Below are 56,563 nucleotides of genomic sequence, written 5' to 3' on the forward strand. Positions count from 1 at the left end.
GTCCTGCGCGTGGCCGGCCGGGGGGGGGGGGTGGCTCTCTACCCCGGGGGGGGGGGGGGCGCCCGGGGGGGGGGGGGGCCCCCGGCGGGGGGGGGGGCGCGGGGCGCGCCGGGCCCCCACGGCCCTTTTCACATGCCGCGGCCGCAGAGCCGCGTCTTGCTCAGACGGTGGTGACGACCTCGTCGATCGACAGGCGCGGGGAGCGCGGGAACCACGCGTCCTCGCCCGGCTTGCCGATGTTGACGACCATGATCGGCGTGTGGTCGTCGTCCAGGAACTCCTTCTGGATGCCGGCGAAGTCGGCGCCGGTCATCGGACCCGCGGCCAGACCGGCGGCGCGGACGCCGAGGATGAAGTAAGCGGCCTGCAGCGAGGCGTTGACCAGCGAGGACTGCTCGCGGGCCGGGCGCTCGGCGAAGAAGAGGTCCTTGGCCTGCGGGAAGTGCGGCAGCAGCTGCGGCAGCTCCTCGTGGAACTCGTTGTCCGCGGAGAGGATCGCGACCAGCGGCGCGGCCAGCGTCTTGGCCTGGTTGCCCTCGGCCATGTGCTGCACGAGGCGCTCGCGGGCCTCGGCGGAGCGGACCAGCGTGATGCGCAGCGGCGTGCCGTTGAAAGCGGTGGGGCCGTACTTCACCAGGTCGTAGATCGCCTGGACCTGCTCCTCGGTCACCGGCTCGTCGGAGAACGAGTTGGCGGTGCGGGCCTCGCGGAACAGCAGGTCCTGCGCGGCGGGGTCAAGTACGAGAGACATCGGAAAGCCTTCTTCCCTGCAGAGGTGGAGCGATGTCTCCGACTGTACGGCCGAGTTAGATGAATTTTCAACTAAATGGGTATCGGTCGTGAGCGGGATCACTCCTTCCCGGCGGCTTCGCGCGCCGCCAGCGCGGAGTCCAGCCGCGCCCGGGCCCCTTCCAGCCAGTGCCGGCACACCTTCGCCAGCTCCTCACCGCGCTCCCACAGCGCGAGGGACTCCTCCAGCGAGGTCCCCCCGGCTTCGAGCTTGCGGACCACCTCGATCAGCTCGTCGCGGGCCTGCTCGTACCCCAGCGCCGTCTCGGCCTCTGTCATTCCCTTTTCCACCCTCGGTTCGTCGTGCGACCACATGATTGCGGCAGCGTGTCGTTACTGCGAAGCGGCCGACCTGTCCGGGACGGCGGCGCCCGGGGCCTCCGGCGGAGCCTCCGGCAGGGCCCCCGGCGGGGCCACCTCCACGGTGAACGTGCCCTCCGCCACCCTGGCGCGCAGCACCTCCCGCGCCGACACCTCCCCCGGCGAGCGCACCACGTGCCCGTCCGCCCGCTGCAGTACGGCGTACCCGCGCTCCAGCGTCGCGGCCGGCGACAGCGCCACCACCCGCGCCAGCGTGTGGGCCAGTTCCGAGTCCGCCCGGTCCAGCAGGTGGCCCAGCGTGCGCCTGCTGCGCGCCAGCAGCGCGTCCAGCTCCTCCTCCCGCATCTCCACCATGCGCTGCGGGTGGACGAACACCGGCCGGGCCAGGGCGTGCGCGAGCCCCCGCTCCTCCCGGTCGAGCAGCGAGCTCACCGCCCGCAGTCCCCGGCCCTGCAACTGGCGTACGCGTTCCAGCTCCTCGCCGACGTCCGGGACCACCTTCTTCGCCGCGTCCGTGGGCGTGGACGCCCGCAGGTCCGCGACCAGGTCCAGCAGCGGTGAGTCCGGCTCGTGGCCGATCGCCGAGACCACCGGGGTACGGGCCGCCGCGACGGCGCGTACGACCTCCTCGTCGGAGAAGGGCAGCAGGTCCTCCACGCTGCCGCCGCCGCGCGCCACGATGATCACGTCGACCTCGTCCATGGCGTCGAGCTCCTTGACCGCCCGGACCACCTGCGGCACGGCGTGCACACCCTGGACGGCGACGTTGCGCACCTCGAAGCGGACCGCCGGCCAGCGCCGCCGGGCGTTCTCCAGGACGTCGCGCTCGGCCGCCGAGGCCCGCCCGACCACCAGCCCGATCAGCTGCGGCAGGAAGGGCAGCGGCTTCTTGCGCTCCGGCGCGAAGAGCCCCTCGGCGGCCAGAGACCGCTTGAGCCGCTCCAGCCGGGCCAGGAGCTCCCCGATGCCGACCGGCCGTATCTCCGTAGCCCGCAGGGACAGCTGCCCGCGCGGGGCGTACCACTCGGGCTTGGCGAGCAGGACGACCCGCGCGCCCTCCGAGACGACGTCCGCGACCTCGTCGTAGACCTGGCGGAAGCAGGTCACGCTGACCGAGATGTCGTGCGACGGATCGCGCAGCGTCAGGAAGACCACTCCCGCACCCGGCCGCCGCGAGAGCTGCGTGATCTGCCCCTCCACCCACACCTGGCCGAGGCGCTCGATCCAGCCCCCGATGAGCCGGGACACCTGGCCCACCGGCAACGGCGCCTCGGCCGACGTATTCAGACCCATGCACGCAGGCTATCCGGAGCCGCTGACAGCGTCTCAGGCTCCCGTGCCGGTGTCTTGAGAACTTGAGGAGACGCCTCACATGGCGAAGCGGCAGCCCTCACCCACCGTCGTTGACGATCTTGTGCAGCGCTGCATAGTCTGCCCGGCACCAGAAGCCGACAGGCCGGCTCTCCGGCGGTGAGAGGTTGCGGAGTGAATGGCTTAACCGCTCTGGCGTCGGCCGCATTCGGCGCCACCGCGTATCTCGTGACCTATGCGACCGTCCGCCGGCTGAACCGGTCGGCCCCGGGCGTCAAGCTCACCGGCCTCATGGCGGTCGGCGTGATGCTGTGCGCAGTCGTCGCGACGGCCGCGCTCGCGAGCCGCAGTGTCACGCTCGGGTTCGTCGTCGGCGCCGGCCTGGCACCGCCCGTCCAACGGTGGATCCTGCGACGCCGCCGCAAGCAGTGACGCGGCCGGTCACCGGTCAGTGAACCAGGCCTACCGCAGGCCCCCGGGCGTCCCTGCGGTGCCGGTCGGGCCGGCCGGCCGCCGGCCGCGCTGGAAGAACAGCACACCCAGGCCCACCGCCAGCCACACCGCGCCCACCAGCTGCGCCGTCCGGGACGCCTCCACGATCACCGTGACGGTCACCGCCGCCCCGAGCACCGGCACCACCAGGTGCTTCCACCAGTTCGGCGCGCCCTCCCGCCGCCGGACCACGAACCAGCCCACCACCGAGGCGTGCAGCAGGGTGAAGGCCACCAGCGCCCCGACGTCCACCACGGACACCAGGTGGTCGAGCCCGTCGTCCCGCCGGGCCGCCCACACCGCCGCGACCAGCGTGACCGCCGCCGTCACCAGCAGGGCGGCCCGCGGAGTGCCGTCCGAGGTGCGCGCCAGCGCCCGCGGCAGCCGCCGCTCCCGCGCCATCGCGAACACCAGCCGGCCCGCCGCCGCCTGCCCCGCCAGGGCGGCGAAAGCCGCCCCCACCGCCTTGCTGATCGCCACCAGATCGTGCAGCCAGAAGCCGACCGAGGACTCCACCGCGGTGTAGAAGGCCGGGCCCTGCCGCACCGGATCCGCCGCCAGCTCCGCCGCGGACACCGGCATCAGCAGCGCCGCCAGATAGCTCTGGACGACGAACAGCGTCCCCGCCAGCGCCAGGCAGAACAGCACCGCCCGCGCGACCCGCTCCGAGCCACCCGTCACCTCCTCGGCGAAGGAGACGATGGCGTCGAAGCCGAGGTAGGACAGGACCGCCACCGACACCGCGCCCAGCACCGCGGCCGTGCTGAAACCGAGCGAGCCGTCACCGGTCAGCGGCGAGAGCCAGCCGCGCCGCGGCCCGTCCTGGACCAGCACGACCGCCGCGGCCGCGACGAACACCGCCAGGACCAGGATCTCCATGGCCAGCACGGCGAAGCCCACCCGCGCCGCCACCCGTACGCCCCACAGGTTGAGCAGGGTGGTCACCCCGACGGCCAGGGCCGTCCACACCCACCGCGAGACCTCCGGCACCAGCGCGTTCATCGCGATCCCCGAGAAGAGGTACGCGACCGCCGGGATCAGCAGGTAGTCCAGCATCGCCATCCACCCGGCGATCAGCCCCGGCCCCTCGCCCAGGCCCTTGCGGGCGTACGTGAACACCGAACCGGCCTGCGGGGCGACCCGCACCATCTGCGCGTAGCTGAAGGCCGTGAAGGCCATCGCGACCGTCGCGACGAGGTACACCAGCGCGACGGCGCCGTGCGACCTGGCGTCGAGCGTGCCGAAGACCCCGACCGGGGCCATCGGGGCGATGAACAGCAGCCCGTAGACGACCAGGTCCCGGAAGCCGAGACTGCGCCGCAGCGCCGCGGGCGCCGGGGCCCTGCTGGAATCCGTCGCGGACACCATCATTCCTCCGGGTGACGGGTGGGGCGCCCGAGCGGAGCCCCCGGGTCAGTCTGCGTCGAACGGGCGACGTCCGGCCTGCTGGAGACCCCCGTACGATGGAGCACATGACTGCTCCCGCCCCTGCTCCCGCTTCCCGCCGTGTCCTGCTCGCCGCGCCCCGCGGCTACTGCGCGGGCGTGGACCGAGCCGTGATCGCCGTCGAGAAAGCCCTTGAGCAGTACGGGGCGCCGGTGTACGTCCGCCACGAGATCGTGCACAACAAGTACGTCGTGCAGACCCTGGAGAAGAAGGGCGCCATCTTCGTCGAGCGGACGGAGGAGGTGCCCGAGGGCAACATCGTGATGTTCTCCGCCCACGGCGTCGCCCCGGTCGTCCACGAGGAGGCGGCGCGCGGCAAGCTCGCGACGATCGACGCGACCTGCCCGCTGGTCACCAAGGTCCACAAGGAAGCCATCCGGTACGCGAACGAGGACTTCGACATCCTCCTCATCGGCCACGAGGGCCACGAGGAGGTCATCGGCACCTCCGGCGAGGCCCCCGACCACATCACCATCGTCGACGGCCCGCACGACGTGGACAAGGTCACCGTCCGCGACGAGTCCAAGGTCGTCTGGCTCTCGCAGACCACCCTGTCGGTCGACGAGACCATGGAGACGGTCGACGCGCTGAAGACGAAGTTCCCGCTGCTCGTCTCGCCGCCGAGCGACGACATCTGCTACGCCACCTCGAACCGGCAGGCCGCCGTCAAGGTGATGGGAGCGGACTCCGACCTGGTCATCGTGGTCGGCTCGAAGAACTCCTCGAACTCGATCCGGCTGGTCGAGGTCGCCAAGGACGCCGGCGCGAAGGCCGCGTACCTCGTCGACTTCGCGAGCGAGATCGACGAGGCCTGGCTGGAGGGCGTCACCACCGTCGGCCTCACCTCGGGCGCCTCGGTGCCGGAGGTCCTGGTCGAGGAGGTCCTGGAGTGGCTGGCCGCGCGCGGCTACGCGGACGTGGAGATCGTCAAGACGGCGGAGGAGTCCATCACCTTCTCCCTGCCCAAGGAGCTCCGCCGCGACCTGCGCTCCGAGGCCGCGGAACTGGTCGCCGACAAGTAACTCGTTTCGTACCGTATGTCCATGCAGATCTTCGGCGTGGACATCGGTGGATCCGGGATCAAGGGCGCTCCCGTGGACCTGGAGCGAGGCGACCTGGCGCAGGAGCGCCACAAAGTACTGACACCGCAGCCGGCCACCCCCGACGGGGTGGCCGGCTGCGTCGTCGAGGTGGTGCGCCACTTCGACTGGGACGGCCCGGTGGGGGTGACCTTCCCGGGCGTGGTCACGGGCGGGGTCACCCGCACGGCGGCCAACATGGACAAGTCCTGGATCGGCGTGGACACGGCGGCGCTGCTCTCGCGCGGCCTCGGCGGCCGGCCGGTGACGGTGCTGAACGACGCGGACGCGGCGGGCGTCGCGGAGATGACGTACGGAGCCGGACGCGGGCGGGGCGGAACGGTCCTCCTGCTCACGCTGGGCACGGGCATCGGGAGCGCGCTCTTCACGGACGGGCGGCTGGTGCCGAACACGGAGCTGGGCCACCTGGAGTTGAAGGGCCACGACGCGGAGACGCGGGCGTCGGTGAAGGCCAAGGAGGACGGGGACCTCACCTGGGAGCGCTGGGCGCACCGGCTGAGCAAGTACATGCAGCACGTGGAGATGCTGTTCTCCCCGGACCTGTTCGTCATCGGCGGCGGCGTCAGCCGCAAGCCGGAGAAGTTCCTGCCCCTGATCGAGGGCGTCCGGGCCGAGATCGTCCCGGCCAGGCTGCAGAACAACGCGGGCATCGTCGGAGCGGCGATGGCGGCGAAGGAGGCGATGGCGGCGGAGGCGGCGGGGGCGGCGAAGGGGTGACCGCTTCCGCCGGCCAGTGCGGTGGCCGGAAAGGTTGCCGGGGCGCGGTGTCCGGTGCGGTGCGGTGCGTCGCAGGGCGGAGGGCCGCGGCTCGTACCGGCGTACGTGCCTGGTCCGACAACGCGGCGAGGTGCCGTGCCGGGCGCCGTGACCCGGTGAACCCCGGCGGTCACCGCACTAGGCGGCGCGGCGGGGGAGTCGGCGCGGGAGGCGGCGCCGGCCGCCGATGAGCACGGCCTTGCGCACCAGGGCGATGAGGGCGGCGACGAGCGTGCCCGCGTACAGCCATCCCGCGTGCAGCGACAGCGCGGAGACCAGCCCCATCAGCTGACCGCCGAAGCCGCCGGAGCCGCCCGAGATGGGCCACACTCCGGCGGCGAAGGCGATCGGTACGCCGATCGGCGCGGTGATCAGGTCCGCCGGCCGCACCCAGAGCGCGGTGGCGGCCGCGACGGGCGGGAAGAGCAGCCCGTAGACGAAGAGCGAGGAGCTGAAGAGCAGCCAGCAGATGCCGGCGACGAGCGCCATCGCGGTGCAGGCGAACAGCCCGCCGCCCAGGCCCGTCAGCCGGGGGCGGGGCATCCGGCGCACGGGCGCGGGCCGCGGGGCGCCGCCCTGGGCGGGCACGCCCGCGGGCCTGGGTCCCCTGCGCTGGGCCGGGGGTCGCTGCGGGTGAGGCGCCGGTCGCGTCCTGTATTGCTCCACCCCACCAAATTAGGCGGGAGGGCGGCCGGATCCGGGCCCGGACACGCGTACATCGACCGCCACTCATCGGAAAGTAAACTGTCCGGTGGCCCACTCCGGGCCGCCGCCCCCTCCAGCTACGGGAAGTCGCCAACGTGTCGCTCACGATCGGAATCGTCGGCCTGCCGAATGTCGGCAAGTCGACCCTGTTCAACGCCCTGACCAAGAACGACGTGCTGGCGGCCAACTACCCGTTCGCCACCATCGAGCCGAACGTCGGCGTCGTCGGCGTCCCCGACCCGCGCCTGGCCGTCCTCGCGGGCATCTTCGGCTCGCAGCGGATCCTCCCGGCGACGGTCGACTTCGTCGACATCGCGGGCATCGTGCGCGGCGCGTCGGAGGGCGAGGGCCTGGGCAACAAGTTCCTCGCGAACATCCGCGAGTCGGACGCCATCTGCCAGGTCATCCGCGCCTTCAAGGACGAGAACGTCGTCCACGTCGACGGCAAGGTCTCGCCGAAGGACGACATCGAGACGATCAACACCGAGCTGATCCTCGCCGACCTCCAGTCCATCGAGAAGGCCGAGCCGCGCCTGACGAAGGAGTCCCGCCTCCAGAAGGACAAGGTCGCGGTCCTCGCGGCCGTCGTCGAGGCCAAGAAGATCCTCGAAGCCGGCGACACCCTCTTCTCGAAGGGCATCACCAAGGGCACGGAGCAGGGCGACCTCCTGCACGAGCTCCACCTGCTCACCACGAAGCCCTTCCTCTACGTCTTCAACGTGGACGAGGACGAGCTGACGGACGACGCCTTCAAGGCGGAGCAGAGCGCGCTGGTCGCCCCGGCCGAGGCCATCTTCCTCAACGCCAAGCTGGAGCAGGACCTCTCCGAGCTGGACGACGAGGAGGCCCTGGAACTCCTCCAGTCGGTCGGCCAGGACGAGCCGGGCCTCGCCACCCTCGGCCGCGTCGGCTTCGCCACGCTGGGCCTGCAGACCTACCTGACGGCCGGCCCGAAGGAAACCCGCGCCTGGACCATCAAGCAGGGCGCGACAGCCCCGGAGGCGGCCGGCGTGATCCACACCGACTTCCAGCGCGGCTTCATCAAGGCCGAGGTCATCTCCTTCGCGGACCTGGTCGACTGCGGCTCGGTGGCCGAAGCCCGCGCCAAGGGCAAGGCCCGCATGGAGGGCAAGGACTACGTCATGCAGGACGGCGACGTGGTCGAGTTCCGCTTCAACGTCTGATCGCGGATCCAGAGGCGGCCTGACCTGTGAAGACGCGGGTCAGGCCGTCCTGCTGTCCGCAACAGTCCGCAGAACGGTTCGACCCTGAGGGGGCCGCCGCCCCGCGCCAGCCGCACTGGCCGGCAACCGTCAGGATGGAATCAGCTCAGTGGTCGGCGCTGCCTGGGGGTACCACCCATTGGGTCGGCTGTCCGGTGATGGAGGCGATCATGTCAAAGTCGCCGTCGTAGTGGAGGACGGTCAGCCGGTGCAGTTCTGCGGTGGCGGCGATGAGCAGATCGGGGAGGGACAGGGCGCGGTGGAAGCCGGCGTTGAGGGCGTGGCGCTGGGTCTCCAGGGCACGGACGAAGGTGTCGTCGTCACAGGTGAGGTAGTCGAATGCGTGGAGCCAGGTGCTGATGCGCAGCGCTTCTGCGCTCGTGCGGGCGGAGTGCACCATTTCGAATTCGGTGGGCTGACACACGGCTAGCAGGTAGCGCTCGTGCAGCGGCTGGAGTGCGTTTTTTACCGCGGGTTTCGACCATCGAGCGAGGGCGGACTTGTCGATGAGGTAGCGGTCTTGCATCAGGCAGCCTGGCCGCCTGTGCGCTTGAGGGAGCCGTCGGCGTTGCGGGGGCCGGTGTTGTCGATGATCTCGCTGAAGTCGAGCTCGCCCGAGTCCATGGCGTCGAAGAACTCTTGGCGCAGGTGACGCTTGACGGCGTCCTCCATGGCCAGTCGCACGGCCTTTGCCTTGGTCTTGGTGCCGAAGATGCGCATAGCCTCGGCGACCATGTCCTCGTCAAGATCGATGACTGTCCGAGCCATGGTCTGGTTCCCCTCTCCGGGAGGCACACTAGGCGAAACGATACCATCTCAACGGTAATGGCGATGTCGTTTTGTGGTGCAGGTCGGAAGGGGTCAGTGACACCGGAGGAGGTTGCGGGCGACTTGGCGAAGGTGGAAGCGCTCATCGGGCTCGCGGAGAAAACGATCCCGAACATGCCGCGCTACTGAATCTCTGATGCGCCGGATCGACCGCATGAGGGAGCGCTGGACATTGGAGGAGGGGCGTCTCCGTGCCTCGCCAACAAATGGCCTGACCTGCGAGAAAGCAGGCCGGGCCGTTGTGCTGTCCGCGGTGGTCCGCAGAATCTGGGGCGGCTACGTGTCGTGGACCGTGGAGCGGTGTCCGACGTGTACGACCCACACCACCAGTTCCCCGTTGTCGATCGTGTAGACGACACGGTAGTCGCCGACCTGTCGGCGGCGGCGCTCAAGCTGGGATGCGAGTGCGTGGTGCTGAAGCCGAAGGGGTCGTTCTCCAGCTCTGCCAGGGTGGCCAGGATGCGAAGTGCCACGTCACGCGGGATCTTGTGCAGCTCGCGTGGGCCTCGGGCCGGAACGCGGTGCGGTAGTCACTCACTGCGTGCCGGCGTCTCCCTCATGATGTCCTCGTTCGGGATGCCGGGCGCGGGCAGACGAGGGCGGCGACTGCCCCGGCGCCTGATCACCGCGGGTGCGTCGTCGCGATCCGCGCGCGAAGGGCCGGGAGACGGCTGCGGCGTTCCACCCTCGCCCCGGTGGCCCGCAGTCTCGGCTTGCGTCATTTGGACAACCGCGGGAATCGGGCTGACGCTCTTCGGTCGACGGGCAGTCGCGCCCAGGCGGGGAGTGTGAGCTGGCGCGGATTGGTCCATACCGGCATAAAGTGGGTGTAAAGGTACTCCAGGTGGGTCCGGGAGGCGTGATGTCCGTACATCCCGACGCGTCGCCGCAGCGCGCGCAGCATGATCCCGAGGACACGCTCAGCCAGCTCGGGAGTTCGTGGCACTGGGCGCTCGGCGTCGCCCTCGCGACCCTGATCCCGGGAATCCTGGTGCTCGTCTGGCCCGACGAGACACTGCACATCCTGGCCGTGATCATCGGGCTGCAGCTCCTGGTGGTGGGCGGGTTCCGCTTCGTCGCGGCCTTCTCGCACAGCAACGACGCCGGCGGCAGCCGGCTGGCGAGCGTGCTGATCGCGATCCTGGCCATCCTGGCGGGCGTCCTCGTGCTGCGCCATCCGATGCAGACCATCGGGGCGCTGTCCCTGATCGTCGGAGTGTTCTGGCTGATCACCGGCGTACTCACGGCGTACGTCGCGATCGCCGACCGGCTCCTCGTCCACCGAGGGCTGCTCTTCGGCCTGGGCGCGCTCGGCGCCGTCGCCGGAATCGTCGTGCTCTGCTTCCCGGTGGACTCCGCGGTCGCCCTCACGCGCCTGCTGGGCCTGTGGCTCGTCCTGCTCGGCGTGTTCGAAGTCGTGATGGCCCTGGTGATGCGTTCCGCCACCCGCCGGCTCACCGCGACGAGGTAGCCGCCCGCACCCATTGCCTTGCGGCACAAGGTAGTTGCTGACTATCTTGTGCCGCATGACAAAGGAGCCGCCGGCGACCGGTGATCAACGGCGCAGCCAGCTCCTGCGCGGGGTGCTCGACCTGTGTCTGCTGGCCCTGATCGCCGAACGGCCCAGATACGGCTTCGAGTTCGCCGAGGCGCTCGCCGCCGGCGGACTGGAGCTGGTCAGCGACGGCAGCATCTATCCGCTGCTCGCCCGGATGGAACGGGCGGGGCTGATCTCCTCGTACCGCGCCCCGTCGCCGAGCGGCGGCGCCCCGCGCAAGTACTACCGGCTGACCGACGCGGGGCACGCCGAGCTCGGCCGCGGCCGGGCCGACTGGCTCGCCTTCGCCGGACCGGTGGGCCGGATCCTGACCACCGCCACCACGCCATCCACGGGGGAGAACACGGCATGACCAACGCGCAGATACTCGCGGCCTGCCGCAGCAACTGGGAGTACCGCGGGATCGACGACGCCTCCATGCGCGAGATGCTCGACGAGCTCGCCGCACACCTGGAGGACGCGGAAGCCGCCGGCCGCACCGGGCGGGACGTCGTCGGCGGCGACGTACGCACCTTCGCCGCCGCCTGGGCCCGGGCCCGCTCCCCGCTCCCGCGCCGCGTGCTGCGCACCGCCTCCCTGGGCTGCTACTTCGCCGGCTGGGTCCTGTTGCTGCCGTACCTGATCCGGTGGACCACGCAGCTGGACGTGACCCCCGGCAACATCGCGTTCTGGGTGGTCCTCGCCGTGGTCACCATCACCTGGAAGCTGCGCCGGGGCAGCCTCGGCATCCGCCGGAGCTGGGCCGTCGCCGTCCTCGTCGCGCTCCCCGCGGGGATTCTCGCCGACTGGCTGGCCGGTGACGGACCGCTGTTCACGCTGCCGCTGTGGGCGCCGTTGCTCCTGCTGCTGCCCGGGCTGCCGTACGCCGTCGCCGACGCACGGGCCAAGAGGAACGACGCCGCCTGACGCCGGATGCGACCCGGTCATACGGGAGATCACGCCGCGGCTGCTTTCTGTCAGGTACGCGGTGCCGTCCGGGTGAGGGTCAGGCCGTCCACGAAGCGCGCCGACCCCGCGGCCCTCGAAGTGGGCCAGGCGCTTCCCGGTCGCGGTGTCGTAGACGGCCACGCCCGCGGTGGAATCCGTGACCCACAGCCGACCGCGGGCGTCGACCCGCAGGCCGTTGGCCGTGCGGCGGCCGTCGGTGCCGGAGGGCAGGAACACCTCTGCTCGGGCGGTGCGCGGAGGTGCTCGACGCCCAGCGGTGATCTTTCCGCCCGCGCGGACCCGCACATGTTTTTTGCTCGAATTTGGAACTGTGCGGGTGGTCTGCTCATCAGGACTTAGGGGAGACCAGCCGCTCTGCCCTCGGGGGCAGTCAAGACCGTTCGGAGCGAAGTTCGTGCACCAGTACCCGCAGCGCCCGCGGCCTGACGACCAGCAGTCGTACCAGGACTACCCGCCCCAGGGGCATGGCGGCCAGCAACAGCAACAGCAACAGCAACAGCAGCAGTACCAGCAGCAGCACCAGCAGTCTTACGAGGTGCCCTCGCCCTACCCGGGCCGGCCGCCGTACGCCGAGCCGCCCACCGCGGCCGGGTACCCGCACGACCCCGAGCCCCCGCAGCCCAAGCGGTCCCGGCGCCGAATATGGATCAGCGCCGTGGTCGCCCTCGCGCTCCTCCTCGGCGGCGGAGGGTTCGCCGCCTGGAAGCTCGACTGGTTCTCGGGCAACGGCGAGGCGGTGACCTTCGGCAAGAACACGCCCCCGTCCCCGGCCGCGGGCGCGTCCGACGCGGGTGCGCCGAGCGCCGAGGCCAAGCCCTCCGGCGACCCGGACGTGCTCATGCCCACCGGCCCGAAGTCGGACTTCAAGCAGACCGCCAAGCTCGACGACGGCACGATCATCGCCAAGACCCGCCTGGCGGGCGCGAAGTCCGGCTTCGAGGGCGACGTGTGGGTGTGGGCCCCCAAGCAGTACGACGACCCGAAGTACGCGAAGAGCGGCTTCCCGGTGCTCATCGCGCTCCCCGGCGGCAACGGCTTCCCCAACAACTACTGGGCGGACACCAGCCTCGGCCTCCAGAAGGCCATCATCGAGGGCGTCAAGGCCGGCACCAGCCTCCCGTACATCGTGATCATGCCGGTGCTCAACCCGGACGCGAAGTACTACTACGACGGCTCCGACATCCCCGGCCAGGCCAAGATGGGCACGTGGATCGCCGAGGACGTACCGGCGCTCGCCAAGGCCAACTTCCGTACCTACAAGTCCCGTGACGGCTGGGCCTTCATGGGCTCGTCCTCGGGCGCGTTCGTCGGCATGAAGACCGTGCTCCAGCACCCGGACAAGTTCAAGGCCGTGATCGCCAGCGGCGGCGAGATCGTCCCCGACTCCCCGCTGTGGAAGGGCCACCAGGCGGAGATGGACGCGAACAACCCGGAGAAGCTCGCCCAGAAGCTGATCGACACCAAGGGTCCCGAGGTCTACATCAACTTCCAGATCGGCACGAAGGAGTCCGGCAAGGACCGAATGGTGAGGTTCCAGCAGCAGTACGGCAAGGGCCCCGTCAAGACGACCATCCGCGACATCCAGAACGGCGAGCACAACGGCTGGCACTACGTCCGGGGCATGAAGGAAGGCTCACTGGAGTGGGTCAGCAAGGTCCTGAAGGCACCGAAGCCGGAGGCAGGCTGACACATCCGGGACGGGCCCGGGGGCCGGTCCTGGGGGTGGGGTGGGGGAGGCGGGGCGGGGGCTTCGGGGGCGGGGTCCACTGCCTTTGCGATTCCGTCCGGGCGTCACGCACCCCCCACCGCCCCTGCCCCTCCCTTCCCACCGCCCGCCCCTGCCACCCGCTCCCGCCCCCGCGTCTGCCGCCGTTCGGCCGCGCCCTCCGGCGTGGCGCTCGCCACGTCACTCCCGTCCCAGGCAACCCGCGCCGTCGTTCATACCTCTGTAAAGGGTGTAAGGGGGACCGATCGGTCCGGCCCGCGCTCCCCAGGTGAGCGCCGGAGAAGGAACGGGACAACAACCGTGCAGCATGACCAGCAAGGCGAGGGCAGCCCCATGACCACGGGCCGCCGTCGCCCCCACCGCCTGCGCCTGCTTCTGATCAGCGGCGGTCTCGCGCTCACCCTCGCCGGGGGCGGCGCGGCCGCGTACAAGTTCGGCCTCTTCTCCGACATAGGGGATCCTGTCTCCTTCGGCAAGGTCCAGGAGAAGACGGCCACGGCCTCCGAGGCCCTGCCGGAGGTGCTCATGCCCACCGGGCCCGCGGCGTCGTTCGTCCGGACCAGCCGCCTGCCCGACGGCACCCAGATCGGCAAGGCCACCCTCACCGGGAAGAAGTCCGGCTTCACGGGCGACGTGTGGGTGTGGGTGCCGAAGGAGTACGACGACCCGAAGTACGCCCAGAGCGGCTTCCCGGTCCTGATCTCCCTGCCCGGCGGCCGCGGCTACCCCACGAACTACTGGGGCACGGGGCCCGGCCTCGGCCTCCAGCAGGCGGTCGCCGACGGCGCCAAGTCGGGCAAGAGCCTGCCCTTCATCCTGATCATGCCGGTGACCAACGCGGACACCAAGCACCACTTCGACGGATCGGACATCCCCGGCCAGCCCAAGATGGGCACCTGGATGGCCGATGACGTCCCCGATTTCGCGAAGGCCAATTTCCGGACCTTCACCTCCCGCGACGGGTGGGCCTTCATGGGCTCGTCGGCCGGCGGATTCAACGGCTTCAAGCAGCTCCTGAAGTACCCCGACCGGTTCAAGGCGGCCATCGCCAGCGGGACCGACATCGTCCCCGACTCCCCGCTCTGGAACGGGAACACGCGGGCCATGGACGAGAACAACCCCGAGAAGCTCGCTGCCAGGCTGATCGACGCGGGCGGTCCCGACGTCTACGTCAAATTCCAGATCGGCACCAAGGAGACCGGCCGCGAGCAGGCCGAGAAGTTCATGAAGGAGTACGGCAAGGGCCCCGTGCACACCTCGCTCCAGGTGATCCAGGATGGTGAGCACAACGGAAAGTCGTATGTGCGCGGCATGAGGGAGGGCTCCCTGGAGTGGATCAGCAAGGTGATGAAGGGACCGACACCCGCTCCCGGCGTGCGATGAGCACGGTGGTGAAGGGGGCATCGGCGGCTGCCGCCGCAGGCATCGCGGCGGTGTGCGCCATGGCCTTCATGAAGGCCCCCGGCGAGAGGCCGGTGCTCCCCTTCCCCACCGTCGGGGTACTCATGGCCGGTGGCGAGCACTGGTGCACCGCGAGCGTCGTCGACAGCCCGAAGGGCAACGTCGTCGCCACCGCCGCGCACTGCGTCGCCCCCGCCGGCGAGGACGGGCAGCCCGGTGAGGTCGCCCACGACGGCCTGGCCATCGGCGAGCTCTCCTTCGCCCCGGCCTTCTCCGGCGAGGGCGACGGCACGCAGCCCCTGGGGGTGTGGAAGGTCAAGGCGATCCACGTGGACGACCGCTGGTCCAAATGGGGCGAGGACACCGCCGACTTCGCCTTCCTCACCATGGCGCCGGACGAGGACGGGCGCAGCGTCCAGGAGGCCGTCGGTGGCCGTGCCGAGGCCCCCAGGCCCGAATGGACCTCCGGCTACGAGCGGGACGTCACCGTCATCGGCTACCCGGAGTCCGAGCGCAACCCGCAGAACAGGCCCGTCTCCTGCACCACGCAGACCCGCCACGACGAGGAGGACCCCGACATGCTCTACATGAGCTGCGCGGGCTTCTGGACGGGCACCAGCGGCAGCCCCTGGATCGCCGACCGGGGCGGGGCGGACCCCGCCGGGCACCTCATCGGGGTGCTGAGTGGCGGGGACACCGACGTGGACTCCACGGCCGCGCTGTTCGACGAGCGGGCGAAGGCGCTGTACGAGCGGGCCGCGCAGGGCTGAGCGCCGCCGTTGTGGACGCCGGGTACGAAGACGCCGCCGGCTCCGGCCGGGAGGTGGGCGGCGGCGCGGGCGAGGGTCTCGTCGAGGCGGGCGGCGGGCTCGCCCGGGCCCTTGAGGGAGGTGTCGACGCGGGCGTTGACGGCAGAGCGGGACCCCGGCGGTGCTGAACTGCCTTAGGGTCTGTATCGAGTTTCCCCGCGGCGTCGCGACGCCCGGCACGCACCCTCGGCGCACGAGCCACATGCCCTGGTAGCTCCGCTACGAGGACATGCGTCCCGCACGCCGAGGGTATGCACCGAACGCCGCTCCTTGCTCCACGGGGCAACTCGATACAGGCAACTCGATACAGACCCTAAGGCGCCAGGCCCGTCTTCGCGCCCGCGCCGCAGAGGGGGATCACCGCCGTGCGGCCCTGCAAGGGGTCGGTGGGAGCGGTGGGGGAGACCGCCGCCCAGCAGGCCGCTGCCGTCGGTTCGACGAAGAGGCCGCGGCGGGCCAGGTCGCGCTGGGCCTCGCGCAGCCGGGCGTCCGGGACCGTCACGAAGGTGCCGCCCGACGCCCGGACCGCTGCCAGGATCTGGCGTGCGCGCGGCGGCGCCGGGATCGCGATCCCCTCGGCCAGTGTCGGCCGCTGTTCCACCGGAGCGGCATCCTCCGCGCCCGCCGCGAACGCCTCCGCCAGGGGGGCCACAGCTTCCGACTGGACCGCGATCAGGGCCGGCGGGCGCACCCCGCGCCGGGCCAGTTCCTGCGTCGCCAGCGCGGCACCGAGCAGCAGGGTGCCGTTGCCCACCGGTACCACCAGCGCCTCCGGCAGCCGCCGGCCCATCTCCTCCCACACCTCGTACACGTAGGTCTTCGTCCCGTGCAGGAAGTACGGGTTGAACACGTGGCTGGCGTAGAAGACACCGGGGGCGTCCGCCTCCTTGCGGGCGGCCAGGGCGGCGGCTTCGCGGCCGCCCGGGACCACGCGGACGACCGCCCCGTGCGCCCGCATCTGCTCGGTCTTCTTCTCCGACGTCCCCTCGGGCACGAAGATCTCGCAGTCGAGTCCGGCCCGGGCGCAGTACGCCGCCACCGATGTTCCCGCGTTGCCGCTGCTGTCCGCCACGACGCGCTGCGGCGCCAGCCGCCGGGCGAGTTCGACGAGCATCACGGCGCCCCGGTCCTTGAAGGACAGGGTCGGCATCAGGTAGTCGAGCTTGGCGTGGATCCGCTCCCCCAGCGGGATCAGCGGAGTGTGACCCTCCGCCAGGGAGATGGAGAAAGCCCCCGGCAGCGGCAGCACCGGGCCGTAGCGCCACAGTGAACCGGGTCCTGCCGACGGTTCGAGCGCCGCGTCCGGATCCGGCGTGAAATCGAGGTCCCAGGGGCCGCCGCACAGAGGGCACCCCCAGGGCGCGGTCCGGACGTCGGCGCGTGTACCGTCCTCGGAGCAGACGTAACCGGGGGGTGCGTGCGTCATGTGCGAAGCGCCTTCGTTTCGAGCATGGCCGTCGTGTGGCACGGATGTTACGCGTTCGTCGTCCTCTTGAGGGTCGCGCCGAGGGTGGGTCAACCTTTTTGAGACCGCAGCCCGTTTGGCCGTCTGCGTTGTCATGGTCACGCTTGCGCGCGGCCCGCCCGCCGGCCCCCGCAGTGCACCACCCAAGAGGAGACCCCGTCACATGCCAGTGATGCGTCATACGCGCCGGAAGATCGCCGGCATCAGCGCGACCGCGGTCGTGGCCCTCGCGCTGGGCGCGGCCGCCGCGCTGCCCGCCTCGGCCGTCGGCAGCGAGGCGCGCGGTGTGGTCCAGAACGCCGGGGCCCCGGGGTCCGTGCCCAACAGCTACATCGTGACCCTGAAGGACTCCGCGCCCCGCTCGACCAGCGTGAGCGGCAAGCTCGTCGCCAGGAAGTACGGCGCGAAGATCGACCGGACCTACAGCGCGGCCCTCAACGGCTACTCCGTCGAGGTCTCCCCGGCCCAGGCCGAGAAGCTCGCCGCCGACCCGGCGGTCCAGTCGGTCGTGCAGAACCGCACCTTCACCGTCAGCGCCACCCAGCCCGCCCCGCCGTCCTGGGGCCTGGACCGCGCCGACCAGCGTGCGCTGCCGCTCAACCAGAGCTACACCTATCCCGACCAGGCAGGCCAGGGCGTCACCGCGTACGTCATCGACACCGGGGTCCGCATCACGCACCAGGACTTCGGCGGCCGTGCCTCCTACGGCTACGACGCGATCGACAACGACTACACCGCCCAGGACGGCCACGGCCACGGCACGCACGTCGCCGGCACCGTCGCGGGCACCTCGTACGGCGTGGCCAAGAAGGCCAAGATCGTCGGCGTCCGCGTCCTCGACAACGAAGGCTCCGGCACCACCGCCCAGGTCGTCGCCGGCATCGACTGGGTGACCCGCAACGCCGTCAAGCCGGCCGTCGCCAACATGTCGCTCGGCGGCGGCGCGGACACCGCACTGGACACGGCGGTCCGCAACTCCATAGCCTCCGGCATCACCTACGCCGTGGCCGCGGGCAACGAGTCGACGAACGCCTCCACCAAGTCCCCGGCACGCGTCGCCGAGGCCATCACCGTCGGCGCCACCACCAGCACCGACGCCAAGGCGAGCTACTCCAACTACGGCGCCTCCCTGGACATCTTCGCGCCGGGCTCCGCCATCACCTCCGCGTGGGGTACGGGCGACACCGTGACCAACACCATCAACGGCACCTCGATGGCCACTCCGCACGTCGCGGGCGCGGCGGCCGTCTACCTGTCGCAGAACCCGTCCAGCACTCCGGCCCAGGTGGCCACCGCGCTGATCGGATCCGCCACCCCGGACAAGGTGACCGGCGCCGGCACCGGTTCGCCGAACCGCCTGCTGCACGTCACCGCCCTGGGTCCCGTCCCGCCGGGCGCGCGCTTCGAGAACACCGCCGACCGGGCGATCAACGACAACGCGACCGCCGAGTCCTCGGTCGCCGTGAGCGCAGTCGTCGGCAGCGCCCCGACGACGCTGAAGGTCCCGGTCGACATCAAGCACACGTACATCGGTGACCTGAGGGTCGACCTGGTCGCGCCCGACGGCACCGTCTACACCCTGCACAACCGCTCGGGCGGCAGCGCCGACAACATCATCAGGACCTTCACGGTGAACGCCTCCTCCGAGGCGGCGCCGAACGGCACGTGGAAGCTCCGGGTGAACGACAACGCCAGCGGCGACACCGGCAAGATCGACTCCTGGGCGCTCCAGTTCTGAGGAGCGGGCCGCAGGCGGTGATTCAGGCCTGAGGAAACAGCGGGGGCGACCGAGTGCCGGTCGCCCCCGCTGCGTACTATTCGCGCATCCGTTCGCGCCCTCCGTGGTGCCTCCCGGCGCCCCGCGATGCCCCCGCCACCCGCGATGCCCTCTGCCACCTGCGATGGAGTACGACCCCTTGAGCATCCCGCCGAGTCCTCCTCCCGGACCGGGCCACCGCTGGCCCCCGCCGCCACCGCAGCCGGGATGGGGACCGCCGCTCGGCCTCGGGCCGCAGCCGCCGGCGCTCAACGGCTTCGCCCTCGCCTCGCTCCTGGCCGGACTCCTGTGCTTCCCGCCGCTCGGCATCGCCTTCGGCATCGCGGCCCTCGTGCAGATCGCGAAGAAGGGGGACCGGGGCAAGGCCCTGGCGGTCACGGGGCTCGTGCTGTCCGTCGTGATGACCGGCGTGATGGTCTTCGCCGTCGGCCGCCTCACCGTGGCGGTCGACGGCCGGCTCGACGGGCTGAGCGAGTACACCGAAGTCGAGGGCGAGCTGCGGGACATCAGCGAGCTGAAGGCGGGCGACTGCTTCAACGTCCCGGGCGGGGACCTCTTCGACGAGCGGCCTCTGGTGTACGCGGTCGACTGCTCGCGGGTGCACCACGCCGAGGTCACCGCGTCCAGCACGGTGGGCGCCGCCGACCCCGATTCGACCGAGGCCGACCGGGCGGCGGAGGACGCCTGTTGGAAGGCCCAGGACGAGTACGCCATGGACACCTGGGCCCTGCCGGAGTTCGCGGAGATGTTCTACTTCGCGCCTTCGCGGGAGTCCTGGAGCCAGGGCGACCGGATGCTGCTCTGCGTGATCGGCACGACGGAGGAGGAGTGGCGCGGCAGCCTGCGCCGGGATGCCGGGATGCTCAAGCCCGAGCAGGCGGCCTTCCTGCGGGCGGCCAACGGCGTCGAGTTCGTCATGAGCCGGCCGCCCGAGGAGGACGTCGACGACGCCCTGCGCAAGCACCAGGCGTGGGCGCTGGAGATGCACGCGGCGCTCGGCGAGGAGGCGAAGGTCCTCCAGCGGGACGCGGCCCGGCCGGGGCTGGAGACGGTCGTCCCGGTGCAGCTCAAGGAGATCGAGGTGGCCCGCGCGGCCTGGCAGCGCGCCTCCCAGGCGCGTACAGGGGCGGAGTTCGACCGGCTGTGGGACCGGGCCCGGGCCGCGATGTCGCTGGAGACGGAGAAGGCGTTGCGCGGCGCGTACGGGCTTTCGACGCGGATCCCGCAGTGGCTGGAGGACGACCAGCGCAGCACGCAGGACGCGGAGGACTGGCCCGGGCGGAGGCCCTCGTCCGAGGCGGTGTGACGTCGTCGGGGTAACGCACGGTAACGGGTTTGAGTGACCTGGCTTCATCACTTCGGGTGAAACTCTGGCCCTTGCTTGCGGTATTCAACCGTCGGTTGCCAGGGTGTAGCTGTCTGTCAACCTGATGGGAGTGGCCAGTGACTTTCGGTGAGCAGCCGGCCTATCTTCGCGTGGCCGGTGATCTTCGACGTCAGATCGTCGACGGTTCTCTGCCCCCGCACGCCCGGCTCCCGTCCCAGGCCCGCATCCGCGAGGAGTACGGGGTCTCCGACACCGTGGCCCTGGAGGCGCGCAAGGTCCTCATGGCGGAGGGGCTGGTCGAGGGCCGGTCCGGGTCCGGTACGTACGTGCGCGAGCAGCCGGTGCCGCGGCGGGTGGCCCGCTCCGGCTACCGCACGGGCGGCGCCTCGACGCCGTTCCGGCAGGAGCAGGCCGACTCCGGCGCGCGGGGGACGTGGGAGTCGAGCAGCGAACAGGCGGGCGCGCCCGCGGAGATCGCCAAGCGGCTCGGCATCGAGCCGGGCGAGCGGGTGATGCGGACGCGGTACGTCTTCCGCGACGCGGGGGAGGCAATGATGCTCTCGACCTCCTGGGAGCCGCTCGCCGTGACCGGGCGGACCCCGGTGATGCTGCCGGAGGAGGGCCCGCTGGGCGGCTCCGGGGTCGTCGAACGGATGGCGGCGATCGACGTCGTCGTCGACAACATGGTGGAGGAGGTCGGCGCGCGGCCCGGCCTGGCGGAGGAGAACCTCCTGCTCGGCGGGGTCCCGGGGCACGTGGTGCTGGTGATCGGCCGTACCTACTACGCCTCCGGCCGCGCGGTGGAGACCGCCGACGTCGTCGTCCCGGCGGACCGCTACCGCCTCTCCTACCACCTCCCGGTGCGCTAGGTCCTGTCTGGAGTTCCCCCGCGGCGTTGCGGTGTCTGGTGCCGCCGCTCCTTCTCCCGCGCTGGAACTCCAGACAGGACCTAGGAGTCTCCTGAAGATCTTGCTTCGGCCGCCCGATTCACACCAGACTGCCGGTAAATGTCAATCGGGTTGAACCGGTGCAAGCCGGGCGTGTTTTCAAGATCTTCATCAGACTCCTAGGGGCGTTGCCGGGGCGGGGGCGGGGGCGGGGACCCGGCGGGTTTCGGCGCGATGCTGATCGCCCCCGGCTGCTCTGAAGGACGGCTTCCGCAGCCCGCGGGGTGGCCGCGCCGCCCCCGGTGACGCCTTTACGGCGGCCGGAACGGCCCTGTTCCCGGGCCCGTGGAGGGCTCGGACGACACGTTCCCCCCGAAGCTACCTGCGGGTATACCCGTCCGTAGGAATGCCGGGGGCGCGCGGTGGCTCCTCCCGATGCCCGCGCGCGCCTGGTCCGGACCGGCGCGCGCGGCGCACTCGTACGCGTGGCCGGATGCGTACGCCTGCCGGGTATCTCTTCGTGAAAAACCGTATCCGCTCCGTGAAGGTCGGGCGTAAGGTCGGGCATATGCGCAATGCGGTTTCCCGGGCAGATACGTCGGCGGAGGGTGTAACGCGATGAACGACAGCGGTGCCCTGCTCCCGTGGCTGGTCATACGTCAGGACGACAACGGCAACCGCTACCGGGTGGGCCGGTACGCCACCCGGGCCGAGGCCCAGAAGGTCGCCGAAAGTCTCGACGGCCAAGGACACAAGCAGCTCTACTGGGTCGAGCGGATCGGCCAGACCGCCACGATGAACTGAGCTGAGCGGCGCCTCACGGCGCTGGCATAGGCTCCGCCCATGACTGTACGCGTGGTCGTGGGCGGAGCCCTTTGTCATGAGGGGCGCCTGCTGGCTGCCCGCCGCAGCGCACCGCCGGAGCTCGCCGGACGCTGGGAGCTGCCGGGCGGGAAGGCCGAACCGGGCGAGTCCGTCCCCCAGGCGCTGGTGCGCGAACTGCGCGAGGAACTCGGTGTGGAGACCGAGCCGCTGGAGCGGATCCCGGGGGAGTGGCCGCTGAAGCCCGGCCTGGTCCTGCACGTGTGGACGGCGCGGCTGCTCTCCGGGGTGCCGGCGCCGCTGGAGGACCACGACGAGCTGCGCTGGCTCGGGCCGGAGGAGCTGGAGTCGGTGGACTGGCTCGACCAGGACCGCCCCGCCGTCGCCGAGGCCGGCCGCCGACTGAGCGCGGACCGGCCCGGCGCCCGGCCGCCGGGTGTCCGCGGGGACGGCGGCGACGGGGGCGGGGGTGGTGGCGGCGTGTGACGCACGCGGTATGGGCCGTCTGCGCGACGGTGCGCCGGTGGGTTCGGGATCGAGTGGTACGACGCCCCGAATATCGGGTATGTCGCTATTAATCCCTATCTCGTCCCCCTTTCGTCCCAGACGAACCGGACTGGGGTCGCAGTTGGCCCGGGAAGTGATCGGCGTGATCGACACAGACGGTGAGAGCGTCGAATGGGCCTTCCCCGCCGAGCCCGGCGCCGTCCGCACCGCTCGCCACGCCGTGCGCGGAACCCTGCACGAGTGGGGCCTCGAAGCCGTCGGCGACCTGACCGTCCTGCTGGTCAGCGAACTCGTCACCAATTCCCTCCGCTACGCCTCCGGCCCCATCGGGGTCCGCCTGATATGGCGGAATCCAGCCGCCGACGGCCTCGCGGACTCCCCCTCCAGAGGTCCCGCGCTCCTGGTGGAGATCTCCGATCCGCTTCCGGATCCGCCCCGGGAGCGGGTGGCCGGCGCCGAGGACGAGGGGGGCCGCGGACTGCACCTCGTGGCGGTCTCCTCGCGGCGATGGGGAACGCGTCACGGGAAAACAGGGAAGACTGTGTGGTTCGAGTTGGCTCTTCCTGGTGAGTAACAAGGTGAGCGGTGGCGGGAGAACCCCCGCGGCCCTTCCGGCGGTGGCCGGAGAGGGGGCCGGGGGAGATCGCGCGACATGGCTCGAAATCATCGAGACCGTGCTGTGATCGTGAACGCCGTGCCGTCCGGGGTCGTGGTGCTGAATACTGCCGTCATGGCCGGTCCGGTTGCGGTGAGCTGGAGGGGACGGTCGCGTGAGCGAAATACCTGCGCAGGCACATCAGGCCGACGTGCCTCGGGAGACATGGCACGACGCCCTGTGGCACAGCAGTCCGCCTGGCTCGATATATGACTACATAAAGGTCGCATCCTTCTCGATCGGGCCCGACGGGTACATCGACCAGTGGAGCCTGCGCGCCGAGGAGCTCTTCGGGCTGACGGCCGCCCAGACCGTGGGGCGCGACCCGGTCGACGCCTTCATGCCGCCCGAACTGCGCCCCGGCGCCCACCGCAAGGTCGCCGAGATCCTCGACGGCAAGGAGTGGACCGGCCTGATCCCCTTCCGGATCCCCGGCGGCAACGGCGCGCACGGCGTGGCCGAGATCTATGTGATGCCCACCCAGACCGAGACCGCGGAACGGGCCGCCCTCTGCGTCGTCGTCGACGTACGCGCGCTGCGCCGCATCGAATCCGACCTTGCCGCTTCACAAGCCATATTCGGCCAATCTCCGTTCGGCTTCCTGCTCTTCGGCACGGACCTCACCGTGCAGCGGGCCAACCGCCGCTTCGCCACCGTCTTCGGTGGCACCGCCGAGACGCACCGCGGCCGCACCGTGCACGACTACCTGCCCGCGCACGAGGCCGACCGGATGGCGGAGGCCCTGCGCCGGGTGCTGGACACCGGCGACGCCGTCACCGACCTCCGCATCACCGGATCCACCCCGCGCAGCCGGGAGAACCGCCACTGGTCCATCAACCTCTACCGCGTGCACGGCGGCAGCGGCCGCCCCATCGGCGTCGCCGGCATCGGCACGGACGTCACCCGCCGCCACCTCGCCGCCCGCGAGGCCGCCGGGGTACGGCGCAACCTCGCCCTGCTCAACGAGGCCGGGCACCGCATCGGCAACTCCCTCGACCTGGAGACCACCGCCCGGGAACTCCTCGACGTCACCGTCCCGGGCTTCTGCGACCTGGCCGCCGTCGACCTCTACCAGGGGCTGCTGCTCGGCGACGACGACCGGCCCGCACGGCCCCAGGGACCGGGCGTGCCCAGCCTGCCCGGCCAGGGCCCGGCCCGCACGCCCTCAGCGCCGCTGCGCCGGGTGGCCTTCTCCTCCGCCGTGTCGGACGCCCCGCTGTCGGGCCCCGGCGCCCTGGTGTCCGTCGGCGACATCCACCGCTATCCCGCCGCCTCGCCGGGTGCCCTCGCCCTGCGCACGGCGCGGCCGCGGCTGATCGAGGGCGGCGGCGGGGAAGACCTCGTGCAGTCCACCCTGGTGGTGCCGATGGTCGCCCACGACACGGTGGTCGGACTGGCGCAGTTCTCCCGTACGAAGGGCAGCGAGCCCTTCGGCGAACGGGACCGGGCGGTGGCCGTGGAACTCGCCGCCCGCGCCGCCGTCTGCATCGACAACGCGCGGCTGTACCGGCGCGAACACGAACGGGCGCTGATACTGCAACGCAGCCTGCTGCCCCCTGGCGACCCGGAGGCGGCCGGCCTGGACATCGCCTGCCGCTATCTGCCGGGCAACGCGGCCACGGAGGTCGGCGGCGACTGGTTCGACGTCATCGAACTGCCCGGGCACCGCACGGCCCTGGTCGTCGGCGACGTCATGGGCCGGGGCCTGCGGGCCGCCGTCGCCATGGGCGAACTGCGCACCGCCGTACGGACCCTGGCACTGCTGGACCTGGAACCGGCGGAGGTGCTGACCGCGCTCGACGAGATCGCGCGCGGGCTCGGCGCACCCGGCGGCTCCCAGCAGGCCTCCCGCGCGGCCCTGCACTCGCGGGACTCCGACCGCTCGGAGGTGTACCTCGCCACCTGCGTGTACGCGGTCTACGACCCGGTGACGCGGCGCTGCACCATCGCCAACGCCGGCCACATGCCGCCGGCCCTGGTGTCGCCCCACCACACCGGGCCGGGCGAGGAGCACGAGCCGATGCCCGCCCTGCTGCTGGAGGTGCCGCCCGGGCTGCCGCTCGGGGTGGGCGGGGAGCCGTTCGAGGAGGTCGAGGTGGAACTCCCCGAGGGCGCCCTGCTCGCCCTGTACACCGACGGACTCGTGGAGTCCCGTGACCATCCGCTGGAGGAGGGCCTGCGCGGCCTGCGCGCCGCGCTCGCCGACCCGGTCCGCCCCCTGGAGGACGTCTGCGACCACGTGCTGAACACCCTGGACACCCGGCACGGCGAGGACGACATCGCCCTGCTGATGGCCCGGGTACAGGGGTTGCCCGTGGACGCCGTCGGGGACTGGCAGCTGCCGCGCGAGGCCCGGTCGGTGGGCCGGGCGCGGGAACTGGCCCGGGCGAAGCTGCCGGCGTGGGGCCTCGAAGGCCTGCTGGACACCACCGAGCTGCTGGTCAGCGAACTCGTCACCAACGCCCTGCGCTACGGCGAGGGCGAGATCCGGCTCAGGCTGCTGCTGGACCGGACGCTGGTGTGCGAGGTGTGGGACGCGAACCTGGTCCAGCCGCGCCGCCGGCGCGCCCGCGACACCGACGAGGGCGGCCGGGGCCTGCAACTGGTGGGCATGCTGTCCGCCGGGTGGGGCACCCGGCGCACCCACCGCGGCAAGACCGTGTGGTTCGAGCTGCCCCTGCCCGGCGCGGCGGAGGAGGCCGTCTCGGAACTCTCGGCGGAGCAACTGCTGAACATGTACGGCTGACCCCGGGCCCGGCCGCGGGCCCCCGCCCCCGCAGCCCGGCCCCGCCGGGGCCCGGGGCCGGGGGCCCTGCGGCCGCGGCCGAGCACGCCGAAGGGTGCGCGGACATGGCCGTTCAGGCGGCCCGGCCCTGTTTGAGGGCGGCCAGGCGGGCCTCGATCTCCGAGGCCCGGCCCAGGTCCTCCAGGGACTCGAACTGGGCGTCCAGGGAGGACGCGGCCAACTCCTGCTTGCCCAGGGCCATCGCCTCCTCCCGCCGCACCTTCTCCTCGAAGCGGCCCAGGTCGCTCGTCGGATCCATGACGTCGATGTTCTTCACCGCGTCCAGCATCGTGTTCTGCGCCTGGGCGGTCCGCGCCCTGGCCACCAGCTCGTCCCGCTTCGCCTGGAGCTCCGTCAGCTTGTTCCGCATCGACTCCAGGCCCGACCGGAGCCGGTCGACGACGACCGTCTGCGCGGCGATCGTCGGCTCGGCCGCCTTCGCCTCCTTCTCCGACTGCAGCTGCCGGCCCAGCGCCACCTTCGCCAGGTTGTCGAACCGGTCGGCCTCCGCCGTCGCCCCCGACGCCCTCAGCTCGTCCGCCTTCCCGCTCGCGGCCAGGGCCTTGGAGCCCCACTCGGCGGCCGCGTCCACGTCCTCCTTGTGGTCCGCCTCCAGCATCCGCAGGTTGCCGATCGTCGTCGCGACCGCCTGGTCCGCCTCCGAGATGTTGTTGCTGTAGTCCCGGATCAGCTGGTCCAGCATCTTCTGCGGGTCCTCCGCCTGGTCCAGCAGTGCGTTGATGTTGGCCTTGGCGAGCTGGGTGACCCGGCCGAGGATCGTCTGCTTGCTCATGATGGGCCTCTCCTGGTGAGGGATGGTCTGTCCGGTACGGACCCGCGCCGCGGGCGGTTCAGAAGCGGCCGCCACCGCCCATGCGGCCCCGGGTGCCGCCGCCGCCGAAGGACCCCGGGCCGCCGCCCCCGCCGAAACCGCCGAAGCCCCCGCCGCCGCCACCCCCGAAGCCGCCCCGCAGGATCTCGCCGAGGATGATCCCGCCCAGCACGGCCCCGCCCTGCCCGCCGCCGCGCCGGCCCGCGTACGGGTCCTGGTACGCCCGCACGTCCTGCTCCGCCAGCTGCTGCGCCTGCCGCGCCAGCGCGTCCGCCTGCTGGGCCTCCGCCAGCGCCTGCGAGGGATCGCCCGCCGCCAGCGCCCCGGACCGCTCCAGATGCCGGCCCGCCTCCGCCAGCCGTGTGCGGGCCTGGCTGCCCACCGCGCCCCGGGTGGTGGTGATGTAGTCCGTCGCCGCGCTGATCGCACTGCGCGCCGACAGCATGGCCTGGTCGAGGAGGGCCGCGGCCCGCTGCCGGCCCGACTCCCGCTGCCGGGCCCCGGCCAGGGCCTCGTCCAGGGCCGCGTCCGCCTCCTCCACCCGGCGCAGGGCGTCGATCGGGTCGTACCGGCCGGCCGCCTCCTCCCGCCGTACGCCGGCCAGTACGGACTCGGCCCGGCCGATGCGACCGCGCAGGTCAGCCGTCGAGGTGCCCTCGGCGGTACCGGTCAGCAGCCCGCGGGCGTCCGCGAGGTCGGTCTCCGTCTCGGTCAGCGCGCCCGGCAGCTTCCCGGCCGCCTCCGCCAGCTCCTGCGCCCGCCGCTCGACCGCGTCCATCAAGGTCGCCGCCTGGCCCACCGCGCCTTCGGCGGACCGCACGTGCACGGCCGCCGTGCCGTTCTCCCCGGCGTCGACCGCCGCGTGGGCCAGGCCCAGGTTGGTCGCCGCGAACAGCAGCCGGTCCTTGGCCTGTTCGGGATGGGAGGCGACCGGCGCGGAGGCGGAGTCCGCGTACCGCCGGGTCAGCGCGGTCAGCGTCGCCTCGGCGGTGGTGGTGCGCCCGGTCAGCTCCAGGTAGTGCTCCTCCACGGCCGCCAGGGCCCGCGGGGCGTTCTTCTCCAGGTCCCGCAGGCGGTCGAAGTCCGCCGCCTGGGCGTCGAGCCGCCGGTTCGCCTCGGTGCAGCGGGCCACGATCTCGTCCAGCATCCGGCGCCGGGTCGCATCGTCCTCCGGGTAGGCGTCGTCGAGCTGCTGGCGCAGCCGGAAGGCGAGCGTCAGCTCGCCCTTGGCGTACTCCACGGCCGCCGTGAAGGGAGCCGCCGCCTCCTCACCGAACTCCGCGATGGCGAAACCGAGTTCCTCGGCGCTGGTGCGGACCGCGTCGTCCGTCTCCACCAGCAGCGACTTCGCCAGGCCGTCCAGTTCCGGCAGCGGGAGGCGGTCCGGCGCCCCTTCGGGCCAGCCCGGGCCGGTCGTCGTCCCGCGGCCGCCGGCCGCGCTCTCCCTGCGCTTGCGGCGCCGGTACGCGTACGCGGCCAGCGCCCCGGCCGCGCCGACCGCGACCACCGGGAGCACGAAGTCCCCGGCGCCGCCGCCGTCGCTGCCGCCGCCGGGGTCGGGCGGGCCGGGCGTGATGGCCGGTGCCGGTACGGGCTGCCCGCCGAGGACCGCGTTGTAGCCGTTCGCCGCGCCGATCGCCGCGCCCGCCCAGTCGTTCTGCCGCAGGGCCGGCTCGATGGCGGTCCGCGCCACCTCGGCCAGCTGCCCCTCGGTGAAACCGGAGTCGACATCGGCCGAATAGGCGTACTGGCGGTCCCCGGTGGCCACCGCCAGCAGGACGTCGTCCCGGCCGAGGCCGTTGCGCTGCGCGGTGGCGTCCGCCCAGCTCTGGGCGGAGCGCCCGGAGAAGTCCCGCACGTACGCCACGAAGAGCTGGATCTTCCGGTCGGCGTACAGGTCGTCGAGGGCGGCGGTGACGGCGGGCTTCCGGTCGCCGAGCGCGTCGACGAGGTCGGTGACCTGCCCTTGCTGCGACAGGGCGACGGGGTCCTCGGCCCGCGCGGCAGGTGCCTCGACGACGACCCAGCCGCCGAGCGCCAGCAGTCCGGCGGCCAGGGCGAGCCCGGCCCGTACGAGTGCTCTGCTGCGCGGCTCGGTTCTCGGCGGGATCACATTTGGGAGGGTATGAGTGCTTCATCCGGCGCGCATCCGGAGCAGCGCGCGGCGACCGGCTCCGGGCTGCTGGCTCCGGGGTCCGGGGTCCTCGCGCGGAGGACCCCGGCCGCCCCCTCAGTCCTTCCGGCGCCCGATCCTGGCGCCCAGCCAGACCAGCGGGTCGTACGTGCGGTCCACCGCCCGCTCCTTCAGCGGGATCAGGGCGTTGTCGGTGATCTTGATGCCCTCGGGGCAGACCTCCGTACAGCACTTGGTGATGTTGCAGTAGCCGAGCCCGTGCTCCTCCTGTGCGGTCCGCTTGCGGTCGAGCCCCGCGTCCGAGGCCGCGTCCAGGGGGTGCATGTCCAGCTCCGCCACCCGCATCAGGAAGCGCGGACCGGCGAAGGCGCCCTTGTTCTCCTCGTGGTCACGCACCACGTGGCAGGTGTCCTGGCACAGGAAGCACTCGATGCACTTCCTGAACTCCTGCGAGCGCTCCACGTCGATCTGCTGCATCCGGTACGCGCCCGGCGCCACCCCCTCCGGTGGCACGAAGGCCGGGACCTCCCGTGCCTTCCGGTAGTTGAAGGAGACGTCCGTGACCAGGTCCCGGACGACGGGGAAGGCCCGCAGCGGGGTGATCGTGATCGTCTCGGTCCGCTCGAAGGTCGACATGCGCGTCATGCACATCAGCCGCGGCCGCCCGTTGACCTCCGCGCTGCACGAGCCGCACTTGCCCGCCTTGCAGTTCCAGCGCACCGCCAGGTCCGAGGCCTGGGTGGCCTGGAGCCGGTGGACGATGTCCAGGACCACCTCCCCGTCGTGCACCTCGACGGTGAAGTCCCGCAGGTCCCCGCCCTCCGCGTCGCCCCGCCAGACCCTGAAGCTCGCGTCGTAGGTACTCATCCGTGCAGCTCCTCTTCGGCGAGGTACTTGACCAGCTCTTCCTTGTCGAACAGCGCCAGCAGGTCGGGGCGGACGGGATCGGTGCGGGTCCGGACCAGTTCGATCCGGGCGGCCGCCGGGTCCGCCGGTACGGGGTCCACCGGGCGGCACAGCAGGTTCACCGGGCGCCAGGTCCGCTCCATCGCCGGGCAGTCCTCGCGGGTGTGCCCGCCCCGGCTCTCGGTGCGCTCCAGGGCCGCGCGGGCCACGCACTCGCTGACCAGCAGCATGTTGCGCAGGTCCAGGGCGAGGTGCCAGCCCGGGTTGAACTGCCGGTGGCCCTCGACGCCGGCCCGTGAGGCGCGTACGCGCAGGGCGGCGAGCCGCTCCAGGGCCTCGGCCATCTCGCCCTCCCGGCGGATGATGCCGACGAGGTCGTTCATGGTCGTCTGGAGTTCCTGGTGCAGGGTGTACGGGTTCTCCGCGCCCTCGGCGGCGTGGAACGGCGCCAGCGCCTCCGCGGCCGCCGCGTCGACCTCCGCCTGGGAGACGGCCGGGCGCCCGGTGGGGGAGGTGCGGCGCGCGGCGTGCTCGGCGGCGTACAGCCCGGCCCGCCGCCCGAAGACCAGCAGGTCGGACAGGGAGTTCCCGCCGAGCCGGTTCGAGCCGTGCATCCCGCCGGCGACCTCGCCCGCCGCGAACAGTCCCGGCACGCCGACGGTGGCCGCGGTCTCGGAGTCGACCGCGATCCCGCCCATCACGTAGTGGCAGGTGGGCCCGACCTCCATCGGCTCCGCCGTGATGTCGACGTCCGCCAGCTCCTTGAACTGGTGGTACATGGAGGGGAGCCGCCGCTTGATCTTCTCGGCCGGCATCCGCGTGGACACGTCGAGGAAGACCCCGCCGTGCGGGGAGCCGCGGCCGGCCTTCACCTCGGAGTTGATCGCGCGTGCCACCTCGTCACGGGGCAGCAGCTCGGGCGGGCGCCGGTTGCGGTCCGGGTCCTCGTACCAGCGGTCGCCCTCCTCCTCCGACTCCGCGTACTTCTCCTTGAAGACGTCGGGCACGTAGTCGAACATGAACCGCTTGCCCTCGGAGTTGCGCAGCACCCCGCCGTCGCCGCGCACGGACTCGGTGACGAGGATCCCCTTCACCGACGGCGGCCAGACCATGCCGGTCGGGTGGAACTGCACGAACTCCATGTTGAGCAGGGGCGCGCCGGCGAGCAGGGCCAGGGCGTGGCCGTCGCCGGTGTACTCCCAGGAGTTGGAGGTGGTCTTGAAGGACTTGCCGATGCCGCCCGTGGCCAGGACCACGGCCGGGGCCTCCAGTACGAAGAAGCGGCCGGACTCGCGTTCGTAGCAGAAGGCCCCCGAGACCCCCGGCCCGTTTTTGAGGCTGTGGTCCTTCAGGACGCGCGTGACCGTGCACTCCTGGAAGACCTTGAGCCTGGCCTCGTAGTCCCCGTGCTCCTTGAAGTCCTCCTGCTGCAGGGCGACGATCTTCTGCTGGAGGGTGCGGATCAGCTCCAGGCCGGTGCGGTCGCCGACGTGTGCGAGGCGGGGATACTCGTGTCCGCCGAAGTTGCGCTGGGAGATCCGCCCGTCGGGGGTGCGGTCGAAGAGGGCGCCCCAGGTCTCCAGCTCCCAGACCCGGTCCGGGGCCTCCTTGGCGTGCAGTTCGGCCATCCGCCACTGGTTGAGGAACTTCCCGCCGCGCATGGTGTCGCGGAAGTGCACCTGCCAGTTGTCGCCGTCGTTGACGTTGCCCATGGAGGCGGCGATCCCGCCCTCGGCCATCACCGTATGGGCTTTGCCGAACAGGGACTTGCAGATCACGGCCGTACGGGCGCCCCGCTCGCGGGCCTCGATCGCGGCCCGCAGCCCCGCGCCGCCCGCGCCGACGACGACCACGTCCCACTGCTGCCGTTCCACTTGAGCCATCAAAAGATCCTCGGGTCGGTGAAGGCGCCGCTGGCCAGCAGGTAGACGTAGAAGTCGCACAGGGCCACGCTGATCAGGGAGGCCCAGGCCAGTTGCATGTGGCGGGAGTTGAGCCGGCTGACCCAGCCCCAGAGCCGGTAGCGCACCGGGTGCTTCGAGAAGTGCTTGAGCCGGCCGCCCATGATGTGGCGGCAGGAGTGGCAGGAGAGCGTGTAGGCCCAGATCAGCGCGATGTTGACCAGGAACAGCAGGGTCCCGAGGCCCATGTGGCCCCATGCGTAGTGCTCGTCGCGGAAGGTCAGCACGGTGTCGTACGTGAGGATGCCCGCCACCGGGATCGCCGCGTAGAAGAAGTACCGGTGGGCGTTCTGGAGGATCAGCGGGAAGCGGGTCTCGCCGGTGTACTTCGCGTGCGGCTCGGCGACGGCGCAGGCGGGCGGTGAGGCCCAGAAGCCCCGGTAGTAGGCCTTGCGGTAGTAGTAGCAGGTCAGCCGGAAGCCGAGCGGGAAGACCAGGATCAGCAGCGCGGGGGACAGGCCCCACCAGCTGCCGAAGAGGTCCCAGTTGGGGCCGCCGCGCATCGGAACGCAGTTCTCCGCGAGACACGGCGAGTAGAAGGGGGAGACGTAGGGGGCCGCGTAGTAGTCGGCGTTGGCGAAGGCCCGCCAGGTCGAGTAGACGATGAAGGCGAGCAGCCCGGCCGCGGTGCCGGCGGGGGCGAGCCACCACCGGTCCGTCCGCAGGTGCCGGGCCGCGATGGCGGCCCGCGAGGCGTCGTGGACGCCGCCGGGCGGATGCTGGGGTCGTTCCGTGCCTGTGGCCAAAGAGGACTCCGGTAGGAGTGATGAGGGGACGCTCCCGCCGGCCCGGCCGCGGGGCGGCCTGGCCTGACGGGGGCGCGGGGTGGACGGCGTGCGGGCCGCGTACGGGCGGCGTCAGGGCGCGTGGCGGTCACGACCGCCGGGGTGTCCTGTCGATCAGGCCGGATCAGGGAGCGGTGCCTGGTGCCGCGAGCCCGGCGTGATCGGCAGGGCACCCCCCTAGGCCCTCGTCGTCGGAGTCCGTCCACAGCGTGCTGTCGTAGGGGGTGTCCGGGACCGTCACCATCCGGGACGGGTCCGGCGGGGCCGGCGCGGGCTTCTGGCGCGCGGCCCGCTGTTCCAGCCGCTCGACCTTGCGCGCCAGCTCGTCCAGGTTGCGCCGTACTGCGGTCAGATCGTCGTTCAGGGACATGACTTGCCCTCACTTCCGCCAGGGTGCGGTGGCAACGCTCATGTGCGCCTGCGAGTGTCGCGCCTGGCGTCCCCGGTTGTGAAGGGACGTGCAGCGATTGCGGGCGCGCAGGCGCGAACTGTGCGCCCCTCCCCGGCCCCCGTTGCCATCCCTCTCCCGGGGAACGCCCTCCCGCCCGCAAGCGGGATTGGTCCGCACGGGTGGGGTTCGCGGCGTGGCGAGAGGCGGCTGCGAAGGGTGCGGAGCGCCGTCGATTTCAGTGGAGTCCGGCAACCGGTGTGATCAGCTCCATATACCGCCGAACGTGATCATGCTTCCCCCACGCCCCGCCCCGGAGGTACCACCCATGTCCCAGAGAAGGCGCAGGTCCTTGGCGCTCCTGACCTCGGGAGTCCTCGCACTGCCGCTGCTCACGGGCTGCGGCGCGGGTGACGACGAGGGCGGGCCGGCCGCCGCAGGCCAGGACATCGCCGCGACCACCCGCGACAAGGTCGCGGACGGGGGTGTGCTGCGGTGGGCGGTGGACACCCTTCCGGACACCCTCAACGCCTTCCAGGCCGACGCGGACGCGACCACCAGCAGGATCGCGGGGGCCGTGCTGCCGCACCTGTTCGTGCTGGACGCCAAGGGGCGGCCGGTGGCCAATCCCGACTACCTGGAGAAGGCCGAGGTCATCGAGCGGGAGCCGAAGCAGGTTGTCCTGTACAAGCTGAACCAGCAGGCCGTGTGGAGCGACGGGCGGGAGATCGGCGCCCCCGACTTCGTGGCCCAGTGGCGGGCCCTGAACGGCAAGGACACGGCGTACTGGACGGCGCGCAACGCCGGCTACGAGCGGATCGAGAAGATCGAGAAGGGCAAGACCGACCTGGAGGTCAGGGTCACCTTCGCCAAGCCGTACGCGGACTGGCGCTCGCTGTTCTCCCCGCTCTACCCCAAGCAGGTCACCGGCACCCCGGACGCCTTCAACGAGGGCGCCCGCGGCACCCTGAAGGCCACCGCCGGGCCCTTCGCCCTCGGGGCGATCGACAAGAAGACGGGCACCGCCGCCCTGACGCGCAACCCGCGCTGGTGGGGCAGGCAGGCCAAGCTGGACACGCTCATCCTGACGGCGGTGCCGCGGGCCGAGCGCCCCGCGGCGCTGGCCGCCGGGAAGGTCGACCTGGCGGAGATCGACCGCTCCGGGGCCGATCGCATCGCACTGGCCCGCCGGGACGCCGCCGGCAAGGGCGGCGCGGGCGCGGGCGGGGCCCCGGCGCACGGCCCGGGCGCCGCGATGACCCCGGCGCAGGCCACGCTGTCCTGGGCGAACGCCTTCGGTACGGACGAGGAGAAGGCGGAGCAGGAGAAGGAGGCGCGCGCCAAGCACACCGAGGCGGTGAAGCGGTACGCGGACGAGCAGACGGCTCTGCGGAGATTCACGGTCCGCAAGTCCCTGGAACCCGCCTACACACAGCTGGCCATGAACGGTGCGTCAGGCCCGCTGGCGGACGAGCGGGTGCGCCGGGCCGTGGCCCGTGCGCTGGACCGCCAGGCGCTGGCCGACCTCGTACTGAAGCCGCTCGGCCTGCCCGCCAAGCCGGTCGGCAGCCACGTGGCCCTGGCGGGGCAGCAGGCGTACGCCGACAACAGCGACGCCCTCGGCGGCCAGGACGCCAAGGCGGCCCAGGCCCTCCTCGCCGACGCCGGCTGGCGCCGGGGCGGCAAGATCACCGAGCCGGCCGGGGCCAAGGCCGGGCCGGAGAGCGCGCCGCAGGACGACGGCAAGACCCCCGCGGGCCCGGGCACCGGCAACGACGGCCTGTACATCGTGGGCGAGGAGGACGAGGCCGACGGCGAGGCCGCCGAAGCGGGCTCCGACACCGCCTCCGACACCCGTGCCGCCGACGGCGCCGCCGCGGCGGAAGGCGAGCAGGACCGCGTCTCCCCGGTCCTGGCCCCCGCCCCCTTCGGGGCCCAGCAGAAGGACTCCCTCCTCGCCCAGGCGGCCAAGGTCCGCCCCGTCGACGACGGCAAGCGCAGCGCGGCCCAGGACGGCGACACGGCCGACCCCGCCGAGGGGTCCCCGGCCCCGGCCAAGCAGGCCACCCGCACCTCGGGCAACATGCTCGCCAAGGACGGCAAGGTGCTCACCCTGCGCTTCGTCCTCCCCGCCGGACCCGGCTCGGAGTCCCTGCGCACCGTCGGTGAGCGGATCTCCCAGATGCTCCGCAAGCTCGGGGTGAACACCGAGACGACCAAGGTGGCCGACGACAGCTTCTTCAAGGACCACATCGCCTCGGGCCAGTACGACCTGGCGCTGTACTCCTGGCCGGCGACGGCCTTCCCCGCCACCGACGCCCGGCCGATCTTCGCCAAGCCGGAGCCGGCGGCGGACGGCTCGCTCCTCGTCGAGCAGAACTACACGCGGGTCGGCACCGACCACATCGACCAGCTGTTCGATCAGGCCCTCGGGGAGCTGGACGAGGCGCAGTCCCGCGAGCTGGTGCGCAAGGCCGACGCCAGGATCTGGGCGGCGGCCGGCTCGATCCCGCTCTTCCAGCGCCCGGAGCTGGTGGCGGTCAAGCCCAGCCTGGTCAACGCCGGCGCCTTCGGCCTCGGCTCCCCCCGCTACCAGGACATCGGCTGGAAGAAGGCGCCGAAGGCCAAGGAGAAGAAGAAGTAGCCCGGGCGAAGATGTGGTGACAAAGGGGTGCCTGTCAGGTTGACCCACAGGTCACAAGCTCAGATGTGACTCAAGTCCCTTGCCCGCCGGAACTCCGGCGGGCAAGGTCGTGGATACCCGTTGACCCGCATGTATTCCCGCAGGAACGGCGGCCCGGGCACCCCACCTCACGCTCGGCCGCGCTCATTCCTCCGGCCTCTTGACAGACCCCCGGCAGGCGGTTCCCGCCATTCGACGTACCATGGGGTAAGGCCGTGGCAGGTTTTCGCCCGGTCGAGGCGCGCGTGCCAGGCCGTACGTGACGCCATCCACGATCCCGGGAGAAGCGCCGAAGTGCCCACGCGCCACGACATCCGTAACGTCGCCATCGTCGCCCACGTCGACCATGGCAAGACGACCATCGTCGACGCCATGCTCAAGCAGGCCGGTGCCTTCGCCGCCCACCAGCAGCTCGACGACCGCATGATGGACTCGAACGACCTGGAGCGTGAGAAGGGCATCACGATCCTCGCCAAGAACACGGCGGTGAAGTACCACCCCAAGGACGGCGGGGCCCCGATCACGATCAACATCATCGACACCCCCGGCCACGCCGACTTCGGTGGCGAGGTCGAGCGCGGCCTGTCGATGGTCGACGCCGTCGTCCTGCTGGTGGACGCCTCCGAGGGTCCCCTGCCCCAGACCCGCTTCGTGCTCCGCAAGGCGCTCCAGCAGCGCAAGCCGGTCATCCTCTGCATCAACAAGACGGACCGCCCGGACTCCCGCATCGACGAGGTCGTCAACGAGACCTACGACCTGTTCCTGGACCTGGACGCCGACGAGGACCAGATCGAGTTCCCGATCGTCTACGCCTGCGGCCGTGACGGCATCGCCTCGCTGACCAAGCCGGAGGACGGCACCGTCCCCGCCGACAGCGAGAACCTGGAGCCGTTCTTCTCCACCATCCTGGAGCACGTCCCGGCCCCGGTGTACGACGAGGAGGCCCCCCTCCAGGCCCACGTCACCAACCTGGACGCCGACAACTTCCTCGGCCGCATCGCGCTGCTGCGCGTCGAGCAGGGCGAGCTGCGCAAGGGCCAGACGGTCGCGTGGATCAAGCGTGACGGCAGCATCTCCAACGTCCGCATCACCGAGCTGATGATGACCGAGGCGCTCACCCGCAAGCCGGCCGAGGTCGCCGGCCCCGGTGACATCTGCGCGGTGGCCGGCATCCCCGAGATCATGATCGGTGAGACCCTGGCCGACCCGGAGAACCCGATCGCCCTGCCGCTGATCACGGTGGACGAGCCGGCCATCTCCATGGTCATCGGTACCAACACCTCCCCGATGGTCGGCCGCGGCGGCTCCGGCAAGGGCGCGGACGCCAAGGCCGCGGTCAAGGACCGCAAGGTCACCGCCCGCCAGGTCAAGGACCGCCTGGACCGCGAGCTGATCGGCAACGTCTCGCTGCGCGTCCTCGACACCGAGCGCCCGGACGCCTGGGAGGTCCAGGGCCGCGGTGAGCTCGCGCTGGCGATCCTCGTCGAGCAGATGCGCCGCGAGGGCTTCGAGCTGACCATCGGCAAGCCGCAGGTCGTCACCCGCGAGATCGACGGCAAGGTGCACGAGCCGGTCGAGCGCATGACGATCGACGTGCCCGAGGAGCACATGGGTGCCGTCACGCAGCTCATGGGCGTCCGCAAGGGCCGTATGGACAACATGTCGAACCACGGCTCCGGCTGGGTGCGCATGGAGTTCGTCGTCCCGTCCCGCGGCCTGATCGGCTTCCGTACGGAGTTCCTGACGCAGACCCGCGGCACCGGCATCGGCCACTCGATCCACGAGGGCCACGAGCCGTGGTTCGGCCAGCTGGTCACCCGTAACAACGGCTCCCTGGTCGCCGACCGCGCCGGTGCGGTCACCGCGTTCGCGATGACCAACCTCCAGGAGCGCGGCGTGCTGTTCACCGACCCCGGCACCGAGGTGTACGAGGGCATGATCGTCGGCGAGAACTCGCGCGCCGACGACATGGACGTGAACATCACCAAGGAGAAGAAGCTCACCAACATGCGCTCCTCCTCGGCCGACACGTTCGAGGCGATCGTCCCGCCGCGCAAGCTCTCCCTGGAGCAGTCCCTGGAGTTCTGCCGCGACGACGAGTGCGTCGAGGTGACCCCGGAGGCGGTCCGCATCCGCAAGGTCGTCCTGGACCAGAAGGAGCGCTCGCGCACCGCGTCGCGCGCCAAGTCCGCCAAGTAGTAAGCGCGTTCGGGCCCGCCGGCCCCGGGTTCGCCCGGGCGGCGGCCGCGGCGGTCGCAGCCGGCCGCACGGGCGTGGTAGAACAGCAGCCCCTTGCCTCACGGACTCCGTGCGGGAAGGGGCTGTTCGCTTCTGTCAAGCGGATTTTTGCGTTCAGGTGTCCGCATACCGACCGTGACACTCCGGATGATGAGCTAACCGTCCGTTTCGCACGTGTCTGTCTCCTATCCGTTTGTCCGGATTTCGGGTTTCTGCCGCGGATCGATGTTGTGAAAACGAGACCACTTAAGTGTGGTTTACGGCCTGGCAGTCCTTGAGGATGGCTCCATTGAGCTCGGGTCAATGGGTCACGCGATGTGGGGATCGCGCCGACTCACGAGCACACTATGGGCAGGAAACCACTCGCCGTCAGGGGTGTCGGCGAGGTTTTCATGCCCCTCAAGTCGATCAGTGGACTCATGAGGAGGAAACCCATGCGCGGTGCCAAGAGCGCCAAGTGGGTCGTGGGCGCGGTTGTCGTCGCCCTGGCCGCGACTGCCTGTGGCGGCGGTAGCGACAGCAAGGACAAGGGCAGCGCTGCCGGCGGCGGCACGTTCCGCCTGGGCAGCACGGAGCCGGACACCATCGACCCGGGGCGCGCCCACGAGTCCACGGGCATCCTGCTGTCGAACGCCCTGTTCACCGGCCTGTACTCGAACACGCCGGACGGCCTGGCCGAGCCCGCGCTGGCCGAGTCGGCCAGCTCGGACGAGGGTTGCACCTCCTGGACCTTCAAGGTCAAGGCGGACACCAAGTTCTCCAACGGCGAGGTCGTCGACGCCGAGGCGTTCGCCCGCGGTTGGGCGCGTTCCGCGCACAAGGCCGCCGCGTCCGACGTGGCGTACCACTTCGCCGGCATCAAGGGTTACGCGGAGCTGCAGGACGGCTCGGCCAAGACCTTCTCCGGTGTCACCACCCCGGACCCGCACACCATCAAGGTCGACCTCTCCAAGGCCGACTGCGAGTTCGTGCTGAAGACGGCGCACACCGCCTACAGCCCGGTCCCGAAGGTCGCCAAGGTCGGCGAAGAGGACAAGGCGTTCGGCGAGGCCCCCGTCGGCAACGGCCCGTTCAAGATGGACGGCAGCTGGGAGCACAACAAGGCCATCAACCTCGTCCGCAACGACGACTACGGCCTGACGAAGGCGAAGCTGGACAAGGTCCAGGTCACCCTCCTCAACGACAAGACCGCGCACCAGCTGGAGTACGACGGCTTCCAGGCCGGCACCTTCGACTACGCGCACATCCCGACGCCGATGCTGAAGACGGCCGAGGCCAAGTTCAAGCCGCAGAACAAGTGGTTCGCCAAGGACACCAACGGCATGAACTGGGTTCTGCCGATCGGTGACAACGGCCCGACCAACAACAAGGACGCCCGTCTGGCGATCTCCTACGCGATCGACCGCCAGGCCATCGCCAAGGGTGTCTTCCAGGGCTTCCAGACCCCGTCGACGACCATCGTGCCGCCGGCGTTCCCGAAGGCGTACCAGAAGGACCTGTGCACCTCCTGCGTCAAGCAGGACGTCGCCAAGGCCAAGGAGCACGCCGAGAAGGGCGGCCTGAAGCCGGGCACGGAGATCAAGTTCGCCTTCAACACCGGTGCGGGCCACGAAGAGTGGGTCCAGGCCGTCGCGCGTCAGCTTGAGGACGTCCTCGGTCTGAAGGTCAAGCTGGACGGCAAGGACTTCCCGGGTCTGCTCAAGGAGCAGCAGGGCAGCCAGGCCTCCGGCCTCTACCGCTTCGCGTGGGGTGCGGACTACCCGACCCCGGAGAACTTCCTGTTCCCGCTGCTGCACTCGGCCTCGATGAACAAGGACGCCGAGGGCAACGTGGTCGGTGACAACCGCGCCCGTTACAACAACCCCGAGTTCGACAAGCTGATCGACACGGCCCGCGCCACCAAGGACGAGGCCGCGCGTATCGCGATGTACAAGCAGGCCGAGAAGATGGCCATGGACGACATGGCCCTCATCCCGACCTTCAACCGTTCCCAGTTCCGCCTGATGGCGACCGACAAGTTCAACGGTCTGGACGACATCAACTTCAACGAGGACCCGATCCTCGAGAAGATCTCGCTCAAGAAGTAATCGGTTCGGACGGTATATCCGTCAGGAGCGAACGTGCCGCGGCCCCCGGGTGACCGGTGGGCCGCGGCCCCGCTCGGCAGGCCGTTCTTACTTCGGCACCCCTCACATCCGCGGGCAATCCCCGCTGGCCGAGAGCCGGCCCGTTCCTCGGGCCGGAGGCCGCTGCTCCCAGAAGCGGCCAGGTAGAGAGGCACAAACATGGGAAGGTACGTCGCCCGTCGCCTCGGGCAGATGGTCATAGTCCTCATCGGCGCGACCATGGTTCTGTTCGCTTGTCTGTTCGTTCTCCCCGGTGATCCCGTGGGTTCGATCGCGGGCAGCGACAAGGCTCGTGACCCAGCGGTGGTCGCGGAGCTCAAGGCGCGGTACGGGCTCGACAAGTCGCTGCCCGAGCAGTATGTGAACTACGTGTCGAAGGTCGCGACCGGAGACCTCGGCGAGGACTTCATCCAGCGCCGCGAGGTGTCCGAGATCCTCGGCCCCAAGCTGGCGAACACCGCGAAGCTGGCCCTGCTGGCCATCGCTCTCGTGACGGTGTTCGGCATGGGCGTCGGCATCATCGCCGCCCTGTACAGATACAGCATCCTGGACATGGCCACGACGTTCTTCACGACCATGGCGGTGGGATTCCCCACGTTCGTGATCGGCATGCTGCTCATGAAGTGGTTCGCGGTCGAGCTCCAGTGGTTCCCGCAGCTCGGTGGAGACAAGCTCGAAGGCATGATCCTCCCCGCGGTCACCCTCGCCATCACCGACATCGCGTTCGTCGCCCGCCTCACCCGCGGCACGATGCTGGAGGTGCTGCGCGCGGACTACGTGAAGACCGCCGTGGCCAAGGGACTTCCGCGCCGTCGCGTGCTCTTCAAGCACGTGCTCCGCAACTCGTCCATCCCGGTCGTCACCTACCTGGGCATCTCGTTCGGCGCACTTCTCGGTGGCGCGCTCATCACCGAGGCGATCTTCAACTGGGACGGTGTCGGTCTGGCACTGGTTCAGGCGATCCAGCAGCAGAACAACCCGATCGTGATCGGCGTGGTGACCTACAGCGTCGCCATCTTCGTCGTCCTCAGCCTCATCGTGGACCTGCTGTACGCGGCCCTCGACCCGCGTATCCGCCTCAGCTGACCGCCCCCCAAGGAGGATTTCCTCATGTCTGAGCTCGTCAAGAGCCCGGCGATCGGGGACGAGAGCCCCGTGCCGGCCACCCCGGCCGCCCCCGAAGCAAGCCCCAAGCAGCTCACCCAGTGGGGCGAGATCCGCCACCGCTACGTCCAGAACAAGCTGGCCGTCGTCGGTCTCGTGATCATCTGCCTGCTGTTCATCACCGCGATCTTCGGCAACATGTTCACGCCGTTCGACCCCGGCGCGCAGGACCTGGAGAACACCCTCGCGTCGCCGAACAGCACGCACTGGCTGGGCACCGACGCCCTGGGCCGCGACATGTTCTCGCGCCTCATAGCCGGTACCCGCGTGGCCATGTTCGTCGGCCTCGCCTCGATCTTCTTCGCCGTGCTGATCGGTGTCGCCCTCGGCGCCATCGCCGGCTACTTCGCCGGCTTCGCCGACACCCTCGTCATGCGCATCGCGGACGTCTTCCTCGCGTTCCCGCTGATGATCGGCGCCGTCGTCATCATCCTGGTCACCGGCCGCGGCATCACCCCGGTGATCATCTCGCTCGCGGTCTTCTCGTGGGCGACCGTGTCCCGACTGCTGCGCAGCTCGATCCTGTCGGTGCGCGAGATGGACTACGTCCACGCGGCCAAGGCGCTCGGCGCCAGCGGCGGCCGGATCGTCCGCACGCACATCCTGCCCAACTCGCTGACCCCCGTCCTGGTCTACGCGACCTTCAACGTCGGTACCACGATCATCGGCGTCGCGGCCCTCTCCTTCCTCGGCGCCGGTGTCCCGGTCGACGTCCCGGAGTGGGGCAACATGCTGGCGGCCGGTCAGGCCTTCATCGGCGTCCACGACTACCTGTGGCTCTACCCGAGCCTCTTCGTCGTCGTCACCGTGCTCGGCTTCGCCTTCGTCGGCGACGGCCTGCGCGACGCGCTCGACCCGAAGCTGCGGTAGGGCCGCCCGATGCTCCGAGACAACATCAGCAAGCAGGACGAAGGTGGCGGCGTGACGACGTCGGAGATTCTCAGCGTTGCGGAGACGGGCGGCGGGTCCGCCGTGCCGCTGCTGGAGGTGGACAACCTCCAGGTCGAGTTCAAGACCCGTGACGGGGTCGCCAAGGCCGTCAACGGCGTGAGCTACAGCGTCAGCGCCGGCGAGACCCTCGCCGTGCTCGGCGAGTCCGGCTCCGGCAAGTCCGTGACCGCCCAGGCGATCATGGGCATCCTCGACAGCCCGCCCGGACGCGTCTCCGGCGGCGAGGTGCGCTTCCACGGCAAGGACATCCTCAAGATGTCCGAGGAGGAGCGCCGCAAGCTCCGCGGCGACAAGATGGCGATGATCTTCCAGGACGCGCTGTCCTCCCTGAACCCGGTCTACTCGGTGGGCGACCAGCTCGGCGAGATGTTCCGGGTCCACCGCGGCATGTCCAAGAAGGACGCCAAGGCCAAGGCCATCGAGCTCATGGACCGCGTGAAGATCCCCGCCGCCAAGGCGCGCGTGGGGGACTACCCGCACCAGTTCTCCGGCGGTATGCGCCAGCGCATCATGATCGCCATGGCGCTGGCCCTGGAGCCGGACCTGATCATCGCCGACGAGCCCACCACGGCTCTCGACGTGACCGTCCAGGCCCAGGTCATGGACCTGCTCGCGGAGCTCCAGCGCGAGATGAACATGGGCCTGATCCTGATCACCCACGACCTCGGCGTCGTCGCCGACGTCGCGGACAAGATCGCGGTCATGTACGCGGGCCGGATCGTCGAGACCGCTCCGGTCCACGAGATCTACAAGCGCCCCTCGCACCCGTACACCCGGGGCCTGCTGGACTCGATCCCGCGCCTGGACCAGAAGGGCCAGGAGCTCTACGCGATCAAGGGCCTGCCGCCCAACCTGCTCCGCATCCCGGCGGGCTGTGCCTTCAGCCCCCGGTGCCCCAAGGCGCAGGACATCTGCCGTACGGAGATCCCGGTCCTGCACCCGGTCACCGAGCAGGACGGCACCGAACTGCCCGGCCGCGGCAGCGCGTGCCACTTCTGGAAGGACCAGATCCATGGCTGAGCTCAGCAAGACGACCACCGAGCGCGAGCCGATCCTCCAGGTACGCAACCTGGTCAAGCACTTCCCGCTGACCCAGGGCATCCTGTTCAAGAAGCAGGTCGGCGCCGTCAAGGCCGTCGACGGCGTGTCCTTCGACCTGTACCAGGGCGAGACCCTCGGCATCGTGGGCGAGTCCGGCTGTGGCAAGTCCACGGTCGCCAAGCTCCTGATGAACCTGGAGCGGGCCACCGCCGGCGAGGTCTTCTACAAGGGCCAGGACATCACCAAGCTGTCCGGCCGCGCGCTGAAGGCCGTTCGCCGCAACATCCAGATGGTCTTCCAGGACCCGTACACCTCGCTGAACCCGCGCATGACGGTCGGCGACATCATCGGGGAGACCTTCGAGATCCACCCCGAGGTGGCCCCGAAGGGCGACCGGCGCCGCAAGGTCCAGGAACTCCTGGACGTCGTGGGCCTGAACCCGGAGTACATCAACCGCTACCCGCACCAGTTCTCCGGCGGCCAGCGCCAGCGCATCGGCATCGCCCGCGGCCTCGCGCTCAACCCGGAGATCATCATCTGCGACGAGCCGGTCTCCGCGCTCGACGTGTCGGTGCAGGCGCAGGTCATCAACCTGATGGAGAAGCTGCAGGACGAGTTCAACCTGTCCTACATCTTCATCGCGCACGACCTGTCGATCGTCCGGCACATCTCGGACCGCGTCGGGGTCATGTACCTCGGCAAGATGGCCGAGATCGGCACCGACGCCGAGATCTACGAGCACCCGACCCACCCGTACACGCAGGCGCTGCTCTCGGCCGTCCCGGTCCCCGACCCGGCCGCCCGCGAGGGCCGCGAGCGCATCATCCTCACCGGAGACGTCCCGTCCCCGGCCAACCCGCCGTCGGGCTGCCGCTTCCGCACCCGCTGCTGGAAGGCCCAGGACAAGTGCTCCACCGAGGAGCCGCTGCTGGCGATCCCGGAGCGTTTCAAGGGCCAGGACACCCCGGCCGCGCACCACTCCGCGTGCCACTTCGCCGAGGAGAAGGCCATCCTGGCCGTCTGACGCACAGGCTCGACCCACGCTCTACCAGGCCGGCCCCCGGCGCCTCACGGCGCCGGGGGCCGGCTGCGCTCGTCGCCCCCGCGGCCGCCGGCCGGGCTCCGCGCAAACCGGTTGCGACGCCGGTGTCCCGGGCCGGAGAGTGACGCAATGACCATCACCGTACGACCCGCCGGTCCCGGGGACGCCACCGACATCTGCGCCCTGCTGAACGCCGTGGACGTGATCGAGATCGGCCGGCCCGAGACCGACCTCACCGCCGTGGAGTCCGACCTCAACGCCCCTGACGTGGACCTGGCCACCGACTCCTGGCTCGCCTTCGAGGGCGGCCGGCTCCTGGCCTACGCCATGGTCTGGGCGGACTCCGGACCCGGCCGGGTCGACGGGGACCACTACGTCCTGCCCGGCCACGACGAGGCCGCGACGCTCCTGCTGGAACGCATGGAGGCCCGGGCCCGCGAGATCACTGGCGGGACGGGCACCCTGAAGATCCAGCTCAATGTGGCGCCCACCATCGACCTGGCCCTCCTCTCCGGGCGCGGCTACCGCACCATCCGCCGCTACCAGGTCATGACGCGCTCCCTGTCCGCGGCCGCCGACCCCGCGCCCACCCCGCCCGCCGGACTCGTCCTGCGCCACTGCGGCGACGACGAGGCCGACCGCCACCGGGCCCACGCCCTGGTCGAGGAGACCTTCGCCGCCCACTTCGGCCATGTGGACCGCCCGTACGAGACCTGGCTGGACCACATCGAGGGCCGGGGGCTCGACTGGTCGCTGGTCTGGATCGCGAGCCTGCCCGGCGAGGGCGACGTGGCCGTACTGCTCACCCGGGACGACCGGACGAGCATGGCCTGGATCAGCCACATAGGCGTACGCCACGACGTGCGCGGCCGGGGCGTCGGCGGCTTCCTGCTGCGCCACGGCTTCGCCGCCCACGCGGCGCGCGGCCGCGACACCATCGGCCTCGGCGTGGACACCCACAACGCCACCGGCGCACTCGCGCTCTACGAGGCGCACGGCATGGCCCTGCACTACGGCGTCGACGCCTGGGAGCTGGCTTTGCACCCCCAGGGGTGACAGGGGCAGGACGCGCGGGTGCAATCGGTCCAACCATGCGTGTGGGGGACCGCGCATAGGGTGACATTGGCCCCTAAGTGAGTCTTGGGAGCCATAGGAGGCACTTGATGCGCGGAGCCACCCACGCCAAATGGGCCGCAGGTGCGGTGGTCGTCGCCCTCGTGGCGACGGCCTGCGGCGGCGGGAGCGACAGCGGCGGCGGTGGCGAAGCGGGGATCGTCAGCTCGTCGTGGGGTGACCCGCAGAACCCGCTGGAGCCCGCCAACACCAACGAGGTGCAGGGCGGCAAGGTCCTCGACATGCTCTTCCGCGGCCTCAAGCGCTACGACCCCGAGACCGGCGAGGCCAAGAACATGCTCGCCGAGTCCATCGAGACGACGGACAGTCAGAACTTCACCGTCACGCTCAAGGACGGCTGGAAGTTCAGCAACGACGAGCCCGTCACCGCACAGTCCTTCGTGGACGCCTGGAACTACGGCGCGGACGTGCGCAACAAGCAGAACAACGCGCCGTTCTTCTCCGACATCGTCGGCTACGACGACGTCCACCCGGCGTCCGGCGAGCCCAAGGGCAAGACGATGTCCGGGCTGGTGGTCAAGGATTCCAAGACCTTCACCGTCGCCCTCAAGAACAAGTTCTCCACCTGGCCCGAGACCCTCGGCTACCAGGCCTTCTCGCCGCTCCCCAAGGCCTTCTTCACCGACCACACCGCCTGGCTGGACAAGCCGATCGGCAACGGCCCGTACCTGGTGGACTCGTACAGCAAGGGCACCGGGATGAAGCTGCGCACGTGGGACGCGTACCCCGGTGAGGACAAGGCGCAGAACGGCGGCGTGGACCTGAAGGTCTACACCGACAACAACACCGCCTACACCGACCTGATCTCCGGCAACCTCGACCTCGTCGACGATGTCCCGGCCCAGCAGCTGAAGAACGTCCAGAACGACCTCGGCGACCGGTACATCAACCAGCCGGCCCTCATCATCCAGACCCTCACCTTCCCGCTGTACGACCCGCAGTGGAGCAAGCCCGGCATGGAGAAGGTCCGCCAGGGCATCTCCCGGGCCATCAACCGCGACGAGATCACCCGGCAGATCTTCCGGGAGACCCGGACACCCGCCAAGGACTGGACCTCGCCGGCGCTCGGCGAGAAGGGCGGCTTCTCCGCCACCGCCTGCGGCGACGCCTGCGTCTACGACCCGGCCGAGGCCAAGAAGCTCATCCAGGAGGGCGGCGGCCTCCCCGGCGGCAAGGTCACGCTGACCTCCAACGTGGACACCGGCTCGCACCGCGACTGGATGGACGCCGTCTGCAACAGCATCAACAACGCGCTGGGGGAGGGCCCGGTCTGCACCGTCAACCCGGTCGGCACCTTCGCAGACTTCCGCAACCAGCAGAGCAGCTACAAGCTGACCGGCCCCTTCCGCTCCGGCTGGCAGGCCGACTACCCGCTGATCCAGAACTTCCTGCAGCCGCTCTACTACACCGGCGCCTCCTCCAACTACGGGAAGTTCAGCAACAAGGAGTTCGACGCCCTCATCGACCAGGCGAACCAGGAGAGCGACGCGGCCAAGGCGATCGCCGGCTTCCAGGAGTCGGAGAAGATCCTCGCCGAGCAGATGCCGTCCATCCCGCTCTGGTACCAGAACGGCAGCGCCGGCTACTCCGAGCGCCTGGAGGACGTGGCCCTCAACCAGTTCAGCGTCCCGGTCTACGACCAGATCAAGGTGATCTGACCCCCCCGGATCCGGGCCCTCCGCACCGCGGGGGCCCGCCGCGCCCGCCAACAGCATGGAGCACTCCATGGGACGTTATGTGATCCGGCGGCTGCTCCAGATGATCCCGGTGTTCATCGGCAGCACGTTCCTGATCTTCTTCATGGTGTACGCGCTCGGTGACCCGGTCGCGGCCCTCTTCGGTGACAAGGCCCCCGACCCGGCCACCGCCGCCCGCATCCGCAAGGACCTCTACCTCGACCAGCCCCTGTGGAAGCAGTACCTCCACTACATGGGGCAGATCTTCCAGGGCGACTTCGGCACCGCCTTCAACGGACAGTCCGTCACCGAGCTGATGGCCGCCGCCTTCCCCGTCACCCTGCGCCTGACCCTCGTCGCGATCTTCTTCGAGGTCGTCATCGGCATCACCCTCGGCGTGATCAGCGGCCTGCGCCGCGGCAGGACCGTCGACTCCTCCGTGCTCGTCCTCACCCTCGTCGTCATCTCGGTGCCCACCTTCGTGACGGGCTACCTGCTCCAGTTCCTCTTCGGCGTCCAATGGGGCTGGGTACGGCCCACCGTCTCCCCGGACGCACCCCTGAACGAGCTGATCCTGCCCGGCATCGTCCTCGCGCTGGTCTCCCTCGCCTACGTCACACGCCTCTCGCGCACCTCCATCGCCGAGAACGTCAAGGCCGACTACGTCCGCACCGCCACGGCCAAGGGCCTGCCCCGCCACCGGGTCGTCACCCGCCACCTGCTGCGCAACTCCCTGATCCCGGTGGTCACCTTCATCGGGACCGACATCGGCGCCCTGATGGGCGGCGCCATCGTCACCGAGCGGATCTTCAACATCCACGGCGTCGGCTACCAGCTCTACCAGGGCATCCTGCGCAACAACTCGCCCACGGTCGTCGGCTTCGTGACCATCCTCGTCATCGTCTTCCTGCTGGCGAACCTGCTCGTCGACCTGCTCTACGCGGTCCTGGACCCGAGGATCCGCTATGCCTGATCCCGAGCGCCCCGAACCCGCCGGCTACGACCCGGTCGGCCCCCGCCCCAAGGAAGCCGTCTCGCCCACCGGTCAGGGGGGACCCATGGATCTCGCACTGGACGAGGCCGAGAGCGTCGAAGGCATCGAGAAGACCGCCGGACCGGGCGCGTCCGGCCCCAGGGAGCGGGCCCGCTCCCTGTGGTCCGACGCCTGGCACCAGCTGCGCCGCAACCCCGTCTTCGTCGTCTCCGCAGCTCTGATCCTCTTTCTCGTCGTCATCGCGATCTGGCCGCAGCTCATCGCGAGCGGCGACCCCCTCCAGTGCGACCTCTCCAAGTCCCAGCAGGGCTCCGCACCCGGCCACCCCTTCGGCTACGACACCCAGGGCTGCGACGTCTACACCCGCACCGTCTACGGAGCCCGCGCCTCCATCACCGTCGGCGTCTGCGCCACCCTCGGCGCCGCCCTGCTCGGCTCCGCCCTCGGCGGCCTCGCCGGCTTCTTCGGGGGCTGGGGCGACTCCCTGCTCTCCCGGGTCGCCGACATCTTCTTCGGCATTCCGGTCGTCCTCGGCGGCCTGGTCTTCCTGTCCGTCGTCACCAGCACCACCGTCTGGCCCGTGGTCGGCTTCATCGTGCTCCTGGGCTGGCCGCAGATCGCCCGCATCGCCCGCGGCTCGGTGATCACCGCCAAACAGAACGACTACGTCCAGGCCGCCCGGGCCCTGGGCGCCGGCAACGCCCGGATGCTGCTGCGGCACGTGGCGCCCAACGCCGTCGCCCCCGTCATCGTCGTCGCCACGATCGCGCTCGGCACGTACATCGCCCTGGAGGCGACCTTGTCCTTCCTCGGCGTCGGCCTGCGCCCGCCCACCGTCTCCTGGGGCATCGACATCTCCAACGCGGCCTCGCAGATCCGCAACGCCCCGCACATGCTGCTCTGGCCCGCAGGCGCGCTCAGCATCACGGTGCTCGCCTTCATCATGCTCGGCGACGCGGTGCGCGACGCCCTCGACCCCAAGCTGCGCTGAGGAGCCCCGCACATGCTGCTCGACGTCCGCGACCTGCACGTGGAATTCAAGACGCGCGACGGAGTCGCGAAGGCGGTCAACGGAGTCCACTACTCGGTGGACGAGGGCGAGACGCTCGCCGTGCTCGGCGAGTCCGGCTCCGGCAAGTCGGTGACCGCCCAGGCCGTGATGGGGATCCTGGACGTACCGCCGGGCCGGATCGCCGGCGGGGAGATCCTCTTCAAGGGCCGCGACCTGCTGAAGATGAAGGAGGACGAACGGCGCAGGATCCGCGGCGCCGAGATGGCGATGATCTTCCAGGACGCGCTGTCCGCCCTGAACCCGGTGCTGACGGTGGGCGCCCAGCTCGGCGAGATGTACGAGGTCCACCGCGGCACGTCCCGCAAGGACGCCCGGGCCAAGGCGGTCGAGCTGATGGACCGGGTGCGGATCCCGGCGGCGAAGCAGCGGGTGGGGGACTACCCGCACCAGTTCTCCGGCGGTATGCGCCAGCGCATCATGATCGCCATGGCGCTCGCCCTGGAGCCCTCGCTGATCATCGCGGACGAGCCGACGACCGCCCTGGACGTGACCGTCCAGGCGCAGGTGATGGACCTGCTGGCCGAGCTCCAGCGGGAGCTCAACATGGGCCTCATCCTGATCACCCACGACCTCGGCGTCGTCGCCGACGTCGCCGACAGGATCGCGGTCATGTACGCGGGCCGCATCGTCGAGGCGGCCCCCGTCCACGAGATCTACAAGGCACCCGCGCACCCGTACACACGCGGCCTGCTGGACTCCATCCCGCGCCTTGACCAGAAGGGCCAGGAGCTCTACGCGATCAAGGGCCTGCCGCCCAACCTGCTCCGCATCCCGCCCGGCTGCGCCTTCAACCCGCGCTGCCCGATGGCGCAGGAGGTCTGCCGCAGCGACGTCCCGCCGCTGTACCCGGTGACGGAGTCACCCGTGCCGCGGGCCAGCGCCTGCCACTTCTGGAAGGAGTGCCTCCATGGCTGAGCCCCTCCTTGAGGTGAAGGACCTGGCCAAGCACTACCCGCTCACCCAGGGCATCCTCTTCAGGAGGCAGGTCGGCGCGGTCAAAGCCGTCGACGGGGTCTCCTTCGACCTGCACGCCGGCGAGACGCTGGGCATCGTGGGCGAGTCCGGCTGCGGCAAGTCCACCGTGGCCAGGATGCTGGTCAACCTGGAACGGCCGACCTCGGGTTCGATCGCGTACAAGGGCGAGGACATCAGCCGGCTGTCGGCGCGCGCTTTGAAGGCCGTGCGCCGCAACATCCAGATGGTCTTCCAGGACCCGTACACCTCGCTGAACCCGCGCATGACGGTCGGCGACATCATCGGGGAGCCGTACGAGATCCACCCCGAGGTGGCCCCCAAGGGCTCGCGCCGCGGGCGGGTCCAGGAGCTGCTGGACGTCGTCGGCCTGAACCCGGAGTACATCAACCGCTACCCGCACCAGTTCTCCGGCGGCCAGCGCCAGCGCATCGGCATCGCCCGCGGCCTGGCCCTCCAGCCCGAGATCATCGTCGCCGACGAGCCGGTGTCCGCCCTGGACGTCTCCGTGCAGGCGCAGGTCGTCAACCTGCTGGAGAAGCTGCAGGACGAGTTCGGCCTGTCCTACGTGTTCATCGCGCACGACCTGTCGATCGTCCGGCACATCTCCGACCGGGTCGGTGTCATGTACCTCGGCCGGATCGTCGAGATCGGCACCGACGCCGAGATCTACGAGCACCCGACCCACCCGTACACGCAGGCGCTGCTTTCGGCCGTGCCGGTCCCCGACCCGCAGGCCCGCGCCCGGCGCGAGCGGATCATCCTCTCCGGCGACGTCCCGTCCCCGGCCAACCCGCCGTCGGGCTGCCGCTTCCGCACCCGCTGCTGGAAGGCCCAGGACCGCTGCACGACGGAGGCCCCGCTGCTCGCGATCCCGGAGGCCTTCCCCTCCGGCCCGGCGGCGCATCCTTCGGCATGTCACTTCGCGGCGGAGAGGCGGGTGGTCCCGCACGTGCCGCCGGAGGAGACCGACCGGACCGGAGGACTGCACAAGGACTGAGACGCTCACCCCGCCGACCGATCATTTCCGGACACCCGTCGAATTGCACTTGCGGGGGCGGGAGCGTTCTCCCAACTCGGTTTACATCCAGGCAACTTGACCGTTTCTGCCCCGAGATCTGGGGCAGGCAGGCTGGGTGCTGTGCGGCCGTGCGGGTGCCGACAGCCGGCCGGAGGGCGTAAACGCCCCCCGGCCGGCCTTTGTGTGACCCCGCACGTGCGCGGCATGCGCCCCTTGTGCTGCCGGATTTCGATCGATGCGCTGGCACGGAAAGTTATGATCCGTAGCGCACGGTGGGTATGACTCTCGCCGAGCACGAATACGCGTACCGATGTCCGCTCGACGTGGAGGTGAAACGCCGTGGCACTCTCGATCTCTGCCGTGGTGCTGCTGGCGATCATCGTTTTCCTGCTGGTCCGCCGTGCGGGCCTCAAGGCGGGACACGCGGTGGTCTGTGTGCTCCTCGGCTTCTACCTGGCGAGTTCCACCATCGCCCCGACCCTCAGCCAGCTCACCTCGAACGTGGCGAGCATGATCAGCGGCATCAAGTTCTAGGCGGTGTCCCGGCAGTGGTCGCCGGGGCCCGCCGGGCGGGGCGGGCAGGCCGGGTCCGGCGCGGGGTACCCCCTACGCTAGGCCCATGAACGGTCTTCCCGCCCGTCGTCTGCTCTTCGTGCACGCGCACCCCGACGACGAGTCGATCAACAACGGCGTCACCATGGCCAAGTACGCGGCCCAGGGCGCCCACGTCGCGTTGGTGACCTGCACCCGGGGCGAGGAGGGCGAGGTCATCCCGCCCGCCCTCGGCCACCTGACGGCCGACCGCGACGACACCCTCGGCACCCACCGGATCGGCGAACTCGCCGCCGCCATGGCCGAACTGGGCGTCCATGACCACCGGTTCCTAGGCGGCCCCGGCCGCTACCGCGACTCCGGGATGATGGGCGCCCCGCAGAACCGCCGCCCGGAGGCCTTCTGGTCCGCCGACGTGGACGAGGCCGCCGCATACCTCGTGGAGGTGATCCGGGAGCTGCGCCCGCAGGTGCTCGTCACCTACGACCCGGACGGCGGCTACGGGCACCCGGACCACATCCAGGCCCACCGGGTCGCCATGCGCGCCGCCGAACTGGCCGCGGAGAAGGCGTACCGGCGCGACCTCGGGGACCCCCACACGATCGGGAAGATCTACTGGAACCGCGTCCCGCTCTCGGTGGTCGAGGAGGGCTTCGCCCGGTTGAGCGCCGCCGGGGACGGGGTGCCCTTCCCGGGGCTGGCCTCGCCCCAGGACGTACCGGGGGTCGTGGACGACGAGCGGATCACCGCCGAGATCGACGCCGACGAGGCCCTCGTGGCGGCCAAGGCGGCGGCCATGCGGGCCCACGCCACCCAGATCGCCGTGGACGGGCCCTTCTTCGCCCTCTCCAACGACCTGGCGCAGCCGCTGTTCGCCCGCGAGTACTACGAACTGGTCGAAGGCCGGCCGGGCGTCGCGGCGGGCGAGCGCGAACGCGACCTCTTCGCGGGGGTGGACGCGTGACCGGCACCCTCACGGCGGGCCGCATCGCCGGCTGCCTGGGCCTGCTGGTGCTGGGTGCGCTGACCGGCGCGGCCGGCTGGCTGGTGGTCGACCTGTGGTTCCCCGGCGGGCTGCTGCTCGCACTGCTGGCCCTCTTCGGGCTGTTCCTCGGCGGCCGGCTCGCTCTCGGGACCGGCCTCGGGGTGGGCGGCGGCGCGGTCGGCTGGTTCCTCGCCTATGTGGTGCTCAGCCTCCCGCGCCCCGAGGGGGACTTCGTCCTCAGTTCGTCCGGAATCGGCATGTACGCCTACCTTTTGGGCGGAACGGTGCTGGCTGTGATGTGTGCCACGGTCACCCTTCCCACCGAACGGCCGGTTTCGGCCTCCCGGCCCGTCAAGTGACGTGGTGTCGGACCTCGTAGGGAGTCCGGCGGACAGGTGCACGCGGGGTCTCTCGTGGCGCTTCAGGGGGGTTTGAGGGGCCTAAGAGGAACCCCTGATTCCTGCCGGTCAGTTGCGCGCGGGCGGCGGCCAGTATGGTGGACGGGCCGCCGAGCTGCCCGCGCACGGTATGACGGGCGGCGGAGCCAACCGGGAGAACCTGCCTTGAGTCGTGAAACCGACAGTTCGTCCTCCGGGCCCAAGGGGCACGGTGGAGCCGCTTACCCCTCGGGTACGCCGCCGTACGGAACCGGCCAGCACCCGTCCACGACTGTGCCCGGGCCTGGCGCGGCGACCGCCCCGGAGGAGAACCCTGTGACCTCGAATCCGTCCACGCCCGAATCCGACGGACCCAAGACCGAGACCACCCTGACGACCCGGATCCGGATCAACATCCCGGGTTCGCGGCCGATCCCCCCGGTGGTCGTGCGCAAGTCGATGGGTACCAACACCGGCACGTCCGGCGGCGGGACACCGACCCCGCCGGAGCCGGCGCCCGGGCAGCAGGCCGAGCCCCCGCTCCCGCAGCGGCCGGGTCCCCGCCCGACGCGTGTCGAGGCCGCGCCGGAGCCGGACCCGGCCCCGGCGCAGGCCGAGGAGACCGCCAGCAACTGGTTCGCGCCCCGCAAGCCGCCCACCCCCGCGCCCGCGGCGCCCGCCGCGCCCGCCGCCGCGCAGATGCCGCCGGCCGCCCAGGCGCCGCCGCTCGCCAGGCGGGTGCCCGGCGCGACGCCGACGCCGCCCCCGTCCCCGTCCGGCGGTGGCTTCGCGCCTCCGCCGCACACCCAGGCACCGCCGGCGCCGGACGCCGCGTACGCGCCGCCGCGCACCCCGCCGCCGCCCGTCGCCGACTACGGCACGGGCTACGCCCCGCAGCAGGCGCCCGCCCCGGCGGCGCCGATGCCCGGCGGCCCCGGCGTCGGGACGACCCAGGGCTTCCCCGCGTACGGGACCGGCCACGGCGACGGCGGCCCGTCCACCGAGGCGTTCCCCGTCTACGACAGCCAGGCCGACGGCCCCGCCGGCCCCACCGGCGGCCCCGGCTTCGGCTCCCGTCCCGCCGGCGGCGGCCCCTCCGACGCGGAGGCGGCGGGCTGGCCCGGTCCGGACCTGGACGGCCCGCTGCCGACCCCCGTTCCGGCCCCCTCGCCGACCGCCCCGCGCCCCACTGCGCCCGCGGACAAGAAGGCTGCCGTGAAGCCGGCCAAGCCCGCGAAGAAGGGCCGCTCCAAGCTGGTCCTCGTCGGCGGCGGCATCGTGGCGCTCCTCGGCGTGGCCTACGGCGCCGGGCTGCTCCTGAACCACTCCGACGTCCCCAAGGGCACCACCGTCCTCGGCGTCGACATCAGCGGCAGCCGCGACGAGGCCGTCGCCAAGCTCCAGACGGCCTTCGGCACCCGCGCCGCGGCCCCGCTCCAGCTGAGCGTCGGCGGCAAGCCGGTCGAGCTGAAGCCCGACAAGGCCGGCCTGACCCTGGACAGCCAGACCACGGTCCGCAACGCCGCGGGCAGCGACTACAACCCCATCACGGTCATCGGCTCGCTCCTCGGCAACGAGCGGGTCGCCGACGCCGTGATGCCCGTCGACGAGGAGAAGCTCACGGTCGCGCTCCAGGAACTCGCCGGCACGGCGGGCTCCGTCACCGAGGGCACCATCACCTTCGACACCGGCAAGGCCGTCGCCGTCCCCGGCAAGGCGGGCACCACCCTGGACGTGGACGGCTCCGTCGACCTCGTCACCAAGGCCTTCCGCGATCAGATCGGCACCGGCAAGGCGGCCGTCCTGCAGCTGCCCACCACCACCCGGGAACCGACGATCAACCAGGCCGAACTGGACCGTGCGATGAAGGAGTTCGCGGAGCCCGCGATGTCCGCCAACGCCACCGTCAAGGCCGGCACCAAGTCCATCGCCTTCGGCAAGCTGTCACTGCCCAAGATCCTCAGCATGCAGCCCGTGGACGGCCGCCTCACCGAGAAGTTCGACCTGGAGGCGCTCAAGGCGACCTACGGGAACACCTTCGACGGGGTCTTGATCACCCGCGGCACCGGCGCCAAGACGGCGGTCACCCCGCAGGACGTCGTCGGCGCGCTCGCCAAGGCCCTGCGCGGCAAGACCACGGCCGAGCGGACCGTGGTCATCGACACCAACCCCAGCTGAGACACGCCGCCGACGGTGCCCCCGCCCGGATCCCGGGCGGGGGCACCGCCGTGTCCGCCGCACGGCAACCGCACGGGCGGCCGACTGCTCCAGCCCGCCCGCCCGCCCGCCCGGCCGCGCCCCGCCCCGCCGGCCGGGGCCGCGGCCCGGACCCCGGTCCTCGAACGCCGGACGGGCTGCCCCCGGTCAGTTCAGGAGGGCGCGGGCCGAGACGGCCTCGGCCCGGATACGGGCGGCGGCGCCGTCGTCCACCGCCGCGACGACTTCGGCGTAGGCGTCGAGTTCGGCCGCCCCCTCCCGGAAGGAGCCCCGCTCCACCAGCAGCCGCGCCCGCTCGTAGCGCAGCGACGCCGGATGCGACGGCAGCATCAGCGACAGCTCCAGCGCCCACAGCGCCACCCCCGACTGCTCGGGGCGGGTGGAGGCCCACGCACGGATGTTGGTCAGGATCCGCAGCACGATGTCCAGCGTCCTCGCCGGCGTGCGCGGCCCCGACGCCAGCTCCGCCGGCCCGGCGCCCAGGGAGGCGCCGCCCGCGAACGGATCCACCACCACGCCCTCCTCCGGGTCGCCGAAGCCCACCACGAAGTGCCCCGGCAGCCCCAGCCCGTACACCGGCGCGCCCGCCCGCCGGGCGACCTCCAGCCACACCACCGACAGCAGGATCGGCAGGCCGCGCCGGCGCCGCAGCACCTCGTGCAGCAGCGAGGACGACAGCCGCTCGTAGTCCGCCGGGGTGCCGTGGAAACCGAGGCGCCCGCCCAGCAGGTCCGTCACCGCCGAGGCCCACGCCCGCCCGCCCCGCAGGCCGTACGGCAGCATCCCGGCCAGCCGGTCCAGCTCGATCTGCGCCCAGTCCATGACGCGTTCGTCCAGCTCCGGATCCGCCTCCGCCGCCAGCAGCAGGCACATCAGCGCCAGGTCGGGCCGCTCCGACCGGGCCTGCGCCGCGAACTGCTCCCGCCAGGCCGGCGTGCTCACCGGGCCGCCCGGAAGTGGTGGTAGACGTGGTGCGTCGCGAAGCCCAGCCCGTCGTACAGCGCCAGCGCCCCCGCGTTGTCGGTCTCGACCTGCAGCCACGCCGCCGACGCGCCCTCCTCCAGCGCGCGCCGCGCCAGGGCGGCCATCACCGCCGTCGCGAGCCCCTCCCGCCGGTGGGCGGGATCGACCGTCACCGCCGCGAATCCGGCCCACCGGCCGTCCACCACGCACCGCCCGATCGCCCGCCCCCCGGGGAGCGAGGCGAACCACACCGACGGGCCCCGCACCAGGACCCGCCGGGCCACGTCCGGGTCGGAGACCCTCCCGTAGCGCCCGAGCCACTCCTCGTCCGGGACACGGGCCAGCGTCACGGGCCCGCTCGCCGGCGCTTCCACGTCGCCCACAGGGGCCAGCGCCCCGATCCGTACCTCCGCCGACGCCTCGGACACCCACCCCCGGCGCTCCAGCTCCGCGCACAGCAGCTCCTGCGTGCCGGCGGCCCCCGTGGCGGCCTGCACATAGGCCGGAAGTCCTCGCTGCGCATACCAGGAGGTCACTCGCGCGAGTGCATCGTCGAGCGGTATGCCCGGGTCGCCGGCGGGCAGCACGGAATTGGCCCGCCGGGTGAACCCGGCGGAAGCGCGCAGCGTCCACCCGCCCAGAGACTCGCTCTCCAGCGGCTGCCAGGCCCGCGCCGAGACCCTCGTCAGCTCCTCGAAGGAGGCCGCCGGA

General features: G+C 71.2%; 50 protein-coding genes and 2 pseudogenes (1 of these 52 cut by a window edge). 34 read left to right on the forward strand and 18 right to left on the reverse strand.

What is annotated here, in order from left to right; genetic code table 11:
• Window positions 1-160 precede the first annotated feature (160 nt).
• From ACFWFZ_RS21825 to xseA, 3 genes are all read right to left on the reverse strand, one after another.
• Window positions 161-751, reverse strand: coding sequence for a malonic semialdehyde reductase (locus ACFWFZ_RS21825; RefSeq protein WP_387124459.1), 591 nt, complete (start codon window positions 749-751; stop codon window positions 161-163).
• A gap of 98 nt (window positions 752-849) precedes the next feature.
• A complete protein-coding gene (locus ACFWFZ_RS21830) occupies window positions 850-1,068 on the reverse strand; it encodes an exodeoxyribonuclease VII small subunit (protein WP_387124460.1) in 219 nt (72 codons plus the stop codon).
• 54 nt (window positions 1,069-1,122) lie between these two features.
• Window positions 1,123-2,403 carry an exodeoxyribonuclease VII large subunit gene (gene xseA / locus ACFWFZ_RS21835; RefSeq protein WP_387124461.1) on the reverse strand — a complete coding sequence of 427 codons (1,281 nt, stop codon included), beginning with the start codon at window positions 2,401-2,403 and terminating at the stop codon, window positions 1,123-1,125.
• 246 nt (window positions 2,404-2,649) lie between these two features.
• On the opposite strand from xseA, the gene ACFWFZ_RS21840 reads away from it, so the two are divergent.
• On the forward strand, window positions 2,650-2,853 hold the full coding sequence (locus ACFWFZ_RS21840; RefSeq protein ID WP_387124462.1) for a hypothetical protein: 204 nt from the start codon (window positions 2,650-2,652) through the stop codon (window positions 2,851-2,853).
• 30 nt (window positions 2,854-2,883) lie between these two features.
• On the opposite strand, the gene ACFWFZ_RS21845 is transcribed toward ACFWFZ_RS21840, so the two are convergent.
• The gene (locus ACFWFZ_RS21845) at window positions 2,884-4,284 is read right to left on the reverse strand and encodes an APC family permease (RefSeq protein WP_387124463.1); all 1,401 of its coding nucleotides are present in this window, start codon (window positions 4,282-4,284) and stop codon (window positions 2,884-2,886) included.
• A 92-nt stretch (window positions 4,285-4,376) separates the two neighbouring features.
• On the opposite strand from ACFWFZ_RS21845, the gene ACFWFZ_RS21850 reads away from it, so the two are divergent.
• Together ACFWFZ_RS21850 and ppgK are read left to right on the forward strand one after the other, a co-directional pair.
• Window positions 4,377-5,381, forward strand: a complete 1,005-nt coding sequence (locus tag ACFWFZ_RS21850; RefSeq protein ID WP_387124464.1) for a 4-hydroxy-3-methylbut-2-enyl diphosphate reductase — start codon at window positions 4,377-4,379, stop codon at window positions 5,379-5,381.
• Between the two features lie 21 nt (window positions 5,382-5,402).
• Window positions 5,403-6,176, forward strand: a complete 774-nt coding sequence (gene ppgK, locus ACFWFZ_RS21855; RefSeq protein WP_387124465.1) for a polyphosphate--glucose phosphotransferase — start codon at window positions 5,403-5,405, stop codon at window positions 6,174-6,176.
• Window positions 6,177-6,353: 177 nt separating this feature from the next.
• Here the strand turns inward: ppgK and ACFWFZ_RS21860 are convergent, their stop codons facing one another.
• Complete coding sequence (locus tag ACFWFZ_RS21860; protein WP_387124591.1) at window positions 6,354-6,758, reverse strand: DUF6542 domain-containing protein; 405 nt, start codon at window positions 6,756-6,758, stop codon at window positions 6,354-6,356.
• 257 nt (window positions 6,759-7,015) lie between these two features.
• Between ACFWFZ_RS21860 and ychF the strand changes: the two genes are divergently transcribed.
• Window positions 7,016-8,104, forward strand: a complete 1,089-nt coding sequence (ychF, locus tag ACFWFZ_RS21865; RefSeq protein ID WP_387124466.1) for a redox-regulated ATPase YchF — start codon at window positions 7,016-7,018, stop codon at window positions 8,102-8,104.
• Between the two features lie 145 nt (window positions 8,105-8,249).
• Here ychF and ACFWFZ_RS21870 read toward each other — a convergent pair whose 3' ends face one another.
• The 3 genes and pseudogenes from ACFWFZ_RS21870 to ACFWFZ_RS21880 form a co-directional block, all read right to left on the reverse strand.
• Window positions 8,250-8,669 (reverse strand): PIN domain nuclease, encoded by a 420-nt coding sequence (locus ACFWFZ_RS21870; RefSeq protein WP_387124467.1) that lies wholly within the window; start codon window positions 8,667-8,669, stop codon window positions 8,250-8,252.
• On the reverse strand, window positions 8,669-8,911 hold the full coding sequence (locus ACFWFZ_RS21875) for a type II toxin-antitoxin system VapB family antitoxin (RefSeq protein ID WP_387124468.1): 243 nt from the start codon (window positions 8,909-8,911) through the stop codon (window positions 8,669-8,671). The genes ACFWFZ_RS21870 and ACFWFZ_RS21875 overlap by 1 nt, the downstream gene beginning before the upstream one ends.
• A gap of 336 nt (window positions 8,912-9,247) precedes the next feature.
• A pseudogene (locus tag ACFWFZ_RS21880) lies at window positions 9,248-9,509 on the reverse strand (type II toxin-antitoxin system RelE/ParE family toxin).
• A gap of 324 nt (window positions 9,510-9,833) precedes the next feature.
• On the opposite strand from ACFWFZ_RS21880, the gene ACFWFZ_RS21885 reads away from it, so the two are divergent.
• From ACFWFZ_RS21885 to ACFWFZ_RS21910, 6 genes are all read left to right on the forward strand, one after another.
• The gene (locus ACFWFZ_RS21885; protein WP_387124469.1) at window positions 9,834-10,442 is read left to right on the forward strand and encodes an HdeD family acid-resistance protein; all 609 of its coding nucleotides are present in this window, start codon (window positions 9,834-9,836) and stop codon (window positions 10,440-10,442) included.
• A 55-nt stretch (window positions 10,443-10,497) separates the two neighbouring features.
• A complete protein-coding gene (locus tag ACFWFZ_RS21890) occupies window positions 10,498-10,881 on the forward strand; it encodes a PadR family transcriptional regulator (RefSeq protein ID WP_387124470.1) in 384 nt (127 codons plus the stop codon).
• On the forward strand, window positions 10,878-11,435 hold the full coding sequence (locus tag ACFWFZ_RS21895; protein WP_387124471.1) for a hypothetical protein: 558 nt from the start codon (window positions 10,878-10,880) through the stop codon (window positions 11,433-11,435). The genes ACFWFZ_RS21890 and ACFWFZ_RS21895 overlap by 4 nt, the downstream gene beginning before the upstream one ends.
• A gap of 682 nt (window positions 11,436-12,117) precedes the next feature.
• Complete coding sequence (locus ACFWFZ_RS21900; protein ID WP_387124592.1) at window positions 12,118-13,164, forward strand: alpha/beta hydrolase; 1,047 nt, start codon at window positions 12,118-12,120, stop codon at window positions 13,162-13,164.
• 339 nt (window positions 13,165-13,503) lie between these two features.
• On the forward strand, window positions 13,504-14,586 hold the full coding sequence (locus ACFWFZ_RS21905) for an alpha/beta hydrolase (RefSeq protein ID WP_387124472.1): 1,083 nt from the start codon (window positions 13,504-13,506) through the stop codon (window positions 14,584-14,586).
• Complete coding sequence (locus ACFWFZ_RS21910; RefSeq protein ID WP_387124473.1) at window positions 14,583-15,374, forward strand: trypsin-like serine peptidase; 792 nt, start codon at window positions 14,583-14,585, stop codon at window positions 15,372-15,374. The genes ACFWFZ_RS21905 and ACFWFZ_RS21910 overlap by 4 nt, the downstream gene beginning before the upstream one ends.
• 20 nt (window positions 15,375-15,394) lie before the next feature.
• Here the strand turns inward: ACFWFZ_RS21910 and ACFWFZ_RS21915 are convergent.
• Together ACFWFZ_RS21915 and ACFWFZ_RS21920 are read right to left on the reverse strand one after the other, a co-directional pair.
• Window positions 15,395-15,505: pseudogene (locus ACFWFZ_RS21915) on the reverse strand (isocitrate lyase/phosphoenolpyruvate mutase family protein); the annotation flags it as partial.
• Window positions 15,506-15,726: 221 nt separating this feature from the next.
• The gene (locus ACFWFZ_RS21920) at window positions 15,727-16,839 is read right to left on the reverse strand and encodes a threonine synthase (RefSeq protein ID WP_387124474.1); all 1,113 of its coding nucleotides are present in this window, start codon (window positions 16,837-16,839) and stop codon (window positions 15,727-15,729) included.
• Window positions 16,840-17,041: 202 nt separating this feature from the next.
• Here ACFWFZ_RS21920 and ACFWFZ_RS21925 point away from each other — a divergent pair, with 202 nt between their 5' ends.
• The 7 genes from ACFWFZ_RS21925 (at window position 17,042) to ACFWFZ_RS21955 (ending at window position 25,599) form a co-directional block, all read left to right on the forward strand.
• Window positions 17,042-18,616 carry a S8 family serine peptidase gene (locus tag ACFWFZ_RS21925; protein WP_387124475.1) on the forward strand — a complete coding sequence of 525 codons (1,575 nt, stop codon included), beginning with the start codon at window positions 17,042-17,044 and terminating at the stop codon, window positions 18,614-18,616.
• A gap of 178 nt (window positions 18,617-18,794) precedes the next feature.
• Entirely contained in the window at window positions 18,795-19,961 is a 1,167-nt protein-coding gene (locus tag ACFWFZ_RS21930) for a DUF4190 domain-containing protein (RefSeq protein ID WP_387124476.1), read from the forward strand.
• 137 nt (window positions 19,962-20,098) lie between these two features.
• Window positions 20,099-20,851, forward strand: a complete 753-nt coding sequence (locus ACFWFZ_RS21935; RefSeq protein ID WP_387124477.1) for a GntR family transcriptional regulator — start codon at window positions 20,099-20,101, stop codon at window positions 20,849-20,851.
• Between the two features lie 636 nt (window positions 20,852-21,487).
• Window positions 21,488-21,673 (forward strand): SPOR domain-containing protein, encoded by a 186-nt coding sequence (locus ACFWFZ_RS21940; RefSeq protein ID WP_387124478.1) that lies wholly within the window; start codon window positions 21,488-21,490, stop codon window positions 21,671-21,673.
• A 39-nt stretch (window positions 21,674-21,712) separates the two neighbouring features.
• Window positions 21,713-22,177, forward strand: coding sequence for a (deoxy)nucleoside triphosphate pyrophosphohydrolase (locus ACFWFZ_RS21945; RefSeq protein ID WP_387124479.1), 465 nt, complete (start codon window positions 21,713-21,715; stop codon window positions 22,175-22,177).
• 154 nt (window positions 22,178-22,331) lie between these two features.
• Window positions 22,332-22,772: an ATP-binding protein gene (locus ACFWFZ_RS21950; RefSeq protein ID WP_387124593.1), complete on the forward strand. Its 441-nt coding sequence runs from the start codon at window positions 22,332-22,334 to the stop codon at window positions 22,770-22,772.
• A gap of 205 nt (window positions 22,773-22,977) precedes the next feature.
• Window positions 22,978-25,599, forward strand: coding sequence for a SpoIIE family protein phosphatase (locus tag ACFWFZ_RS21955; RefSeq protein WP_387124594.1), 2,622 nt, complete (start codon window positions 22,978-22,980; stop codon window positions 25,597-25,599).
• Between the two features lie 112 nt (window positions 25,600-25,711).
• On the opposite strand, the gene ACFWFZ_RS21960 is transcribed toward ACFWFZ_RS21955, so the two are convergent.
• The 6 genes from ACFWFZ_RS21960 to ACFWFZ_RS21985 all read right to left on the reverse strand — a co-directional run bounded on the left by ACFWFZ_RS21960 (window position 25,712) and on the right by ACFWFZ_RS21985 (window position 32,626).
• Window positions 25,712-26,431, reverse strand: coding sequence for a PspA/IM30 family protein (locus ACFWFZ_RS21960; protein WP_387124480.1), 720 nt, complete (start codon window positions 26,429-26,431; stop codon window positions 25,712-25,714).
• Between the two features lie 58 nt (window positions 26,432-26,489).
• Complete coding sequence (locus tag ACFWFZ_RS21965; RefSeq protein ID WP_387124481.1) at window positions 26,490-28,583, reverse strand: TPM domain-containing protein; 2,094 nt, start codon at window positions 28,581-28,583, stop codon at window positions 26,490-26,492.
• A gap of 117 nt (window positions 28,584-28,700) precedes the next feature.
• The gene (locus ACFWFZ_RS21970) at window positions 28,701-29,471 is read right to left on the reverse strand and encodes a succinate dehydrogenase/fumarate reductase iron-sulfur subunit (RefSeq protein WP_387124482.1); all 771 of its coding nucleotides are present in this window, start codon (window positions 29,469-29,471) and stop codon (window positions 28,701-28,703) included.
• Window positions 29,468-31,393 carry a fumarate reductase/succinate dehydrogenase flavoprotein subunit gene (locus tag ACFWFZ_RS21975; RefSeq protein WP_387124483.1) on the reverse strand — a complete coding sequence of 642 codons (1,926 nt, stop codon included), beginning with the start codon at window positions 31,391-31,393 and terminating at the stop codon, window positions 29,468-29,470. Before ACFWFZ_RS21975 ends, ACFWFZ_RS21970 begins: the two co-directional genes overlap by 4 nt.
• A complete protein-coding gene (locus ACFWFZ_RS21980; protein ID WP_387124484.1) occupies window positions 31,393-32,217 on the reverse strand; it encodes a hypothetical protein in 825 nt (274 codons plus the stop codon). The genes ACFWFZ_RS21975 and ACFWFZ_RS21980 overlap by 1 nt, the downstream gene beginning before the upstream one ends.
• A gap of 163 nt (window positions 32,218-32,380) precedes the next feature.
• Window positions 32,381-32,626: a hypothetical protein gene (locus ACFWFZ_RS21985; RefSeq protein ID WP_387124485.1), complete on the reverse strand. Its 246-nt coding sequence runs from the start codon at window positions 32,624-32,626 to the stop codon at window positions 32,381-32,383.
• A 346-nt stretch (window positions 32,627-32,972) separates the two neighbouring features.
• On the opposite strand from ACFWFZ_RS21985, the gene ACFWFZ_RS21990 reads away from it, so the two are divergent.
• The 17 genes from ACFWFZ_RS21990 (at window position 32,973) to ACFWFZ_RS22070 (ending at window position 54,850) form a co-directional block, all read left to right on the forward strand.
• Window positions 32,973-35,288 (forward strand): ABC transporter family substrate-binding protein, encoded by a 2,316-nt coding sequence (locus ACFWFZ_RS21990; protein ID WP_387124486.1) that lies wholly within the window; start codon window positions 32,973-32,975, stop codon window positions 35,286-35,288.
• Between the two features lie 333 nt (window positions 35,289-35,621).
• On the forward strand, window positions 35,622-37,526 hold the full coding sequence (typA, locus tag ACFWFZ_RS21995; protein WP_376659825.1) for a translational GTPase TypA: 1,905 nt from the start codon (window positions 35,622-35,624) through the stop codon (window positions 37,524-37,526).
• Window positions 37,527-37,999: 473 nt separating this feature from the next.
• Entirely contained in the window at window positions 38,000-39,652 is a 1,653-nt protein-coding gene (locus ACFWFZ_RS22000; RefSeq protein WP_387124487.1) for an ABC transporter substrate-binding protein, read from the forward strand.
• A gap of 198 nt (window positions 39,653-39,850) precedes the next feature.
• Window positions 39,851-40,777 (forward strand): ABC transporter permease, encoded by a 927-nt coding sequence (locus ACFWFZ_RS22005; RefSeq protein ID WP_387124488.1) that lies wholly within the window; start codon window positions 39,851-39,853, stop codon window positions 40,775-40,777.
• 24 nt (window positions 40,778-40,801) lie between these two features.
• Window positions 40,802-41,725 carry an ABC transporter permease gene (locus ACFWFZ_RS22010; protein ID WP_387124489.1) on the forward strand — a complete coding sequence of 308 codons (924 nt, stop codon included), beginning with the start codon at window positions 40,802-40,804 and terminating at the stop codon, window positions 41,723-41,725.
• 9 nt (window positions 41,726-41,734) lie between these two features.
• On the forward strand, window positions 41,735-42,826 hold the full coding sequence (locus ACFWFZ_RS22015) for an ABC transporter ATP-binding protein (protein WP_387124490.1): 1,092 nt from the start codon (window positions 41,735-41,737) through the stop codon (window positions 42,824-42,826).
• Entirely contained in the window at window positions 42,819-43,871 is a 1,053-nt protein-coding gene (locus ACFWFZ_RS22020) for an ABC transporter ATP-binding protein (RefSeq protein ID WP_387124491.1), read from the forward strand. Before ACFWFZ_RS22015 ends, ACFWFZ_RS22020 begins: the two co-directional genes overlap by 8 nt.
• A 147-nt stretch (window positions 43,872-44,018) precedes the next feature.
• Window positions 44,019-44,945, forward strand: coding sequence for a GNAT family N-acetyltransferase (locus ACFWFZ_RS22025; RefSeq protein WP_387124492.1), 927 nt, complete (start codon window positions 44,019-44,021; stop codon window positions 44,943-44,945).
• A 107-nt stretch (window positions 44,946-45,052) separates the two neighbouring features.
• Window positions 45,053-46,681 (forward strand): ABC transporter substrate-binding protein, encoded by a 1,629-nt coding sequence (locus ACFWFZ_RS22030; RefSeq protein ID WP_387124493.1) that lies wholly within the window; start codon window positions 45,053-45,055, stop codon window positions 46,679-46,681.
• 67 nt (window positions 46,682-46,748) lie between these two features.
• Window positions 46,749-47,672 carry an ABC transporter permease gene (locus tag ACFWFZ_RS22035; RefSeq protein WP_387124494.1) on the forward strand — a complete coding sequence of 308 codons (924 nt, stop codon included), beginning with the start codon at window positions 46,749-46,751 and terminating at the stop codon, window positions 47,670-47,672.
• Between the two features lie 85 nt (window positions 47,673-47,757).
• Window positions 47,758-48,684, forward strand: coding sequence for an ABC transporter permease (locus ACFWFZ_RS22040; RefSeq protein ID WP_387124595.1), 927 nt, complete (start codon window positions 47,758-47,760; stop codon window positions 48,682-48,684).
• A 12-nt stretch (window positions 48,685-48,696) separates the two neighbouring features.
• The gene (locus ACFWFZ_RS22045; RefSeq protein ID WP_387124495.1) at window positions 48,697-49,680 is read left to right on the forward strand and encodes an ABC transporter ATP-binding protein; all 984 of its coding nucleotides are present in this window, start codon (window positions 48,697-48,699) and stop codon (window positions 49,678-49,680) included.
• Complete coding sequence (locus tag ACFWFZ_RS22050; RefSeq protein WP_387124496.1) at window positions 49,673-50,737, forward strand: ABC transporter ATP-binding protein; 1,065 nt, start codon at window positions 49,673-49,675, stop codon at window positions 50,735-50,737. The genes ACFWFZ_RS22045 and ACFWFZ_RS22050 overlap by 8 nt, the downstream gene beginning before the upstream one ends.
• A 360-nt stretch (window positions 50,738-51,097) precedes the next feature.
• Entirely contained in the window at window positions 51,098-51,292 is a 195-nt protein-coding gene (locus ACFWFZ_RS22055; RefSeq protein ID WP_030036986.1) for a hypothetical protein, read from the forward strand.
• Between the two features lie 85 nt (window positions 51,293-51,377).
• Window positions 51,378-52,274: an N-acetyl-1-D-myo-inositol-2-amino-2-deoxy-alpha-D-glucopyranoside deacetylase gene (mshB, locus tag ACFWFZ_RS22060; protein WP_387124497.1), complete on the forward strand. Its 897-nt coding sequence runs from the start codon at window positions 51,378-51,380 to the stop codon at window positions 52,272-52,274.
• Window positions 52,271-52,654: a DUF6113 family protein gene (locus ACFWFZ_RS22065; protein ID WP_387124498.1), complete on the forward strand. Its 384-nt coding sequence runs from the start codon at window positions 52,271-52,273 to the stop codon at window positions 52,652-52,654. The genes mshB and ACFWFZ_RS22065 overlap by 4 nt, the downstream gene beginning before the upstream one ends.
• 354 nt (window positions 52,655-53,008) lie before the next feature.
• The gene (locus tag ACFWFZ_RS22070; protein ID WP_387124499.1) at window positions 53,009-54,850 is read left to right on the forward strand and encodes a hypothetical protein; all 1,842 of its coding nucleotides are present in this window, start codon (window positions 53,009-53,011) and stop codon (window positions 54,848-54,850) included.
• Between the two features lie 186 nt (window positions 54,851-55,036).
• On the opposite strand, the gene ACFWFZ_RS22075 is transcribed toward ACFWFZ_RS22070, so the two are convergent.
• Both ACFWFZ_RS22075 and ACFWFZ_RS22080 read right to left on the reverse strand, forming a co-directional pair.
• Complete coding sequence (locus ACFWFZ_RS22075) at window positions 55,037-55,762, reverse strand: tetratricopeptide repeat protein (RefSeq protein WP_387124596.1); 726 nt, start codon at window positions 55,760-55,762, stop codon at window positions 55,037-55,039.
• Between the two features lie 65 nt (window positions 55,763-55,827).
• Window positions 55,828-56,563, reverse strand: partial view of a GNAT family N-acetyltransferase gene (locus ACFWFZ_RS22080; RefSeq protein ID WP_387124500.1) — the 3' portion only. 251 nt of this gene lie beyond the right edge of the window; 736 of the gene's 987 nt are visible here — the last part of the coding sequence; the start codon falls outside the window, past its right edge; it ends in the stop codon at window positions 55,828-55,830.

Origin of the sequence: Streptomyces sp. NPDC060232 (genome assembly GCF_042726555.1) — a bacterium.
Lineage (GTDB): Bacteria > Actinomycetota > Actinomycetes > Streptomycetales > Streptomycetaceae > Streptomyces.

Bases quoted from the DNA above. Each gene is read 5' to 3' on its own strand.
- ACFWFZ_RS21825 (WP_387124459.1), bottom strand. From the start codon at position 751: ATGTCTCTCGTACTTGACCCCGCCGCGCAGGACCTGCTGTTCCGCGAG.
- ACFWFZ_RS21830 (WP_387124460.1), bottom strand. From the start codon at position 1,068: ATGACAGAGGCCGAGACGGCGCTGGGGTACGAGCAGGCCCGCGACGAG.
- xseA (WP_387124461.1), bottom strand. From the start codon at position 2,403: ATGGGTCTGAATACGTCGGCCGAGGCGCCGTTGCCGGTGGGCCAGGTG.
- ACFWFZ_RS21845 (WP_387124463.1), bottom strand. From the start codon at position 4,284: ATGATGGTGTCCGCGACGGATTCCAGCAGGGCCCCGGCGCCCGCGGCG.
- ACFWFZ_RS21850 (WP_387124464.1), top strand. From the start codon at position 4,377: ATGGAGCACATGACTGCTCCCGCCCCTGCTCCCGCTTCCCGCCGTGTC.
- ppgK (WP_387124465.1), top strand. From the start codon at position 5,403: ATGCAGATCTTCGGCGTGGACATCGGTGGATCCGGGATCAAGGGCGCT.
- ACFWFZ_RS21860 (WP_387124591.1), bottom strand. From the start codon at position 6,758: ATGCCCCGCCCCCGGCTGACGGGCCTGGGCGGCGGGCTGTTCGCCTGC.
- ACFWFZ_RS21870 (WP_387124467.1), bottom strand. From the start codon at position 8,669: ATGCAAGACCGCTACCTCATCGACAAGTCCGCCCTCGCTCGATGGTCG.
- ACFWFZ_RS21875 (WP_387124468.1), bottom strand. From the start codon at position 8,911: ATGGCTCGGACAGTCATCGATCTTGACGAGGACATGGTCGCCGAGGCT.
- ACFWFZ_RS21885 (WP_387124469.1), top strand. From the start codon at position 9,834: ATGTCCGTACATCCCGACGCGTCGCCGCAGCGCGCGCAGCATGATCCC.
- ACFWFZ_RS21890 (WP_387124470.1), top strand. From the start codon at position 10,498: ATGACAAAGGAGCCGCCGGCGACCGGTGATCAACGGCGCAGCCAGCTC.
- ACFWFZ_RS21895 (WP_387124471.1), top strand. From the start codon at position 10,878: ATGACCAACGCGCAGATACTCGCGGCCTGCCGCAGCAACTGGGAGTAC.
- ACFWFZ_RS21910 (WP_387124473.1), top strand. From the start codon at position 14,583: ATGAGCACGGTGGTGAAGGGGGCATCGGCGGCTGCCGCCGCAGGCATC.
- ACFWFZ_RS21920 (WP_387124474.1), bottom strand. From the start codon at position 16,839: ATGACGCACGCACCCCCCGGTTACGTCTGCTCCGAGGACGGTACACGC.
- ACFWFZ_RS21925 (WP_387124475.1), top strand. From the start codon at position 17,042: ATGCCAGTGATGCGTCATACGCGCCGGAAGATCGCCGGCATCAGCGCG.
- ACFWFZ_RS21940 (WP_387124478.1), top strand. From the start codon at position 21,488: ATGAACGACAGCGGTGCCCTGCTCCCGTGGCTGGTCATACGTCAGGAC.
- ACFWFZ_RS21945 (WP_387124479.1), top strand. From the start codon at position 21,713: ATGACTGTACGCGTGGTCGTGGGCGGAGCCCTTTGTCATGAGGGGCGC.
- ACFWFZ_RS21960 (WP_387124480.1), bottom strand. From the start codon at position 26,431: ATGAGCAAGCAGACGATCCTCGGCCGGGTCACCCAGCTCGCCAAGGCC.
- ACFWFZ_RS21970 (WP_387124482.1), bottom strand. From the start codon at position 29,471: ATGAGTACCTACGACGCGAGCTTCAGGGTCTGGCGGGGCGACGCGGAG.
- ACFWFZ_RS21975 (WP_387124483.1), bottom strand. From the start codon at position 31,393: ATGGCTCAAGTGGAACGGCAGCAGTGGGACGTGGTCGTCGTCGGCGCG.
- ACFWFZ_RS21985 (WP_387124485.1), bottom strand. From the start codon at position 32,626: ATGTCCCTGAACGACGATCTGACCGCAGTACGGCGCAACCTGGACGAG.
- ACFWFZ_RS21990 (WP_387124486.1), top strand. From the start codon at position 32,973: ATGTCCCAGAGAAGGCGCAGGTCCTTGGCGCTCCTGACCTCGGGAGTC.
- ACFWFZ_RS22000 (WP_387124487.1), top strand. From the start codon at position 38,000: ATGCGCGGTGCCAAGAGCGCCAAGTGGGTCGTGGGCGCGGTTGTCGTC.
- ACFWFZ_RS22005 (WP_387124488.1), top strand. From the start codon at position 39,851: ATGGGAAGGTACGTCGCCCGTCGCCTCGGGCAGATGGTCATAGTCCTC.
- ACFWFZ_RS22010 (WP_387124489.1), top strand. From the start codon at position 40,802: ATGTCTGAGCTCGTCAAGAGCCCGGCGATCGGGGACGAGAGCCCCGTG.
- ACFWFZ_RS22015 (WP_387124490.1), top strand. From the start codon at position 41,735: ATGCTCCGAGACAACATCAGCAAGCAGGACGAAGGTGGCGGCGTGACG.
- ACFWFZ_RS22020 (WP_387124491.1), top strand. From the start codon at position 42,819: ATGGCTGAGCTCAGCAAGACGACCACCGAGCGCGAGCCGATCCTCCAG.
- ACFWFZ_RS22025 (WP_387124492.1), top strand. From the start codon at position 44,019: ATGACCATCACCGTACGACCCGCCGGTCCCGGGGACGCCACCGACATC.
- ACFWFZ_RS22030 (WP_387124493.1), top strand. From the start codon at position 45,053: ATGCGCGGAGCCACCCACGCCAAATGGGCCGCAGGTGCGGTGGTCGTC.
- ACFWFZ_RS22035 (WP_387124494.1), top strand. From the start codon at position 46,749: ATGGGACGTTATGTGATCCGGCGGCTGCTCCAGATGATCCCGGTGTTC.
- ACFWFZ_RS22040 (WP_387124595.1), top strand. From the start codon at position 47,758: ATGGATCTCGCACTGGACGAGGCCGAGAGCGTCGAAGGCATCGAGAAG.
- ACFWFZ_RS22045 (WP_387124495.1), top strand. From the start codon at position 48,697: ATGCTGCTCGACGTCCGCGACCTGCACGTGGAATTCAAGACGCGCGAC.
- ACFWFZ_RS22050 (WP_387124496.1), top strand. From the start codon at position 49,673: ATGGCTGAGCCCCTCCTTGAGGTGAAGGACCTGGCCAAGCACTACCCG.
- mshB (WP_387124497.1), top strand. From the start codon at position 51,378: ATGAACGGTCTTCCCGCCCGTCGTCTGCTCTTCGTGCACGCGCACCCC.
- ACFWFZ_RS22075 (WP_387124596.1), bottom strand. From the start codon at position 55,762: ATGTGCCTGCTGCTGGCGGCGGAGGCGGATCCGGAGCTGGACGAACGC.